Origin of the sequence: Rhizobium oryzicola (assembly GCF_030504645.1) — a bacterium.
Classification (GTDB): domain Bacteria; phylum Pseudomonadota; class Alphaproteobacteria; order Rhizobiales; family Rhizobiaceae; genus Neorhizobium; species Neorhizobium oryzicola.
Map to the genome: position 1 here is coordinate 346,029 of NZ_JAUKWQ010000003.1, position 57,671 is coordinate 403,699.

The following is a 57,671-nucleotide window of genomic DNA, read 5'->3' on the forward strand; positions in this document are numbered from 1 at the left end:
CGCCAGAGACTTTGCGGCGGCGGCGCGGTCGAAGGTCAGCTTGCCGTTCTGCACGAGCGTCTTGCCCTGGCTCCAATAGGGAAGCAGGAAAGTGCAGACGGCGCCCTCGATTGCCTTGCCCTGGAAGGAGAGACCCTGCAGGTCCGGGTTGTTTTCGCCGCCATTGATCTTCTTGACGGCGGCCTTCAGCTCATCCCAGGTCTTGGGCGGCTGGATGCCGTACTTTTCCAAGAGATCCTTGCGGTAGTAGAGGAACATGGAGTCGGCGAAGGCCGGCAGCGCCACGATCTTGCCGTCTACCGTATTGGCTTCGGCATAGGCTGGCAGATAGCCGGACATGTCCTTGCCGGTGAAGGGGCTGGTCCAGCCGGCGGCGGCGAATTGCGCAGGGCGAATGACATCGAGGATCAGCACGTCGAGCGAGGTATCCTTCGCCGACATCACGGTGTTCAGGTACTGCGCCTGCGCTTCCGAGGTATTGCCGCCGGTTTCGATGGTGACCTTGATGCCGGGGTTCTTGGCTTCATACTGGTCGAGCATCTTGCGCCACACCTGCGGCTGATGCTGGCTCGAAATATAGACCTTGAGCTCGGTGTCGGCAAACGCCGGAACAGCGGCACCCAAGCTGGCGGCGGACAGAAATGCGCCCGTCAAAGCCCTGAATTTCATGTATTTCTCCCGTTTTTATCGGTGATGATCGTTGCTGCGCGGACCTTCTACTCCCCCGCGCAGGGAGCATCAATCAAGGACGCGCTCGCTGACCGCGTCGAAGAGGTGGACCTTGGCCGGATCGACGCCGACGCGGATCTGCGCCCCCGCTTCGGGCCGCGTTTCCGGAGACATGCGGGCGGTCATGGTTTCGTTGCCGATGGCGAAATGCACAAGCGTATCGGAGCCCAGCGGCTCCACCACCTGAACCTTCACATTCAGCGCCAGCGATGCATCGGCTGCTGTGGAAAAATGTTCAGGGCGAACGCCGACGATGACCTGCCGGCCTTCCAGAGCGGTTTCACGACCGGTGCGGATCTGCGCGAGCGGCAGCGTATTGCCATCGGCAAATACCAGATTGCCGCCTTCGACCTTCGCCTTGGCGAAATTCATCGCCGGCGATCCAACGAAGCCGCCGACGAAGACGCTGCGCGGACGGTTGTAGACGTCATCCGGCGTACCAACCTGCTCGATATCGCCGGCCCGCAGGATCACGATCCGATCGGCAAGCGTCATGGCCTCGACCTGGTCATGGGTCACGTAGATGATCGTGGTGCCGATCTGCTGATGCAAGCGCTTGATTTCGGTGCGCACTTGGCCGCGCAGCTTGGCATCGAGGTTGGACAGGGGTTCATCGAACAGGAAAACCTGCGGACGGCGCACGATGGCGCGGCCCATGGCAACGCGCTGGCGCTGACCACCGGACAACTGGCCGGGACGGCGATCCAGAAGATGCCCGATGCCGAGCATTTCGGCGGCCTCGTTTATGCGGCCTTCGGCATCCTTCATGGAAACGCCGCGCACTTTCAGGCTGAAACCCATGTTTTCGCGCACCGTCTTGTGCGGATAAAGCGCATAGTCCTGGAAGACCATGGCTATGTCGCGTTCACGCGGCGCAAGCTTGTTGACCACGCGTTCGCCGATGCGGATTTCGCCGTCCGTGATGCTCTCGAGACCTGCGACCATGCGCAGCGTCGTCGACTTGCCGCAGCCCGAGGGGCCGACAAAGACGACGAATTCACCATCCCGGATGTCGAGATCGATTCCCTTGACGATGCGCAAAGCGCCATAGCTCTTTTCGAGCTTGCGAAGGCTTACTGAAGCCATGCGTTCCTCCCATACGAAGCGCGAGCTCCGCACCATGTCATTGGCGAAATCATAGCGCTACGATTTTTAAATGCAATGCCCTTTTTCCATGCCTCGTCCAGACGCCCACGGATTAGTGAAATACACCGATTTACGCTGCGTTATTGTTGCATTTGGCGATTAGGTGCTGCAAGCTTCGTCTGGCCGTGACGAACACATCGAGATTGCCGTTCGTAGCGCTGCAAAGGAGGGGTTATGGCTGGGGAGAGAGAGAACGAGGTGCCACGCCAGCCGCGCAGCCGTCGCAAGATGCAAAGCGTCACCATGATGGACGTTGCAGACTATGCGAAGGTTTCGCCATCGACGGTGTCGTTATATCTGCGCCGTCCAGAAGCGGTTTCTGCGAGCGCAGGTAGCGCCATCGCGCGAGCGATCGAAAAACTCAGCTACGTTCCGAACCTCGTTGCCGGAGGGCTCGCCGCGGCCTCTTCTCGCGCCGTCAGTATCATCGTGCCTTCGGTCCGCAATGCGTTCTTTGCAGAGACCGTCGCTGCCATGCAGACATCACTCAGGAAGGAGCGTCTGCAGGTTATCCTCGGCCATACGGAATATGATGAAAAGGAAGAGGAAGATCTCGTCCGCACCGCCTTGTCCTGGGCGCCTGCTGCGATCGTACTCACCGGGCTTTGCCATAGCGAAGCGACCCGGAGAATGTTGACCAAGGCACATGTGCCAGTCATCGAGATCTGGGAGCTTGGTGGGCCGCAAATTGATGCAGCAATCGGCTTTCATCACGATCAAGTCGGAATTGCAGCGGCCAAGCATCTGATTCAACAGGGAAAACGACGTCTTGCCTTTCTTGGCGCGCGCCTGCACGAAGATCGTCGCGGTAAGCAGCGCTGCGACGGGTTTGTAGAGGCGGCGCGGCAAGCCGGGGTTTCAGTCGAGATCGTTCAGCATCCCGCTTCGGCTTCCGCAGAAGTGGGCGGCATGTTGCTCCGCGACGCCTTACAGATTGTGCCTGACCTTGATGGTGTCGCCTGCTCCAATGACCATATTGCGCTTGGCGCGCTCTTTGAATGCGAGCGCTTGTCCATGAGCGTACCGGAAAAGCTTGCAATCGTCGGCTTTGGCGATCTCAGTTTCAGCGCGGCCTGCAATCCGCCGCTGACAACGATTCGCCCCTCGGGTGATCTCATTGGACGCGAGGCCGCACGTTTGATTGTTGGTCATATGACCGGCAAGGAACAGGAGCAGAAAGTATCTATCGATACCCGATTCACCTTGCTCCATCGCCGCAGCAGTTAGGGTATTTCTAGACAAATCCGGCGCCGGTGAAATTCAGCGATGTGGTACGTATTCGCTGCTCGCATTAGCGGGTACATCACACATTAATGACCTTCCAATTCACACCGTCACGACATAGGCGTGCGCTTCCCGCTCTTCACTACTTATTGTTCGTCAATCGTTTCCATATCGAACGAAAACCCACCCTAATCTAGGGGCTGTTTAACCGGATATTCATGTCCTCCGGGCGATGTATTAGCTTCCGCTGTAAGCCAGCTTGGGGAGAAGCAATGGCACGTCTGAAATTTCGCTTTCGCCGCCCCGCCATCCGGCATGGCCTTATAGGAACGATCGGCATCCTCGCCGCAATTTCCGTCGCGATTGCGTGGTCCTCCATCGCGTCGTTGAAAAGCATCAGCGAGCAAAGTGAGCAGATCGCCATGCGCGCGGAGTCCGGGATCGCAATGGCAAAAGACATTGAGATCGAAGCGGTAAAGCTGCGAGAGGCTTACGGGCAGCACCTGCTGGCAACCGACAAGGCTGAGGCCGAAACCCGCATCAACGCGATCAACAAGCGCCTGCAGGAAACGCTCGCGAAGTACACCGCGCTTGCCGGCAATGCCGGCGAGAACACGCCGCTTGGCCAGCTGGATAAGCAGCTGGCCGCCTACAACAAGATGGGCAAGCAGCTGCTGTTCTATTCCACTCAGGGCAACGACAAGAACGCCCGGATGTATCTGGGCTCCATGAGCGGTATCGGCAACACGCTGGCCAAGGTAACCGGCGATATCGTGGCAGCAAGCCAGAAGAGCGCCGCCGAGGGTTGGGCTATCAACAAGGCCGCCACCCAACGAATGATCGAGTTTGCCTACATACTGGCGGGCGTAGCGATCTTCATTGCTCTTGTGGCGGGTGTGTTTGTTGTTCGTGGCATTGCCTCCCCTATCGGCCGCCTCACGAAAGCCATGCGCATTCTGGCTGAAGGCGACACGCAGAGTCTGGTGCCGTTCGTTGGTCGAACCGATGAAGTTGGCGCCATGGCGGCAGCTGTCGAAGTCTTCCGCCTCGCCGCGATTGAAAAGAAGGAATTGGAAGAACACGCCGAGGACGCACGTAAACAGGCGGAAGCCGAGCGCGTGGAAGCGCAGCGTATGGCAGAGGCCAATGCGGACGAACGTCTTCGTAACGCAACATCGGGTCTGGCGCGGGCACTCGATCGTTTGGCCGGTGGGGATCTCGCCTTCCAGATCGAACAGCCCTTCTCGCCGGAATTCGAACCGCTACGGGTCGACTTCAATCGCTCCGTCCGTCAGCTTGCCGACACCCTCAGTAAGATCGCAGCATCTGTGACGGCGCTCGAAAGTGGCAGTCACGAGATCGCATCTGCGGCCGATGATCTTTCGCGCCGCACGGAAGTGCAGGCTGCAGCCCTTGAGGAAACGGCAGCGGCACTCGATGAGATCACCGCCAATGTTAGCAACTCCGCCAAGCGCACGGAAGAGGCACGCCACATCGCCGACCGGGCGAACCAGTCTGCAAAGCATTCCGGCGACGTTGTTCGCAACGCGGAAGAAGCGATGCGCCGGATCGAGCAGTCATCGCAGCAGATTTCCAACATCATTGGCGTGATCGACGAGATCGCTTTCCAGACCAATCTGCTTGCCTTGAACGCAGGTGTTGAAGCGGCGCGCGCCGGTGATGGCGGAAAGGGCTTTGCGGTTGTCGCCCAGGAAGTGCGCGAACTGGCTGGACGCTCGGCAAGTGCTGCCAAGGAAATCAAGGCGCTGATCCAAAACTCCTCACAGGAAGTCGAACGCGGCGTGGAACTGGTCCGTAACACCGGCGTGGCGCTTGGGGAGATCGGCGGCCTGATTGTCGAGATCAACAGCCAGATGGAAGCCATTACGGTCTCCGTCAAGGAACAGTCCACCGGTATTGCAGAGGTGAATGGCGCAGTGAACCAGATGGATCACACGACGCAGCAAAACGCGGCCATGGTGGAGGAATCCACCGCCGCTTCCATGGCTCTTGCGGCTGAAGCACAAGCACTCCGCGAGCTCGTGGGAGCATTCTCTTTCGAAGAAGCGCCGGCGCGGGTCGGTCGTGCTGCCTGAACTAGGTTTGGCTTTCATAAGCGGGCGGCGCATCCACTGTGCCGCCCTTTTATTTTTCGCAGTCGGAATTCGTATGATGACTTCTGCGAGGTCTGATGAAATAGTTGAACAGCAGCAAAATTCATCGTACTAATGTTTCGGTTCATCGCTTTGGTGATACTGAGAGAGGCGGCAGGCGAGCGTGAGCAGCCAATTAAAATCAAACGCGAAGGGTGCGGGATCGCTGGTGGCGCAGGTTCGCGAACGGCTGCGGAGTGAAATTCTGGGCGGCCAATATGCACCGGGCGATCGGCTTCCGAGCGAGATCGAATTGACGGAAACGCATGGCGTCAGCCGAACAGTCATTCGAGAGGCTGTTACTGGGCTCCGCTATGACGGGCTTGTCGAGGTGAGGCAAGGTGCGGGCATTTTCGTACTGAAGCCCAACACTCCTCAACCTTTGTCGTCACGATTGGATACGGCGCGCATTTCCTCGGATCTTGAAGTGTTGGAAGTGCGCACGCCTCTGGAAATCGAGGCCGCGGGACTTGCAGCACTGCGGCGCTCGCCCGCTCAGGAAGAGGCAATCTTCGAATGTCATGCGCGGGTGCTGAAATGTATTGACGCGAATGAGTCCATTCGCGAGGCGGATCTGGCGCTGCATATGGCCATCGCCGCCGCCACCAACAATCCGCTATTCATGCAGTTTCTTGAAAGCCACAGTGCCTCTGCCATCCCACAGTCCAAGGTGGTTGCGGACGATCACGGGGCAGATCAGACAGCCTATCGTCGCCTGATACACAAGGAGCATCAGGCAGTGATCGTCGCCATTTCCGATGGCGACGAGAAGGCAGCCAGAGCTGCGATGCAGCAACATCTGCGCGGCAGCCAAGTGCGCTACCGCGATCTTTTGCGGGAACTGCGGGGAGTTAGCGCGAGCTAAGGCCCCTTAGGCTTCGCGACCCCAGGCCTCGATCTGCGAAAGTGCCGGATAGGGCGACGGATCATCCGCCTTCTTCATCGAGTGGATACGAAGCCATTCGACCTTCTTCTCTGCCACGGCAAAGCGCTGCGCGGCGCCCGACTTGACGAGATCAAGGCGCATCGTGTCACTATCGGAAAAGGTAATGCTGGCTTCGTTCCACCATGCATCATGCGGAAAATCCGCGCGCAGATATATGACAAGCTCATCGACCAGCACTGGCCGGCCGAAATGGACTGTCAGTTCAGCATTGGGGTCCTTGTTGATTCCCCAACTCGTGAACGGCCAGGTGCCGTGGTCAAAGGTTGCCTTTTCGCCGTCGATGGCATTGCGCGCTGCGAATTGTGACTCGCCGCGCGTTTCCACATTTGCCACCGCATGCGGGAAAAGCTGTTCATTGCCATGCTGGTCGAAGGGGTTGAAGGCCAGATTTCGGCGGGCGGCCACTTCAGATGGATTGGCGACGCGGACATGCAGACGATGCAGCGTTCCGAGGAAGGCCTGCTGTGCATAGGGCATGCGCTTTTCGCCAAAGGGGATGGCAAGGCTGAAAGGCGATTCTTTCAGGTACACGATGCCGGGCATCAGGCCCGTGTCCAGCAGCAGATAAACATGTGCGGCTTCTGAAGCGCTGACCAGGAGACGGTCGCCTTCCTCGTACTCGCCCCGATAAACCAGGAACAGCTCGTCTTCGGCGGAGGATTCCGCCTTCACCTGTCCTGCTGCGTCTACGACCTTCAGGGTAAATTGCATGCTCTTCTCTTTCTAGCTGATCGTCAGTGTCAGTGTTGAACCTGTCAGTGGCACAAGCAGGCGATAAAGCCTCACCGGCCAACTCTGCCGCAAGCGGCTATCGGTGATATCCAATGGTTCCACCGTGATAGAACCTGCACCCTCCAAGCGGATCTCGGCTTTGTTGCCAAGCCAGATTCGCCCCTCATCCGTTCGGGGTTCGAGAACGGTCATCAAAGAAAGCGTCGCGGGGCCAACCCCATGGTACTCATCGCGCATTTGGACGGTTCGACCGCGGACCATGCGCACGGTTCGACGATAGCTTTGAAGCTCCGCTTCTGCCGGATAGGCGCCGGCAATATCCAGCGAGATCTCTGCCATCTCCTCTTCAAATCGGACATCCATACCCTGCGCCGCGAATTCAACGCCGTCGCATTGCATGACGCCGCCAAAGCTCGGCAGATTGTGATAGGCGGATTGCATGGTCCAGATTTCATAGCGGTGCGGCGAAAAGGTCTTGGCCGTATAGGTCTCGACGCCGACATCGATCAGCAGTGGCTGCCTATCCTTGTAAAGGGTAACGCTGCCGACATCGTTGTGGTTATGACTTTCGCCATTGTGTCCACCCTTGACCGCAAGGGCAAAACGATTGTCCCGCGCAATCGCAAGGCCGATACCTGGAAAATAGTGATCGGCCTTCGCGGGAGCAGCACGCTCGTGGCTCATGATTTCGGACGCCGCCAGAATGGCCTGCAGCCGGTACCAGAGGTTCCACTCCTTCGGCATCAGTCGGTTTTCGTCGCGGACAAAATCGGCAGCCGCAAATCCCATCAGCGCCTCGGAGCCGACGGCGCGGCCGAACAGATATTCCCGCGCACCGCAGGGCGGAACCACGGCGGAGGAATCGGCGAAATTGAAGTAGTAATCGCCACCGACATGCATGTGGCGGATATAGTCCGCCATATTGCGGACCTTCGGCTCCTGCCAGAGCGGCTTCATGGCACTGGGCGCCACCTGATCCAGAATCGTCATGGCACCATGCAGGCAAAGTCCGGCATGGCGATAGTAGATCACACCCTCCTCGCAGGCCCCGTCCTCAGCATAATCCTTCAGGAAGGCATCGAGGCTCATCAATGCCTTTGGCAGGAAAGCGCGGCGCAGGGTTTCGTCCGTCGGCAAGGTAAAGGCGGCGAGCAGAACATTCTGGGTAATCCAGGCCGTCCAGTTGTTCATGCGCTCATCGCCGCGCCCCATCCACCAAAAATGCCTGTTGATGTAGGGTTTGAAGATGCGGACGTTGATCTCGCGCTCGACACGCTTGGAAACCAGAGGATCAACTGCATCGAGGCGGTCGCGCAGCAGATAGAGAGTTGTGGAAAGGATGGCCGCAGTCTCGGCCGCGAAGAGATCCACAACCGGATCATCAGGATCGGCCATAGACAGGCGCTTGCCGCCCCGCTCATAGGAATTATGAGCCGGTAATTGCCAGCCGCTTTCTTCCGAGATCAGGAGCAGGCCGTCTATGACGGCGTCGAGGAAACGCCCCTGCCCTTCGACCCATTCGGCAAGAACCAGATCGTTCAACATCAGGCGGCGACGGAAATAGAGCTCTTCAAAGCGTGAACGATTCCCGTTGAGGCCGTATTCCCGATAGTCATATGCCCGGATCTGGGGCCAGGATGCTGCTGCAGCAGCCTCGCCCGCCGCAACGAGCAGGTTGACAATCCAACCTTCGAGAGCTTCGGGCACGCCTTTGCCCAGCACGCGATCCGGCTGAAAGCTGGCCAGTGCCCCCTGAAACTCGACTATGCGCTCGGCAAACACGTCATCTCCTCCCGGCGTGATCGAAGCGGTCCTATCATACCTATTTCACCTTATCCAGCCAATTTGTCTGACCGCAGGAGAAGTTGTTTGACCAATGCCCCGGATATGCTATGCAAGGCTCCGGAGGCAAGACGAGTAGCTGCAAAGGCGAGTCTTGTACAATATAACATGCAAGAGCTTCGGGACCCATCCGGAGCCGGGAGGAAAGCTGGTGACGCTTGCACATCCAGCTCTGTCAGACAACCAGACGGCAGGCATCAAGCCGAAGCGGAAGGTGCGCGTCGTCTCAAAGCGTCGCCGCAAGGTTGAGAACGCGCTGATCGCATATTCTTTCATCGCGCCGAATTTTCTCGGCTTTGCAGTCTTCACGCTTGGGCCAATCCTGTTCGCCTTCGCGCTCGCCTTCATGCATTGGGATGGCTCCAACCCGATCACCTTCGCAGGGCTGGATAATTTCTGGCGCCTCTTCCAGGACAAGTCTTTCATCGACGCCTTCTGGAATACGATTATCTATACGGTGGTCTCCGTGCCTGCGACGCTCATCTGTGCGCTGGGCCTTGCCATCCTGCTGAACCAGAAGATCTTCGGACGGGATTTCTTCCGTACCGCGCTGTTCTTCCCGTACGTCGCCTCGTTGGTGGCTGTGGCTGTCGTGTGGAACATGATCTTCAACCCGGAAATGGGTCTGGTGAACATGGTTCTCTACACCATCGGCATTGCGCCCGAAAACCTGCCTGGCTGGGCAGCGGACCGCCATTGGGCCATGGTGACGGTCATTCTCTTCGGCATCTGGAAGAGCATGGGTTACTACATGGTGATCTATCTCGCCGGGCTTCAGGGCATCAATTCGGAGCTTTACGAGGCAGCCGGTTTGGACGGCGCCAATGCCTGGCAGAAGTTCATCCATGTGACTGTGCCGCAGCTGGCGCCAACGACCTTCTTCGTCACCGTGATGTTGACCATCCAGTCCTTCAAGGTCTTCGACCAGGTCTACATGATCACGCAGGGCGGCCCCGGCACCTCAACCCTGGTGTTGGTCTACCACATCTATAACGAGGCCTTCATCTCCTGGGATCTCGGCTATTCCAGCATGATTGCCCTCGTTCTGTTTCTTCTGGTGCTGACACTCACGGTCATCCAGTTCCGTCGCCAGAGGGAGGACTGAAGGATGCGCATTGCCGGACGCAAGATCAGCGGCGGAACGATCGCCGTCTACCTTACGGTGATTGTTGTTACCATCATCATGCTGCTGCCGTTCGCCTGGATGCTGTCGGCCTCCCTGAAACTGGACCGCGATGTCTTCGCCTTCCCGATCGAATGGATACCGTCGCATCCACGCTGGCAGAACTATGTGGACATCTGGACGAAGATCCCGCTGGCGCTGTTCATCTACAACACGTCGAAGCTGACGATCATCGTCACCGTCCTGCAGCTGCTGACGTCGAGCTTCGCGGCCTATGCCTTCGCCAAGCTGCACTTCCCTTACAAGAACACGCTGTTCCTCGGCTATATCGCAACGATCGCCATGCCCTGGCAGGTCTATATGGTCCCGCAGTTCCTGCTGATGCGCGAGTTCGGGCTGAACAACACCCATCTGGCCCTCATCTGCCTGCAGGCCTTCACCGCCTTCGGCGTGTTTCTGATGCGGCAGTTCTACATGTCGATCCCGAACGAGCTTTGCGAAGCAGCTCGCATCGACGGCATGAACGAATACCAGATCTGGGCGAAGATCATGCTGCCATTGTCTAAGCCGGCGCTCTCCACGCTCACCATCTTCACCTTCGTCACCACCTGGAACGACTTTCTCGGGCCGATGATCTACCTCACCAAGACGGAGCTCAAGACGATCCAGATCGGGCTTCGCATGTTCATTTCGCAATATTCCGCTGAATACGGGCTGATCATGGCGGCCTCCGTGGTGGCGCTTATTCCTGTGCTCATCGTCTTCCTGTCGCTGCAGCGCTTCTTCGTCGAAGGCGTCGCTTCGTCGGGTCTCAAAGGTTGAATGTCATGAATGCTCTTTCCCCATTGCATCCGCAGCCCATCACGGATCAGGAGATAAAGGCCGCATTGGACATCGCGGTCGCGCAGGTGCGCCGCAACCTGCCGGACTTTACCTACAAGGCGCAGAACCATTCGAGCCTCGGCAACATCTATCCGGCCGTTGAAAACGACCAGTGGACGGCTGGCTTCTGGCCGGGCGAAATCTGGCTGGCCTATGAGCATACGGGTGACAAGGTTTTCCAGTATGCGGCTCAGATCCAGGTGCAGAGCTTCCTGCACCGGATCGAAAACCGCATCGAGACAGACCATCACGACATGGGCTTTCTCTATTCGCCCTCCTGCATCGCCGCCTGGAAACTGGTGGGCGACGAGGATGGCCGAAAGGCAGCCCTTCTAGCGGCTGACCAGCTGATCGAGCGCTATCAGCCGATCGGACAGTTCATCCAGGCCTGGGGCCGCAAGGACAACCCCAACGAATATCGCTACATCATCGACTGCCTGCTCAATCTCCCGCTGCTCTACTGGGCAACGCGCGAGACGGGCAATGAGCGCTACCGTGAGATCGCGCTGACGCATGCGCGCACGACGCTTGCCCATTCGGTCCGCGCCGACAACTCCACCTACCACACCTTCTATATGGACCCGGTGACGGGAGCGCCCGTGCGCGGGGCGACGAAACAGGGTTATAGCGATGACAGTTTCTGGGCACGCGGCCAGGCCTGGGGTATATCAGGCATGGCGATTTCCTACCGTTACGAGCGCCTGCCCGCCTATCGCGAAGCCTTCGAGAACCTGCTCGGCTTCCACCTGAACCGGCTGCCGGCCGATCTTGTGCCCTATTGGGATCTGATCTTTACGGAAGGGTCAGAGGAGCCGCGGGACAGCTCATCCGCGTCGATCGTCGCCTGCGGCCTGTTGGAAATGGCCGAACTGGTCGAAGCCGACGATGCGGCGCGCTACCGCGATCTCGCCCGCCGCATGATGAAAAGCCTCGCCGACTATTACGCGGTGAAGGATCCGTCGATCTCGAACGGGCTCGTATTGCACGGCACCTATTCCAAGAAGACGCCGCACAATACCTGCCGTGGCGAAGGCGTCGATGAATGTGTCTCCTGGGGGGACTATTATTATATGGAAGCTTTGACGCGCCTCTCGCGCAACTGGTCTTCCTACTGGTGATCCGAGGGGATAATGGCAAGCATTTCGCTGAAGAAACTGAACAAGACCTACGGCGCCCTCAAAGTGGTGCACGATATCGATCTTGAAATCGCCGACAAGGAATTCATCGTGCTGGTCGGCCCATCCGGCTGCGGCAAGTCCACGACGTTGCGCATGATCGCAGGCCTTGAGGAAATTTCAGGCGGCGAATTGATCATCGGCTCAGACCTGATGAACGACGTGCCGTCCAAGGATCGCGATATCGCGATGGTCTTCCAGAACTATGCGCTCTATCCGCATATGACGGTCTATCGCAACATGGCCTTCGGCCTGGAACTGCGAAAAGCCCCCCGCGATGTCATCGAACGTCAGGTGGAGGAAGCGGCAAAGATCCTCGACATCTCCCATCTTCTGAACCGCAAGCCGAAGGCGCTCTCGGGTGGCCAGCGGCAGCGCGTCGCTTTGGGCCGCGCCATGGTGCGCAACCCGGCCGTCTTCCTGCTGGACGAGCCGCTCTCCAACCTCGATGCCAAGCTGCGCGGCACCATGCGCGCCGAAATCACCAAGCTGCACAAGCGGCTGGATGCGACCTTCATCTATGTGACCCACGATCAGGTGGAAGCCATGACCATGGCCGACCGTATCGTGGTCATGAAGGACGGACACATCCAGCAGGTGGATACCCCGCAGAACCTCTATGACCGCCCGGTCAACATGTTCGTCGCAGGCTTCATTGGGGCGCCGCAAATGAACCTGTTGCCGGCAAAGCTTACGCAGGAGGATGGGCGCTTCTTCGCCCTTGTGGAGGAGCACAAGCTGCCCCTGCCGCAGAGCTTCGATCGCAGCCGCCTTCTAGCCTACGAAGGCAAGGATGTGGTGCTCGGCATTCGTCCGGAGAATTTCCACGAACTGGCACCTGCAGATATCGATCCTGCCAATAGCGCACCTTTCCATGCGGTGGTGGAGCTGGCCGAACCCATGGGTTCCGAGGTGCATCTCAACCTCATCGCCGGCGGCCGCAATATGATTGCCCGCGTCTCGCCGCGCTTCCGCTCGAAGATCGGCGACCGCGTTTCGCTGGTGGCCGATCTCACCAATGCGCAACTCTTCGATCCGCAGACCGAGCGGTCGATCCTGTACTGAGGCTGGCAAGTGCGATGCAGTGGCTGGAGGCATTCTGGACGAAGGAAGGAAAGGGCATCCCCAAGGATGCGCCGAAGAGAACCGGTCTGCCTCTGTTTGCCGAAATCATTGCCCGCGAATGGTGGGAGCTGGTGAAGCTGAACCTGCTTTTCCTCCTGTTTTCGCTGCCGCTCGTCACAGCGCCTGCCGCAACCTTTGCGACCGCCACGATCTGCCGGATGATGGTGGAGGATCGGCCCGTCTATCTGCTGCGTGATTTTCTGGAGGCGCTGCGGGCGCATGCGATGCGGGCAACAGTCTGGGCGCTCGTGGCGGGCACGGCTGTCATCATCGGGGTCGGCGCGATCTCGGCCTATGCCGCCGCCGCTAGGACATCGCTGTTCTATGCGGCACCCTTGGCGCTCAGCCTCGTCGTCACATTGTTCGTGACGCTCTGGGCCGCCTGCTTCGTGATGGTGAGCGTCACTGAAGCGCGGCCCTTCTGGGAAAGCCTGAAGCTTTCGGCACTCGCCGCCCTGCTTCGTCCGCTGCCCCTGCTTGCGGCGCTTGCCTTCGTCGCGGCGCTCTGGATTGCGCATATCCTTTTCTATCCCGTCTCGGTCTTCATGCCGGCGGTGATGAATTTCTCGCTCGGAATGTTCGCCGTTGCCTTCGGCGCGCAAGGGGTCGTGGCGCAGGTTCTCGCCCGCTCCGAGGAGGAGAACACCATACAGGAACCATAATGACGGCGCCGAGGAGGCGCCGGTAACCAGACACAATTGAGGGAAGGAGATCAGCAAATGTATCTGGAAAAATTCGGAGGAGCGATCCGGGCAACCGTCGCAGGATTTGGCCTTGTAACCGCGATGGGCAGTACAGCGCTTGCCCAGTCATCAGAGCCGGTGACGCTGAAATGGGCGCTCTGGGATTGGGACAAGGTTGCCTATTACAAGCCGCTGATCGAGGCCTATCAGGCCAAGCATCCGAACGTGAAGTTCGAGCCCGTCGATCTCGGCTCGCAGGACTACACGCAGATGATTTCGACCCAGCTGACTGGCGGTTCGAAGGATATCGACGTCGTCACCATCAAGGACGTGCCCGGCTATGCGACGCTGGCCAAGGCCGGCACCATCAGCGAACTCGGCAGCTTCCTCACCGCCCAGAAGATCGAAGCCGGCCCTTATGGCGGCCTGATCGAGGCCCTCACCATCGACGGCAAGATCTATGCCCTGCCCTTCCGCTCGGACTTCTGGATTCTCTATTACAACAAGGACATCTTCGACAAGGCGGGCGTACCCTACCCCACCAACGACATGACCTGGAAGCAGTTCGACCAGATCGCGGAAAAGCTGAAGGGTGGTTTCGGCTCCAACAAGACCTACGGCGCGCTGCTGCACACCTGGCGCTCCACCGTGCAGCTGCCCGGCATCCAGGACGGCAAGCATACGCTTGTCGAAGGCGACTATGCCTTCCTGAAGCCGTGGTATGAGCGTGCGCTCACGCTTCAGAAGAGCGGTGCAATCCCCTCTTATGCTTCTCTGAAGACCTCCAACACGCATTATTCTGCGCTGTTCTTCAACGGCACGGTTGGCATGCTGCCGATGGGCACATGGTTCATCGGCACGCAGATTGCCAAGGTACAGTCGGGTGAATCCAAGGCGAAGAACTGGGGCATCGTGAAGTTCCCGCATCCGGAAGGCGTCGAAGCCGGCACCACGGCAGCGCAGCTTGCCGGTCTTGCCGTCAACAACAACTCGACCCACAAGGATGTTGCGCTCGACTTCATCAAGTTCGCCAGCGGCCCGGAAGGCGCGAAGATTGTTGCCGATACCGGCACCCTTCCCGCCATCCGCACGGATGATGTGGCTGCGAAGATCACCGGCCTCTCCGGCTTCCCGCAGGATTCAGCCAGCAAGGAAGCCCTGAAATCTGGCAAGTCCTACCTGGAAATGGCGGTCAGCCCCAATGCCGCGAAGATCGAAGTGGTGCTGAACCGGGTTCATGATTCCATCATGACCGACAACACACCGATCGATGCAGGCCTGAAGGACATGACGGATGGTGTGAAGGCAATCAAGTAATCACGCAAACCGTTGTTGGCCGCGGGTTACTCCTTCTCCCGCGGCCACCCCCGCAGTGAAACAGACTGGAAGCTTCTCGTGCCCTTCGATCTCGCCAAGGCCAATCCGCTCCACGGCAACCCGCTCAAAACCCGTCAGGATCTGTCCAAGGCGCTGATGGATCTGTTCAATCCGCTGTTGCCGTATTTTTCAGAAGGTGGCGCAAGGGTGAGGTTGAGCGCATTTGGCGCGATCTTCGACCATCCGGCGGCAGATCTCGAAGGTTTTGCCCGCCCGCTCTGGGGTATTGTTCCGTTCGCGGCCGGCGGCGGTGAGTTTCCGCATTGGGAACTTTACCGGCGCGGTCTCGCAAATGGAACGAACCCTGATCATCCCGAATATTGGGGCGATGTCAGCGACCGTAACCAGCGGCTTGTGGAACTCGCCGCCATCGGTTTTGCGCTGGCCCTGGTGCCCGAACATCTCTGGGAACAGCTGGACGGGACGGCAAAACAGATCGTTTCCGCCTATCTCCTGACGGCGCGGAACCTGGAGTATATCGACAACAACTGGAAATTCTTCCGGGTGCTGGTCGATCTCGGATTGGAGCGTGTTGGCGTCTCCTTCGACACGGCCAAGACGGTGCAATATCTCGACGAGCTGGAGGACTTCGATATCGGCGAGGGCTGGTATCGCGACGGACCCGTGCGTCGGGTCGATCACTACATCCCTTTTGCCATGCATTATTACGGCCTGATCTATGCTGTGCTCGCCAAGGGGGATGAGGCTCGCGCAACGCGGATGCTAGAGCGCGCCAAGATCTTCACGAAAGACATTCGCCACTGGTTCGGCCCGGATGGCGCAGCCCTGCCTTTCGGGCGCAGCCAGATCTATCGCTTTGCCGCTGGCGGCTTCTGGGCAGCACTCGCCTTTGCGGATCTCGAGGCCCTGCCCTGGGGCGAGATCAAAGGCTATTACATGCGCCACATCCGCTGGTGGGCGAACCGACCAATCTGCGACCGCGATGGCGTGCTGTCGGTCGGCTATGGCTATCCGAACCTGTTGATGAGCGAAAGCTATAATTCCGCCTGCTCGCCCTATTGGGCCTTCAAGTTCTTTCTCGCGCTGGCTTTGCCCGAGGATCACCCCTTCTGGCAGGCGGAAGAGGCACCCGCACCCCATTTTGCCGAGCCTGTGCCGCTTGCCAAACCCGGCATGGTGGCGATGCACACGCCTCAGAACGTCGTCATTCTGGCGTCTGGCCAGGAGCACGACAAGATGCGCGGCTCGCACGAGAAGTATTCGAAATTCGCCTACTCAACCCGCTATGGCTTCAACATTGAAGCCAATGACCGGCATTTCGATGCGGCAAGCTTTGACAACATGCTGGGTCTCTCGGACGATGGCGTTCACTTACGCATGCGCGAGACGCTGGAAGAGGCGCTGATTGCCGGTGACAAACTCTATTCCCTCTGGAAGCCTTGGGGCGATGTGACAGTCGAGACCTGGCTGATCCCGGCCAATCCTTGGCATATCCGGGTTCACCGGATCGAGACGCCGCGACCGCTGCATTCCGCCGAGGGCGGCTTCGCCATCCCGCGTGCCGATTTCAACCGAGACCAGAACGAAACCTCCGCAGGTCGTGCTGTCTGGTTCGGCGCAAGCGATACGAGCGCGATTGTGGATCTGACAGAGAGAGCAACCCGAGCCGGGCATGCGCAGCTTGCCATCGCCAACACCAACCTGATCCATGCCCGAACCCTCGTGCCGCAGCTGCGCGGAGCGATCGCCCCCGGCAGGACCATCTTCATGACGGCGGTGTGCGCGCTTCCCGAAAACGAAGGCGAGGCGTTTCTGTCGAACGTTCCGGCTGCGCCTGACATTGCCGCGCTGGAAGACCTGTTCAAACGCACTGGCACACGCGTTACCGCCTTCGATATCGGGTGATCCATGCAGGACGCTGAGGACGACGCAGGATTGGCCGAGCTTTATCGCCGCCGGTTGAATATTCTCACCTGGGAACGTTCGGCTGCAGACATTGACGATCCGGCCCATCAGGCGCGTCTTCGTCGTCTCGAAATTTATGCAGGAGCCATGTTCGGGCCGGGTGTTTATGTGGCCGAGCAGGCGGAAGTTCACACCAGCCGCCTCACAATGGGTCGCGCCTCCTGGATCGCCGGGCATGCGATCGTGCGCGGCGAGATCGACCTGGGCGAAAACGTCTCGGTCAATCCTTATGCCTGTCTTTCCGGCAAAGTGCGCATCGGCAACGGCGTGCGGATCGCCTCGCATGTCAGCATTGTCGGCTTCAACCACGGTTTTGATGACCTGGACACACCCATCTTCCGGCAGCCGCTAACCTCAAAAGGCATCGAGATCGAAAATGATGTCTGGATCGGTGCCAATGCTGTCATCTTGGATGGCGTGAGAATCGGCAGGGGCTCCGTGATTGCAGCAGGGGCTGTCGTCACGCAGGATATTCCGGCCTTTTCCATTGCCGGAGGCGTCCCGGCGCGCGTCCTGAAATCACGAAAGCCGGCGAATCCTTCGCCCTATGCCGCCGCAGAACAGGCGCTCGCCGAATTGGATGCTGCGGCTAAGCGGGACTGGCTAGATGTCATTGCACATTACAAATCCGGCGAGATATTCACCTCGCCGGACGCCAGCGGAAAGCCGGTCACAACGCTTCGTCATCTTTGCGATGTTATCGAGATTGCCTCTGCCTTTGACGATCCCGACGCAGCGGGCGATCGGATAAAACTCATTGCCTATCTGCAGTCGCTCCAGGATGCGAAGACGGGCCTCTTTCCGGAACCCGGACGTCCGGTGGAAGAAGCGCTGCGCGCCGACGCGGCCGCCCTCTACAATCTGCTGGCTGTCACCTATGCGCTTGAATGCCTGGGATCGGCGCCGATCCATCAGCTTCATGCGGTCGAAGAACTGGGAAGCCACGAACTCGTGACATGGCTGGAAGAGCTACCATGGCAAAGCCGAGCCTGGCATTGCGGCGCGACCGTCGATGCCATCGCCACCGGGCTCTATGTCAACAGACGCTATTTCGGTGGCGGCGGAAACCGTCATGTTCTGTTCGGCTGGCTTGGAGAAAACTGCGATACCGCCACGGGCTTTTGGGGAAAGGCAACGGAAAGGCAAGGCCTGCTACAGCCAGTCAACGGCTTCTACCGGTTGACGAGAGGGGCTTACGCCCAGTTCGGCCTGCCCCTGCCCTATCCAGAGCAAGCGATCAATTCGGTTATTCGGAACTATCGGGATTACCAGGGATTTTCCGGCGAAAGTTTCACCGCCTGCAATCTGCTGGATACGGTGCATCCTCTGCTCTTATGCCTTGAACAAACCGGGCATCGACGGGAGGAAGCGAAGACGATCGCAACAGAGATCATCCTGAAGCTTTCGCCGCTCTGGCAGCGCGGTCGCGGTCTCCCCTTTGCCGAAGGCCATGAACCGGGCTTGCAGGGAACGGAGATGGGCTTGTCGCTGCTATGGCTTGCCGCGAAACTGCTCGGTCTGGAAGAAAGCCTTTCGTTCACACCGAAAGGGACTCACCGTTTCAGCGCTGCATTGGGGAACCGCACCTAAAGGCTGATGGCGAGGGATGCAGGCTGACTCCTTCTCAGCCTAGCCTGCAATAATCCCGCGACTGTCACGCGAAACTACCAATTGCCCTGAACACATTGGTCCTACCAATCTAAGTATTCACCAGTTCCGTGCTCAAAAGGCGGGATATCCAAATCATCTTGCCCTGTTCCTCAAAATTCGGTAGGACCAATTTTGAAGGAAACGCCGATGCCAAGCCTAACCGACCAGATCGAAACCTTTATTGCCCAGCACCAACTGGCGCCGGGCGAAAGGCTACCTCCAGAGCGGGCATTGGCTTCGACCCTGGGGGTCTCGCGCTCCAGATTGCGTGAGGCAATTCAGCAGCTCATCAGCCGCGGCATTATCGTCAGCCGTCGCGGAGGCGGCAATTTCGTGGCGGATGGCAGCGCAGATCTTGCGCTTGAGCAGGCGCTGAGGCCTCTACAGCCCCTTGCGCAGGCAGAGGGCGGCTACTGGCATGACATCATGGAAATCCGCAAATCGCTGGAAACCGACGCAGCCTACTACGCCGCTCTGCGTGCTAACGATGATGATCGGCAGAGACTGACGAAAGCGCTGGCGGCTGTCTGTGCAGGTGCAGCCGATCCGGCTGCGCAGTCTCGCGCAGACGCCGCCTTTCACATGGCCATTGCCGAAGCTTCACACAATCTGGTTCTCGCCCAGGTGATTTCCGGCCTCTTCGATCTCCTGAAAATCAGCATCACGGAAAGCCTCGGCAAGCTGCACAAACTGCCAGATACGGTCGACGCGTTGAACGATCAGCACCAGAAGATCGTCGACGCCATACTTGCCGGACGAGCCGAGGATGCACGCCGCGCGGCGGCTGATCACCTCACCTTCGTGGAGTCCAGTCTGCGCCGCATCGAAGACGACGCCGCACGTGCGCGTCGAGCAGGGGCATTGCGATCTACTCATTCTCAGGAGGGCATATTGCCATGATCATTTCATCCTCGACCGATTACCGCGAAGCGGCTCGTCGTCGCCTTCCGCCTTTTCTGTTTCACTACATCGATGGCGGCGCTTACGCGGAACATACGCTGCGGCGAAACTCCGATGACCTCTCCAGCCTTGCGCTGCGCCAGCGCGTGCTGAAGAGCGTGGGCGAGGTTGATATTTCCGCGACCTTTTTTGACGAAGCGGTCGCGATGCCCGTAGCCCTTGCACCTGTCGGGTTGACCGGCATGTATGCGCGGCGCGGCGAAGTGCAGGCTGCGCGTGCCGCTGCCAAGAAGGGCATACCACTTACCTTGTCGACCGTTTCCGTATGTCCGATCGAGGAGGTGCAGGGCGCAGTCGGCAGGCCCATCTGGTTCCAGCTTTATGTGCTGCGCGATCGCGGCTTCATGAAGGACGTTCTCGAGCGGGCCTGGGCGGCTGGCATTCGCAAGCTGGTCTTCACGGTCGATATGCCGGTACCCGGCGCCCGCTATCGCGATGCACATTCTGGCATGTCCGGACCCAACGCCCCCGTACGTCGCCTCCTACAGGCGGTCACGCATCCGGCCTGGGCCATCGATGTCGGGCTTCTCGGCAAGCCGCATGATCTTGGAAACGTCTCCGCCTACCGGAAACAGAAGACCAATCTGGCCGATTATGTCGGTTGGCTCGGCCAGAATTTCGACCCATCGATCGGCTGGCAGGATCTCGAATGGATACGCGATTTCTGGAAAGGGCCTATGATCATCAAGGGCATTCTCGACCCGGAGGACGCTCGCGATGCGGTACGCTTCGGCGCCGACGGCATTATCGTTTCCAATCACGGCGGCCGTCAACTGGACGGGGTGCTCTCGTCCGCCCGCGCCCTGCCAGCGATTGCAGATGCCGTGAAGGGTGACCTCACTGTCCTGGCTGATTCCGGTATTCGCTCGGGACTGGATGTCGTACGTATGCTGGCACAGGGAGCCGATGGGGTGATGATCGGGCGCGCCTTCGTTTATGCACTTGCGGCAGCCGGTGGCGCGGGTGTCGAAAATCTACTGGACCTGTTCGCAAAGGAAATGCGGGTCGCAATGACGCTGACCGGCGCCCGCTCCATCCGCGAAATTTCCGCCGATAGTCTGGTGAAAGCCGCAAATGATGGCTGATGGAGAGCGCCCAGGCATCCAAGCGCTCTCATCATGCCTTCAGACCCGCCAGACGGCAACTTGCTGCGCCTTCAGGCGCTTTTCGCCGAGGATCGGATCACCTTTAATCGGCGCCGTCCATTCCTCCGGCCCGTAATTGAAGGCAAACACCAGATTGCCGCGACGGCGGATGCGGATATGAGACGGCACGTCCAGCACCTCGATACCGGCACGTTCCGCCAGCAGCTTCAGCGTTGAGGAAAGAAGCGCCTCATCCGGCCAGCAGGCGAGATAATGGTGCTTGCCTTTCCCGGTCAGGGCCGGATCACCGTTCTCGAAACGGGCAAGAACCTCTGCATTGGTCTCCAGATATTCTCGCCAGCGGATGGCATGGCCGGAAGCTCCGCCTGCCACACCCTCTTCGATACCCGGGCGGAGCGAGGAAAGCTGCGTCAACCGATTACCCGTCAGGCCGGCCAATGGACCGGGCGGCAGGTTTTCCGGAATGCGGAAGAAGCGATCGCGCGAGCCGCTTCTGGCGCCATAAAGCACCACGGCATCCGTGTTTTCCAGAGCGGCAAGTGCGGCATCACTCACCTGCATCAGGCAAGGCACGGCAACCAGCCTGTAGCCATCCAGCGGCGCGCCGGGTGGTACGAAATCCACGTCCAGACCGAGACGGCGTAAAGCCTCGTACCAGCGGAAGGCCAGTTCCTCGTAACGGAAGTCTCTGCCCTGTGGCTGGATCTTCGTGGACCAGTAGCTGGCATAGTCAAAGACAATCGCCGCGGGAGCCTTGCCGATTGCGCCGAGATCACCCAGCTTTGCCATTTCCTCGGCAACCGCGCCCGCCTCCAGGCCGCCGACCGACCATTCGTCGAGACCGGGCAGGTTCAGCCCCGCATGCATCTGTTCCTGCGCAAATGGGGCCTGACGCCAGCGGAAATAACTGACCACTTCCGCCCCATGGGCCAACGCTTCCCAGGTCCAGAGGCGCACCATGCCCGGCTTGGGAACAGGATTCCATGGCGCCCAGTTGACTGGTCCCGGCTGCTGTTCCATCACCCAGAAACGACCACGCCCGACGCCGCGATAGAGATCGTGGTGGAAGGGCGCGATATCGGGATGCGAGGTTTCCGCCCAGCGATTGCGCTCTGCTTCCGTGAAGGGAAACTTTTCCACGAAACCGATCGGGTAGCTGTCCCAGCTGGCCAGATCAAGGTTCTCGCCCACCTTGAAGTGGTCGAAATCCAGCACGAAGCCCATGAAGTTATGGGTGATCCAGCGGCCCGGCGAATGCTTGCGGATGATCTCCACCTGCATCTTGTCGTAAGCCGCCACCTGATCCGACGAGAAGCGCCAGAAATCCAGCCGTGCGGCGGGGTTGGGTTCTGTCACGGTGCGGCAGGGCAGCTCGACCTCATCGAAGCTGTTGACTTCCATCGACCAGAACACCGAGCCCCAAGCTTCGTTCAGCTGATCAGTAGATTGATAGCGAAGGCGAAGCCACTGACGAAATGCCCTCAGATCCTCCGGCCCCCAGGAGACGGTCGTGTCGTGGCAACCGTATTCGTTGTCCGTCTGCCAGCCGGCAATGCCGGGATGTTCGCCATAACGCTTGGCGATGATCTCGACGATGCGCGCGCTTTCCCGCCACCAGGTCTGCGATGAGAAACTATAATGACGGCGCGAGCCGAAGCCGCGAACCTGACCGTTCTGGTCATAGGGCGCGATCTCGGGATGCTCGTCCATCAGCCACTTCGGTGGCGTTGCAGTCGGCGTGCCGAGTACGACCTTCAGGCCTGCCTTGTGCAACACATCAAGCGCACGATCCAGCCATTCAAAGGTGAAGTGGTTCCGCTTCGGCTCCAGGCGCGACCAGGCGAATTCACCGATGCGCACATAGGAGATGCCAAGTTCGCGCATGCGCTTGGCATCGAGTTCCCAGCGGCCTTCGTCCCAATGTTCGGGGTAATAGCAAACTCCAAGCATCAGCGTGTCAAATCTCCATTGATGACGGCCAATCCCGTCTCGTCAAACAGGTGGCAGGCGGCGGCGGGCAGTCCAACCGTCATCACCTCTCCCGGTCTGGCGCTCGCCAGCCCATCCGCCTTCACGGCCAGTTCCGTTCCATCGGATAGGGTCAGGAAAAACAGCGTTTCCGAACCCAGATATTCCGCCAGATGTACGGGCGCGCTCAGCACGGCGTCACCTTGGCCCTTCGCGCTGATATGCTCCGGCCGGATACCGAGCGTCATGCGACCCGCCTTAACGGACGCGCCATGGGTTGGCAGCGTGAGCGTTGCGCCGCCTGGCAGCGCGACGGACACGGAACCCGCTTCCGCCGGTGTGACATTGACGGTGAGAAAATTCATCTTCGGCGAGCCGATGAAGCCTGCAACGAAAAGGTTGCGCGGACGGTGGTAGAGCTCCAGCGGTGACCCAACCTGCTCGATCTGGCCGGCAGACAGCACAACGATCTTGTCGGCCATGGTCATGGCTTCCACCTGATCGTGGGTCACGTAGATCATCGTGGCCTTCAGGTCCTGATGCAGGCCGGAAAGCTCAGTGCGCATCTGCACGCGAAGGGCGGCATCAAGGTTCGAAAGCGGCTCGTCGAACAGGAAGACTTCCGGCTCGCGTACAATGGCGCGACCGATCGCGACACGCTGGCGTTGTCCGCCGGACAGCTGCCCGGGCTTGCGTTCCAGCAGGGCATTCAGCTGCAGCATCTTGGCGGCTTTCGCCGTGCGCTCCTCGATCAATGCCTTGGAGTGGCCGGTCATCTTCAGGCCGAAACCGATATTTTCCTTGACCGTCATATGTGGATAAAGCGCGTAGGACTGGAAGACCATGGCGACGCCACGCTCGGAAGGCCCGACCTTGGTCATGTCGGCGCCGCCGATCTTCAACTCGCCGCTGGAGATATCTTCAAGCCCAGCGATCATGCGCAGCAGCGTGGATTTTCCGCAGCCCGAGGGCCCGACGAAGACGCAGAACTCGCCATCCTTGACGTCCAGGTCGACACCCTTGATCACACTGAGCGAGCCGAATTGTTTTTTGACGCCCCGCAGGCTGACATCAGCCATGGTGACCTCCCTTGTTTGAAACTGGTTCGAATTCGAGCAGGATGGCGCTTTCAGGCCGCAGCATGAGAAGCGGTAGGCCGATCGTGGAAAGCTCTGACAGCTCGAAAGTGATCTCGCCCGCCAGCAGGCGCTTCTGCCCGTCGGAAATACGGATGAATTCCGGCTGAGTCGGATGGATCAGCCGTACACGCCAGCTGCCACCATGGCTCAAGATGGCCTCTGGCAGCGTCAGCGGCTCCGGCTGTTCGCCCACCATTTGCGGGCCTTGCGCCACGAAGGCCACGATCTTATCGGCACTTGCTGCTCCCCAGACGTAGCGCCCATCGCGCGGCTCGATGCGGAAGTTGGCGCCCTTGGCATGCAGAAGCGGGCGCAGACGCTTGTAGGTCTCGATATAGGTCTTCAGCTCCTTGCGCTCGTCATCGCCCAGTTCAAGCGGGTTGAGCTCGACACCCAGATGATAGGCCATCGCCACAAGTGCCCGAAATGCGAGCGTGTGGCGGCGGCCGGTCTGGTGATTGGGCGAGGCCGAGATGTGGCTGCCAAGAATTTCCGGCGGCACGAAGAGGGATGCACCGCGCTGGATCTCCAACCGCTCCAGCGCATCCGTGCAATCGGACGTCCAGACCCGGTGGGTGCGCTTAAGAACGCCGTAATCGATACGCCCACCACCCGAGGAGCAGCTTTCAATTTCCACCTGCGGATGGGCAGCGCGAATGCGGTCCATCAGCGCATAAACGGCCCTCGTCTGTTCGGAAATTTTGGCGCGACCGTCACGGCCTGCCGCATGGGTCAGGTCGCGGTTCATGTCCCATTTGATGTAGGAGACGGCGTGATCGCGAAGCACCGCATCGATCTTGCTGAATAGATAGTCGCTAACCTCAGGCCGCGTCAGATCCAGCACCAGCTGATTGCGGGACAAGAGCAGCGGCCGTCCCTCGATCTGCAGCGCCCAATCAGGATGCGCCTTGTAAAGCTCGGAGACCGGATTGATCATTTCCGGCTCGAACCAGATGCCGAACTGCATGCCGAGCCCGGTGACGTGATCGACCAGCGGCTTCAGACCATCGGGATATTTGCGCGGATCGATGTCCCAGTCGCCCAGGCTTGTGGTGTCATCGTCGCGGCGACCGAACCAGCCATCGTCAAGCACGAAACGCTCGATGCCGAGTTCGGCTGCGGCCGTGGCCTGCGCCTTCAGCGAATCCATCTTGTGGTCGAAGTAATTGCCTTCCCAGGTGTTTAATGTCACCGGGCGCGGGCTCATGCTGCCGCCGGGCCAATCAAGGATTTCGTCGCGCAGCAACGCATGGAAGGCGGCGCTGTCCGCACCGGCGTAGGCCACGGGCGAGTGATAGGTCGCGCCGGATTTCAGGATCACCTCACCCGATTCAAACAACTCGCCGACATGCAACAGGCGGCGACCATCATCCAGACGATCAACCACAGCCTGATGGTTGCCGCTCCAGCCCAGCGTCACGCCGAACGAACTCCCCTCGCCTTCCAGGCGGAACATCGGGAAGCGATCATGTGAGGTGCGCCCGCGGCGGCTCTCGCGCGACCAGATGCCATCGCCAAGAAGCTCGCGGCGGGTCTGGAATTCGCGTCCCCACATGCCGGTGAAGGTGACGAGATCAACCTCACCCGCCGGGCAGAGGAAGCTCGCCGCCATGCAGCGGTCGAGCACGTAGTCGCCTTCGCCGAGATTGGTCAGTTCCGTCGCCATTGACAGAACGCCGGAACTGAAGTGCTCGAACCGGATTGCAAGGCGCATGGCAGCAACCTTGTCTTCCGCTAGAAGGCTCACCTCAGAACCATTTTTCTCGATAGTCCAGCCAGTGAATTGCAGCAGGAAATCGCGGCCCTGGCGGTGGCCGGCAATGGCCGGCCAGCCGAAGAAACCCATGCCGCCCAGCGGAAGGAGCACCGCAGAGGGTACCGCTTCATCCATGCCGTTGACGCGGCTGGAACGCTCGACATGGCTGAGCGATTGGCTGCTCGAAGGTCCTGAGCCAAAGGCAACGATCTCCGGCTGACCAATCTCCGGCAGGCGAAGCGTGAGCGAAAACGGGGACTGCCCGATGGTAATAATCTGGCTCATCCTTTGGTGGCTCCCAGTGTGAGGCCTGCAATGAAGTGGCGCTGCATGAGGAAGAACATGGCGACCGGCGGAAGGGCCGCGACGATGGAACCTGCGGAGACCAGATGCCAGGCGGCCACCCACTGGCCGTTCAGCGAATAGAGGCCGGCAGTGACCGGCATCGCCGTCTGGCTCTGCACCAGCACGGTCGCCCAGAAATAATCGTTCCAGACGAAGGTGAAGATCAGCACCGAAAGAGCGGCAATCGCCGGACGCATCAGCGGCAGCACGATATGGCGGAAGATCTTCCACTCGGACACCCCCTCGACGCGAGCTGATTCAATCAGCGCAAAGGGCAGGCCCTTGATGAAATTGCGCATGAACAGCGTGCAGAAGCCGGTCTGGAAGGCCACATGGAACAGCACCAGACCCATGACCGTATCATAGAGGCCCATTTTCAGCGTCATGTCGCGGACTGGCACCATCAGGATCTGGAAGGGGATGAAGTTGCCGGCCACGAACAGGAAGAACAGGACGAGATTGCCCTTGAACTTGTAAGTCGCGAGCGCAAAGCCGGTGAGGCAGGAGATCGCAACCGCACCGATGACAGTCGGGATCGTCACCTTGAACGAGTTCAGGATGTACCAGCCGATCGGTGAGTTGCGGAACACCGCAGAGTAGTTCTCGAACCCGGCAAAGCTGGAGGGCACGCCGAAATAATTACCGGCAGCGAGGTCGCTGGCGGGACGCACGGAGGTGACGGCGACGCCGATCAATGGCAGCAGCCAAAGGATGAGAGCGATCGGCAGCACCAGCTTGTAACCCAACTGGGCGGCAGGCGATGCTTTCTGTATGGGCGCTGGAAACATCAGGCGTTCCTTTCCTGCGAAAGCATGCGCACGATGAAGAGCGTGATGAACACCATCATGATCAGGAAAAGCACCACCGCAATCGAAGCGCCGTAGCCCATGCGGAAACCGTATTCCGACAGCGCCTGTTCATACATGTAGAAGGAAAGGACACGGCTTGAGCCGTAAGGGCCACCGGCCGTCATGATGGATACGAGGTCGAAGGAGCGCAGGGCACCGATAATGGTGACGACCATGGCGATGAAGCTTGCTGGTGCCAGTTGCGGCAGGATGATGTGCCAGAGAAGCGACCAACCCTTGGCGCCGTCCATGCGTGCGGCTTCCACCTGCTCCGGGTTGATGTTGTTGAGCCCCGTCAAATACAGGATCATGCAATAGGCGGTCTGCGGCCAAAGGCCCGCCACGATGATGCCGAAGGTGACGAAGCGTTCATCCGCCAGCACCGCAAAATCAAGACCCGTCAACTCTTTCAGCAAAGCCGAGAAGAGACCGAAATTCGGAGCGTAGAACCAGGTGAAGATCAGGCCGACCACCACCTGGCTGATGACGAAGGGAAAGAAGAATAGCGACTTGTAGAGACGGATGCCCGTCACTGTTTGATTGAGAAAAAGCGCAACGGCCAATCCCATCGGGATCGCCAACAGATAAAGTACCAGCCACAGCAGGTTGTTCTTCAGCGAGACATAGAATGCCTCGTCTCCCAGCAATTCCTCGTAATTGCCAAGTCCGATCCAGGTCTTCGGGCCGAGACCATCCCAGTCATAGAAACTGATCCAGATCGACTGGAAGATCGGCAAGACCACATAGACAACGAACATGATGAGGCCGGGCAGCAGGAAGAGCCAGGGGGCAAGCCCCTGCTGATGTTTCTTCCAGAAGCCGGGTGTAGCGGGAGCGTTGTTGCTCATGGCGGCACCTGCAGCAATGACATGGAAAAAGAGCCGGATGCCGCATGAGCAGCACCCGGCTACCGGGAGGATTTCTTACTTGTAGACGCGCTTGCGCGTCTTCTCGAGGCGATCCAGAATCTGGTCGACCTTGTCCGGCTTCACCATGAATTCCTGGAAACCTTCCATGCCCGCCTTGGCCATGTCGGCAGGCGCATCACGATCATAGAACTGCGCCAGACCATAGGCGTTGGACAACAGTTCGAAACCAGCCTTAAGGAAGGGATCATCCGACTTCTTCGACTGGTTGTTGACCGGCAGCTGCCCGAGAATATCGTTCATCATGGTCTGCGTTTCCGGCTGAGCGAGATAAGCGAGGAAAACACGCGCGTCGGCCTTATTTTTCGCCTTGGCCGGGATGTGGAAGGATTCCGTTGGTGCTTCCTCGGCAAGCGGCAGGCCGGGGGTGATCTCGGGGAAGCGCAGGAAGCCGATCTGGTCTTCCTTCAGGCCGCCATCCTTCATCGGTGCAACTGCGAAATTACCCATCAGATACATGGCCGCCTTGCCCTGCACCATCTGCGGCACGGCATCCTGCCAGTCGAGACCTGCGTGGTTTTCGATGAAGTAACCAGGCTTAACCAGCTCCGCCCACTTCGCGAACACAGCCTTCACGCGCGGATCGGTATATTCGATCTTGCCTGCGGTCAGATCCATGTGGAACTCGAAGCCGTTGACGCGCAGATCGAGATAGTCGAACCAGCCGCCCGTAGGCCAAAGAGCCTTGGTTCCGATCGTGAAGGGCGTAATACCTGCCTTCTTCAGCTTTTCGCAAGCTGCCAGAAGCTCTGCCCAGGTCTTGGGCGGCTGGATGCCCTGCTTCTCGAATATGTCTTTCCGATAGTAGATTCCCCATTGATAGTAGGAATAGGGGATGCCCCACTTCTTGCCGTCGATTTCCATCGACTTGATCGCAGATTTCAGCTGGCCATCAAGATTGTTGGCTTTCCAGACATCGGTGACGTCATCGAACAGGCCCGCCTTAACGAAGGGGGCCATTCGGTTGCCCGAATACCAGGACACGACGTCCGGTGCATCGGCGGTCAGGAAGTTGCGGATGGCACCTTTGTAACCTTCATGGTCGAAGTTGTTCCACTTCACCTTGATATCGGGATGCTTTGCCTGGAAATCCTTCAGCAAAGCTTCCATTGCCTTTTTCGGCGTCGGGTCTGATTGGTCCGAATTGAGTACAAGTTCGCCGGCATGCGCGCCAGTCAGGCCAAGCGCGTAGCCACAAGCCAGCGCGGTCATCGATTTCCAAAAATTCATCCGATTCCTCCCGAGAATCATGGGTTTACTGCCAGTCGTTATTCAAATTCGGTGCTCGCGACAGCCTCCCTGTGGCGAGCACGACTTGACCCTGATCCAGAAACCCGCAATCTACCTCCGAAATTTCGACTGAAAATTCCGGTTTTCTAAGGTTTCGATTAAAATGGCGCGTCGCCCAAGCTTAGTCGATCATCTGGGGGCAACACCTGTTCACCCTGAACGGGACCCATCCCATCCTCTCGTGGTGTTTGGAGATCATCAATTCTGCGCCGGCAAATTGATGGATGTGCAGAAGATGTCCGGTCCGCACATGCACAGCCAGATCGAGCTCAACTTCGTCCTCAAGGGCGCAATGACCTACTGGTTCGATGGACGAGAGCTGAGTGTCGATGAAGGCCGGCTATGCCTGTTTTGGGGCATGGTGCCGCATCAGGTCATCGATCGCCTGCCGGGAACGCAATTCATCTGCCTCTATGTGCCGATGTCGGCCTTCCTGGGAACGGCCAGTCTCAGCCGATTTCGCGAGGCAGTCTTTCGAGGTTCGGTCATCGAAGCTCTTCACTTGCGGCCCTGGGACAGGGAAGTCTTTCTACGATGGCGTGATGAATTACTGGGTGGAGATGAGAGCGACATTGAAATCGTGCGCTCCGAACTGACCGCGCGGGTGATGCGGATAGAGCGCGAAGGTTGGCGGGACCTGCGCGAGCAAGCCTCTCTTATCCAAAATTCCAATCACCGCGATGCCGATTGGGTCCAGCATGTGGAACTGATGCTGAGGTTCATTGGCGAGCATGCATTGGAGGATATTTCGACCGATGATGTGGGACGCGCGGCAGGCTTGCATCCGAACTACGCCATGAACGTGTTCAAACGGGGCGTGGGCATGACGATCAACCAGGCCATCATCCGCCATCGGCTGGATACGGCGCAGTCGCTGCTGATCTCCACCGATATGCAGGTAACTGAAGTCGCCTACGATTCCGGCTTCAGCTCGCTCTCCGCGTTTTACGAGGCCTTTCACAAGCGGTTTGGCGAAAAGCCGGTCCAGTACCGCAAGCGCATGCGTCAGGGTCATGGTGACCGAATCACATAAAGCAAGCGCCGCACATGCATTTGGTGCGGCGCGTTTTGCTCGTTGCGCGAGTGCCTAGGGTGAGGACCCAATCATATTATTGAAATGGCGCGATGAACGGCCATGATATGCGAGGAGAAGTGCGCTTGAATGGGTCCAGCACCCATTCAAGCGCTTCGACAAAGCAGATCGCAGCCGTTCGCGCGTCCTTTGGATGTGGTCGATCCGGCGAGCTACATCGTTGAAAAGCCTCGCCGATGCAAAAGCATCGCCTCCGTTTTTCGCCTTGTATCTCATCCGGATCGCCTCACACCATTTCAACAAGATGATTGAGTCCTCACCCTAGAGGCCGATCCCGGCCAGAGCCGCTTCAATTCGTTCCTTTGCCTTTTTGGGAAGATCACTGCTGCCCTTGACGGCGGCTAGATTGGCGGGGCTGTCACCCACGGCGATAACGGCTGCCATGCCCATGCCAAGATGCGGCGCGCATTTGACCACATAGGCGCCCGGGACATCGAAGGTCACCTTGATCTCTTCGCTCATCTTGCCCTTGAAAGGCTGTGCAGCTGCCGGCAGGAGATTGGTAACTGCTTCGGCATTGTGGGTCTTATCCGTGGGCACGAATGTCACCGTATCGCCCTTGGCGATCTTGATCGCGGCCGGTTCGAAGACCATGGCCGCACCATCCTTGCCCTTGTTGAGCATCTGTACCTGGTAATCCGCGGCCTGGGCGGCGGTGCCAAGCGCAAGCACCATGGCCACCATGGCTGCGCGGGGAAGAATCTTTGCCAACATGTTTCTGCTCCTTGATGCGGAAGGCGCTGCGCCTTCGTTGAACAGGAGCTTAGCCAAACGGTCGGCTGCTTCTTTGTGCATCCGCAAACAACTTGGCAGGAGGCAAATCCCTGGAATGAAAAGGCATCAGTGCTTCTCGCTGTCCGCCAGGCTCTGCAGGCGCTTCATGTCGCAGACGAACAGCTTCTGGCGGCCGCCTTCCACCAGCCCCTGCCCCTCCCAGGCGCTGAGGATGCGCGAGACGGTGTGAAGCGTCGTGCCAGTCATCTCCGCGATATCCTGGCGGGTGATCGGAAAATCGATGCGGATCTTGCTTGCCTCCGGATTGCCGGCCTGCCGCGCGAGCCGCAGCACCGTGTGAGCCACGCGGCGTTCGACTTCCTGGGTCGACATTTCGCGGATGCGCGTATGCGCTTCCTCAAGCCGCTCGCCAATCGTGTTGAGCGCGCTGACCGCCACATGCGGGCTGCGGTCAATGAATTGCGGCCAGAGTTCCGTTGGCCAGCTGAGCGCAAGGCTTTCACTGACACTGACGGCAGTACCGGGATAATCCGGTCGCCGCAGCGCACGGGCAAAACCGAAAAGATCGCCCGGATGAACGACGCGCACAATAATCTGCTGACCGTCCGCTGTAACCTGCGTCACCTTCAGGCGACCGTGGATGAGCATGAAGAAATGGGTCGCCGCTCCTCCCTGTTCAAAGAAGGCTTCGCCCGCGGACGCCCGACGGCTGACGGCCAGCGAGAGCAGATGCTCGACGTCGGCATCCGCCATTTTCTCGAACATGGAAAAGGAGCGCACAACGCTTTTATCGATCTTCAAGGTCACCAGTCCCGCCAGCCAAAGTGAAGCAGGAACGGCAGGACGAGCGCCACTCAGGCCTTTCCGGTCGCATCTGCCAGCTCCCCATTTCAGCAATGCCGCATGAAGCTTCGGCTTGAATTGATCCACAGCAAGACTGGGCGAAATTTTGGCGCCACCTTACCGCATCGGCAGGCGGTCGTTCAGCCGCAGCAGCAGAACTGCATACCAGCGGTCGTCCCTCACGAGACGAAAGCCGAGATTGGCAGGCGGCGTACCCACCGCGCAACCACCGGACTTGGGGTCTCGCACGAAGGAGCTCATCGGTGCGCGGTGTTGGCCAACAGTCACATAAATTCCGCAGCGCTTGTCGGAAGCGGCGATTTTTCCACCCGCCGCCATATCGACGCGGCGGTGACAGGTGGATGTCCATTCCCAGACATTGCCTGCAAAATCCGCAAGCCCAAATTCATTTTCCCCAAACGTGCCGGCTTGCTTTGGAAGTGGATCCGACAGGCTTTTCCGGCGCGTTTCGCGATCGTAGTCGGCAAGCCAGCGCAGTGCGGGATTGCGGTTATCGGGATCTATGCCAAGCGCGTCATCGGGAAATTTCGAGCCCGCAGCAAAAACCGCCTGCTCATGCGTCGGCAGTGACCAGACCGCTCCTGTCTGCTGCGTCAGCCAGCGGGCGTAGCGCGTCGCATCGTCGAAACTGACACCGGTCACGGGCCGGTCAAGGCCGTGGCGATGCTGCTGATCCGGCGCCTCGCAGACGCCCGCCTCCACGCAGCGGCCATAATCTTTCTCGCTGACCTGGTATTTCATGATCGAGAATTGCGGCGACCGGATCGTCACCTTCGGCGCATCCACCGCAAATCCATCTTTATAGAATTCGCCATCCTGCCGATAAGTCACGTCATGCGCGGGTATAGTAACTGTGTGCGGACTTGGGATAACGCCCGCCGGCAAGGGCTGCAAGATGAGCCCTGCGACTTTCACCGCGGAAACGGCAAGCCCCGCCAAAATTATCAGCGGGAGAAGGAGGGTGCCCAGCGGCACATCCTGCGAAAATGCGGTGGCGGTCTTCATGATGGAAACCTCTAGCAATTGCCGGAGATGTGCCCGCCGTTATCGCATTAAGACGATCACGGCGGGCACCCGAGATGCAATCCGGCGAATTGGCGAGGCTGGAGCCTTCATCGCCGGAACGGCATCTTGTCGCGTCAATGGGTATTGGGCGAAACGAGCGCCGTCATCAGGTCGTTGTTCCACTCGCCTTCGACTTTAAAGTGGGCTGCCGCACCCTTCTCAAAGGCTTCGATCAGGTTGTGGTTGACGTAGGCGTAGATGCCCGGCTGATGGAACGTATAGAAGGCGGCACCTGCTGCACCTCCCGGAATGAACCAGGTTTCCTGATCGAGTTCCGGCGGGTTGGCGAACTTGCCGGTCGCCCAGACATAATCACCATGGCCGCCAATCAGGTGGGGCCGGGTATCGCGGTTGGCCTGCGAATGCAGAATGAGCACACGTTCTCCCACCTTTGCCTTCAGGGCATTTTCGCCTGTCAATGCGCCCACCGCGCCGTTGAAGACGATATGGCTCGGCGTCAGTGTCTTCATGACCTCCAGCACATCGGCATAGGCATCGCCATGGCTGTCATACTTGCGGTAATTGCCCTTCTCGTCGAGGGGCACATAGAAGTCCTGCTCACCGACATAGTAGACGCGGTCATAGTTAAGTTCGTTGCCCTTGTGATCCTTCAGCCCGTCACGCGGCAGTACCATGATCGCGCCATTCATGCCCGATGTGACATGCCAGGGAACCATGCCGGGAGGTGCGCAGTGATAGACGAAGACGCCAGCCTTGGTGGCCTTGAAGCGCATGACGGCCTTTTCGCCGGGGTTGACGACGGTGAGCGCACCGCCACCCAGCGCGCCCGTGGCGGCGTGGAAGTCGATATTGTGCTGCAGCGTATTGGTTTCCGGATTGACCAGGGTCAGTTCAACATAGTCATCCTGATGCACCACGATCATCGGTCCGGGCACAGAACCGTTGAAAGTCATGGCATGGACTTCCGTGCCGGCCTGATCCACAACGATCTTCTTTTCCTCGATTGTCAGCGTGACTTCATAGATCTTGGGGCCGCCTTGAGCCTTCTGCGTATGGGCATGCACGAAGGGCGGCTTGACCAGTTCGATCTTTACACGCTCCAGCTTTGAAAGTTCTGCAGCGATCTCCTTGACCGACTTCGGCTGCGGGGCAGCGGTCGCAACCGTTGCGGCCACCATAGGAGCCATTGCTCCTGCGAATGCGGCTCCGGCAAGCATTGTGCGCCGAGTAACTTCAAACTTGTTGCTCATCGATCTTCTCCTGCTCTGAGCGAACGTGAAACCGTTTTGTTGAGAGAATTTCTACGCCCGGCCGTAAAGACGATCTTTGCGTTGGAACAATATTCGACCTGGTTTCCGCCTCTCTTTTTGCGCTTCCGCAAAGAACAAGCGCATCGGGAATTTCATCTTCTTCAAAAATACGGAGATGACCCATGACCAAAACTTCGCAACGCTCAATTTCAAAATCAGGAGGGCAGCCAAGAGGCATGGCGAGCCGCGGCATGATTCTGTTTTCCTACGGATTTCGCCCGTTCTTTCTTGGTGCTGCCGCCTTTGCTTTCGCAGCGATGATACTTTGGCTGGCGGCACTCTTTCACGGGTTGCCAACTGGCGGCGATTACGGTTCAAGAGCTTGGCACGGCCATGAAATGCTATTTGGCTTTGCATCGGCCGTTCTTGCGGGCTTCCTGCTGACGGCGGTGCCGAACTGGACCGGACGACTGCCGGTCAGCGGCCCTCCCCTTCTCTATCTCTTTCTGCTGTGGTGCGTCGGCCGCGTCGTCATGGTCGCCATTCCGCTTGTCGGAGCCGTGCCGGCAGCTGTGCTGGACAGCCTCTTCCTGCCGGCCTTGCTCACCATCTGCCTCAGGGAAATCATCGCGGGGCGCAAGTGGAAGGATTTGAAGGTGGCGGCGGGGCTCGGTGCGTTGACGCTCGCCAATCTCTGCTTTCATGTCGAAACGCTGCGCACCGGCGGAGCAGACACCTCAACTCGCTTGGCACTCGCGGCCTACACGACACTGATCATCATCGTTGGCGGGCGCATTCTACCGAGCTTCACGCGCAACTGGCTGGCAAAAACTGGCAGAACCGATTTCCCGACCGCCTATAACCGCTTCGACGTCATCGTGATCCTTGCCTCGGTTCCGGCATTAGCAAGCTGGGTTCTGGCTCCCGCCTCCATGGCAACCGCCGGGCTCGGGCTGCTCGCTGCATTCCTGCAGGCTGGCCGCCTCTATCGCTGGCGGGGATGGACGACGATGGGCGAACCCATTCTCGCGGTTTTGCATCTCGCTTACGCGTTCGTCATCCTCGGGTTCTTTGCCATCGCAGCCACGGCAGTCAATCTCATGGAGGCCATTTCGGCATTGCATCTGATGGCTATCGGTACGGTTTCGACCATGATGTTGGCGGTGATGACGCGTGCAACGCGGGGTCATACGGGACGAGAACTCAACGCATCGCGTCTGACCTGCCTTGGCTATCTGGCGCTCTTCGCCTGCGCGATCGTCCGACCGCTGGCGGGATGGCTGCCGGATCATGCGCCGATGATCTACGAGCTTGCCGGATTGCTGTGGCTGCTGACAAACATCGCCTACCTGATCGAATATGGCCCGATGCTGGCGACCCGGCGGCGCTCTCCGCTCTGAAGCTCGGTCAAATTCATCAGCAAAAACCCGCAGCGTTTGCCCGCTGCGGGTTCTTTTGTTGCCAAAAGAGTTGTCAGCCGCTTTGGCGCATGCGCTCCGGTGTCCAGAGCGGATCATAGGTCAGCGCGACGGAAACCTGCGGGGCGATCCCGGCTGCCTCCAATGCGGCACGCACCGCGTCCAGCAGGAAGCCGGCCATCGGGCAGCCGCGTGTCGTCGTTGTAATGATAACGGCCAGTGTCTGGTCGCTACTCAAGCTGATGTCGTAGACGAGGCCGAGGTGGACAATGTTCATGCCGACTTCCGGGTCTTCCACCTGGCTCAGCACCGCTTCCGTTCTTGCAAGCCAGTCGTCAGCCACGGTCATCATTGCTCTCTCCCCGGCGCACCAGCATGCGGAACGTTTCACCGCTCTTGTCGCGATTGCCGACCCATTGGTGACCACGGCGAACGAGTTCCGGAAACAGGAAAACAGGCTCGCGGGCGAGAACGACAAAGAGCACGTCGCCCACCGCCATCCCTTCCAATTCGGCCAGGATGCGGATCATCGGCTGCGGCGGGTCGAGATCCGACAAGTCCAGCGAAAGCACCGGCTCCGCCCAATCGTCCACGGATGCTACTTCGTCGGAGGATAGCAGCGCAGGCTTGACCGGGCTGAACAGCACTTCAAAGCTGCCGTCGCCGAGATCATTGACCATATGCTCGAACCCCTTGCGGCTCATCACCGTGAAGAGCGGATCAGGGCGGAAGGGCGCCAAAAGCCGCAAGCCCTGACCGGGTGCCAGGGCCTCCGTTGCCGCCATAATGTGCTGGAAGGGTCCGACGCTGCTCGCGATCAGCGGGCGAACATCCAGCTCCCGAAATGCCTGTGTCATCGATGCCTCCTAAGTGGACTGAAGTTGCTGATGGGAATGACCGGCGCGCACGCGCAGATGTTCCGGCACGTAGAAAAGTCGGCGTGCGCGGATAAATTCGAGAACGAGGCCGATGACCATCAGGAGCTGGACGCCCGCCGCGACGCGGAACAACAGCGTCAGGCCGAGACCAAGAGCGAGCGCGCCGCCGAAGACGGCAAGGTAATAGCCGATCATCAGTGACAGGCTATGGCGCTCGCGCACCAGATCCTGCACCGTGGGCACGTCGCGGCGTCCCATTAGGCTGCCATAGGTCTTGAGCCACGTCAGGAAGGAAATGATCTTGTAGAGCTGTGCCAGCCCGAGACCCGTCAGCCAGCCCATCAGAAGAAGATAGAAGCCGGCCACCGCCAGCCCGGCGGAAACCGGTAGCCAGAGGGCAGCGCAGACAAGCGCCAGCGCAATAAGGAGCCACGGCACGGAGATCAGCGCGCCGAGCGAATTGGCTTCCAGAACCTTCCGCCGCCGCGACTTCACCATGCGCCACAGATCCACCTCGTAAGAAAGGGCAGTGAAAAGCGCGCAGAGCGCGGCCAGCTGCATGCTTGCCAAGCTGAGCGCGACGCTCGTCATGGCAAGATAGCGCGTGAGCTGCCCCCAAGGGGCGCTGCTCCGGTGCCAGCATGAACATCGCAAGAAGACGATAGCTGACGCCGATCGCGGCAAGCGTCATCCAGCCGAAGGCGCCGAAGCCGGCATGCAGACCAAGGCCGCCAAGGGTCAGCGGTGGCAGCCAGCCGGTCAAGGTGGATGCGCGCTTTTGCAAACATGTCGCGGTAGATCAGCGACATCACCAGAAAAGCGATCAGCAGCACCTTAAAGACCGCGAGCTCGCTCCAGATCAAAATCCAGAGCAGGAGACCCGGCTCCGCTCGTTCTAGATCCCGTCCATCGGTGACCGCCATGGCGTGGTTCTCCCGTTACGTCGTGGTAAGACCAGATACGGCAAAGGCAAACGCAGCTCTTTGCGCGGGCACAAAGAAGATTCACCCCCAGGAGCGTAGAACGCGCACTGCTGGCGGAATCAAAGAATGGAGAATGCCATGACGGACGCGCAGATAGGGCTTGCGATCACCACGCCGCTGCTGATCGGTTTTTCCGTCATGCTATACCGAATGGGCGTTTTGCAGCGCTACAGCCTGGTCACTGCGCTTGCTGCGTCCTGCGCGATCTGCGGCATTCTCTATCTGCAGCAGTAAAGCGGAGGCCGCCTTTGGCCAGCCTCCGCCTATGACCGTCAGGGCAGCGTGTAACCCGCCGCCGTGAAGAGGCGATACCATTCCTCGCGTGTCAGCTCGATATCGGCTGCCTTGGCGCAATCCTTGACGCGGGTGAGATTGGTTGTGCCCAGCACCACCTGGATGCGGGCGGGATGGCGCAGGATCCACGCGATGGCAATGGCGCTGGGGGTCACGTCATATTTCTTCGCGAGTTCATCCAGCACATCGTTGAGAACAGGATAATTCTCGCGGTCGCCAACGAACACGCCTTCGAAAAAGCCCTTCTGGAAGGGCGACCACGCCTGCAGGGTGATCTTCTCGCGCCGGCAGTAGTTTACCAGCTCGCCGTCGCGATCCACTGATTGCTCCAGCCCGGCCATGTTGGCGGCGATGCCCGACGCGATGGAGGGTGCGTGAACGAGACTGAGCTGGATCTGGTTGACGATCAGCGGCTGGTTCAGCGCGGTTCGCAGCAATTCGATCTGACCGGGCGTATGGTTGGAAACGCCGAAGTGGCGTACCTTGCCCGTTCGGTGGAGCGTGTCGAAAGCGTCTGCGACCTCTTCCGGTTCCACCAGCGCATCCGGGCGGTGCAAAAGGAGAATATCGAGGTAATCCGTTTTCAGCGCTGCGAGAGACTTGTCGACGGTGTCGAGGATGTGCGCCTTGGAGAAATCAAAGAAGCCTTTGCGAATGCCGACCTTGCTCTGAATGATCAGCTCCTGCCGTTCCGAAGGCGTCAACGCAACAGCCTGACCAAAACGCTGCTCGGAGCGGTGGCGTTCGCCTCCATAGATATCGGCATGATCGATGATGTTGATGCTGGCTTCTCTCGCTGCATCGAACAGGGCACGGATGTCTCGGTCTTCCAGACCAGCAATACGCATCATGCCAAGAATGATGCTGGACGCCTGGATACCGGAACTCGATAGCTCGATCTTCTTCATGTCTTCCTCCCGCCCCCAAAAATGGATGCGCGGCCTGTATAAGGCCGCGCACAAGAGAATGCCAGTCCTATAGCTTGTCAGCCAAAGCGTCTTTGACGCTGCCAATCGGTATGGGCGTGGCTCTGGCTAGAGCCGGCGCCGGTCTGGAACTTGCCAACGAGAGCGAACAGCGCGTCAGCTTCCTGCGCCAGAGAATGACTCTCGGCGGTCGACTCTTCCACCATGGCCGCATTTTGCTGCGTGCCCTGATCCATCTGCGAGACTGCCTGATTGATCTCCTTGATGCCGACTGATTGTTCGCGCGATGCTTCGACGATGGACAGCACGTTGACGCTGATTTCCTTAACTTGCTCGACAATCTGACCAAGAGCCTGTCCGGTTTCGCCCACAAGGCTCACGCCATTCGTCACGTGTTCGCCAGACTTGGCAATTAAGGTCTTGATATCTTTTGCAGCACTGGCTGACCGTTGCGCCAGTTCGCGAACTTCCTGGGCAACGACCGCGAACCCCTTGCCGGCATCACCGGCACGAGCTGCTTCAACACCGGCATTGAGCGCCAAAAGGTTTGTCTGGAAGGCAATTTCATCGATCACGCCGATAATGTTGGAAATCTCGTTCGAGGACGCTTCGATCGCATTCATCGCTTCGATGGCTCTTGAAACAACAGTGCCCGAATGCTCCGCATTTTTACGGGTAGACGTGACCAGTCGGCCTGCTTCCTCTGCACGGCGTGTGGTGTCGGCCACCGTTGTCGTGATTTGTTCCAGCGCGGCTGCCGTCTCTTCCACAGAGGCGGCCTGCTGCTCGGTACGCTTGGCCAGATCTTCTGCAGAGGCGCGGATCTGGCTGGAGCCTGCAGCGATCGTCTGCGCGTTACCGCTGACATGGAGGATGGCGTCGTCAAGGCGTGCGATGGCGACGTTGAAATCGACGCGGATCTTGTCCAGGCGCGCTGCGAACGTGTCCTGGATGCGATAGTTGAGGCGGCCATCGGCCAAGGCACCAAGTCCTGCACCGAGGCTATCGACTGCGAACTGCACCTCGGCGGCATCCTGCGCCTGCTGGCGCTCCCGCTCTACGCGCTCCCGCTCCAGCTCAGTACGACCGGCCTCCGTTTGCGCTTCAAGCTTCAGCTTTTCCTGCGCGTTTTCACGGAACACAGCCACCGATTTCACCATGTCTCCGATCTCGCTGCGATCGGCTGCGATATCGAGATCTGCATCTGCACGACCAGCCGCGAGCTGGCGCATGGTTTCGACGATGCGGCCCACCGGCCGGGTGATCGAGCGGGTGACGATGGTTGCCAGCAGCCCAACGAGAGCCAGCACGCCAAGCGATGTCAGGATCGAAATGATCAGCGCATTTCTTTCCGAGGCTGCCTTGTCTGAGGCGAAGAGGGTGAGCTCCGAACCGACCTTGTCTTCAACGCCCTTGAGCGCGTTGATGCGATCCGTAGCAGCCTTGTACCAGTCTTCTCCTTTGACGTCCTTCAGTGAACCACCAAAGGCGCTTTTCAGCGCGATGGCGCGCTGGGCCTCCACGAGACGCGCGGCATCACCCGTCAGGGCATCCTGCAGGGCGGCGCGCCCGGCAGCAGTGGCGTAGCTGTTGAAGTCGGAAAAGTACGTGTTCTGGATCGCGGCAAACTTGACGAATAGCTGATAGCTCTCGGCGCTGAAGCTGCCGCTGGCAAAAGCTGCCGTACCAATCGTACGCTCCTGCCCAGCTCGCTCTTTACCCTGGAGCAAGGCGGAATACGCCACGATCCGGTTCGAAATCACACTGTCGGTGGTGAGGGTACTCATCGACTCGATCAGCTTGATCAGGCTACCGATCGTATCGGCAAAATAGGCAGCAACGTCCGGAACATTGGCTTTGAGCGCGGAGATATCCGTTCTCATGGCCTGAAGCCGGTCAACCCTCGCCTGTGCCTGCACCGCAAGGCTTCTCAATGCTTCGCCACCAACGCCACCGTCCGCCGTCAATTTCATCGCTGCAAAGCGTGCCAGTGCAGCGTCGGTCACTGTCCGCTGCTTTTCCAGCAACAGCGCAAATTCCCCTTGGCCATTTGCACCGAGGAAGCCGGCAGACGCGCCGCGCTCTTTCTGCACCTCATGAACAAGGCCGCCGATCACAGGTGCCATGGCCGAGATTTCCGCCACGGCTTGCGCCTGTGAAACAGCGGCCAGCCTTTTAACATTGTCCTGAACAACGGCCCCGAGCAGAGCAAGCGTCGGGATCGCCGCAACAATGATGATGCGGCTGCTGATTTTCATATTACCGATGATGCTCACCTGATACCTCAGTCTATGGTGTGGGGTCAGGCACACCAAGCCAGGCGCATGCATGACAATTATCAAATTCCACAGCCCGAACTAAGGCTTATTCATTGAAAATGTATTAGTTTGTCAGAAAATTCGGCATCTCGCGCCTAATTTTTCAGCAATCACCGCGTGCAGATCCGCTCGACACAGCGTCGTTAAGCCCGCTTTTGTGGGTTGCGACAATCTGCAATGATCAATCCCATGAATCCAAACGGCACTATCGATTCATATTTGTCGTTAGACGCGTGGCTGGCCTGTGGCGATGATTCCGGCATGGCCCAGCACCTCTATCAAATCCGGATCGAGCGTATTGACCGAAGCTGTAATATGGCGCGGTTCTATTACCTGTCGCTACAGAGGGATCTGTTCGGCGCGGTCTGCGTGGTCAGAAACTGGGGCCGGCTTGGAACCGGCGGACAAAGCTGCACGGATATCTATGACAGCGAACAGAAGGCCATTGCGGCACTTCTTGCCCTGTTGCGACAGAAACTGAGAAAGGGCTACCGGTTTCGCGCCACGGCGGCAGCCTTGCATTGACGGCAGCGGACGGCGGCGCCCTGTCGGACGCCGCCGGTATTGTTAGAGGATCTTGTCGAGGGTAAGCGGCAGATCGCGGATACGTTTGCCGGTCGCGTGGAAGACGGCATTGGCAATAGCAGGCGCCACGCCGACAATGCCCACTTCACCCACGCCCTTGCCGCCCAGAACCGAGGCTTCCAGATCCGGTTCACCGACGGAGATCACCTCGATATGCGGCACATCCGCATTGGTCGGGACCAGATAGTCGCCGAGATTGTTGTTGATGACACGACCATTGCGCGGATCGATCAAGCCTTCTTCCAACAGAGCCTGGCCGATGCCCATGATGATGCCACCGCGCCACTGGCTTTCGGCGAGCTTCGGATTGTAGATGAGGCCGCAATCGAAGGCGGAGACGATGCGGGAAACCCTTACAGTCCCGAAATCCTCGTCCACCTTCACCTCGACGAAGTGAGCACCCCAGCTGTGGACGGAAAAGTCCGTCGCCGTTGGCCCCTGCACATTCGCCATGGTGGTCCAGAACTTGTTGGCGTCTGCCGGCTTGGTTCCCTCCGGCAGCGTGTCGCGCCGCACTTCCAGGCTTTCCCGCCGCACTTGGCGGAGGAATGTCGCGAAATCGAGCGCGGGTCCATCACCGATCGAGGTGGTAATGCGACCGTTCTCGATGGAGAGCGTATTCGCCCCCGTCTCGCGGAAGGGTGAACCCTCCTCTGTCAGTGCCAGCGCGATCAGTTCTTCGCGCGCAGCGACGGCTGCCTTGTGGACCGCGCCCGTTATCGAAGATGCGAGCATGGAACCGCCTGCCACGGGGGCGCCGGCCCAGAGTGAATCCCCAAGCTTCACATCCACGAGGTCGACGGGCACGCCAAGCGCATCGGCTGCAGTCTGGGCGACGATCGTGTAAGTGCCCTGCCCCATGTCGATCGAGCCGCTTTCCACTTCGACCCGACCATTCGGCAGGATGCGGATCAGCGCTTCCGCGCTGTTGCGCAAATTGGGGAAGGTGCCGCAGCCAATACCCCAACCAATCAGCGTGCGCCCTTCCTTCATGGATCGCGGCGCATGGCTGCGGCGCGACCAGCCAAAGCGTTCCGCTCCCGTTTCAAGGGCTTCACGCAGCCGTCGCGAAGACCAGGGCTTGCCTGACTGGTAGTCATGGTCTGCGTAGTTCTTCAGACGCAGTTCCAGCGGGTCCATGCCGAGCTTGTAGGCAAGCTCGTCCATGGCGCTTTCGATGCCGAAGGCGCTCGGGTTCTTGCCTGGAGCGCGCAAGGCGCCTGGGGTCACAGTGTTGGTTTTGACAAGCGTATGGCTTGAGCGGAAGTTCTCCACCGCGTACATCAGCGGGGTTGCCGCTTCGGTCTGTTCGGTGAAATCGGCATAGGTCGATGTTTCGTTGGCACCGTCCACGATGATCGCCTGAAGCTTGCCGTCCTCGCTCGCACCGAGCTTGAGCGTCTGCTGCGTCGAGGCACGCCCGCCATAGGCGGTAAAGCCCTGCGAGCGGGTGACCGCCAGTTTCACAGGGCGCTGCAAGACCTTCGCCGCAAAGATTGCCACCGCACCGTAGAAGTAAGGTGCGCCTTTGGAGCCGAAGCCGCCGCCGATGAAGGGCGAGATGACGCGGACATTCTCCAGCGGCAAGTCGAACCATTCCGAATACATGCGCGCCATGCCATGCGTCCACTGGCTGGGCTCCCAGACGGTCAACTGGTCGCCGGACCACTCGGCAATCAGGCCATGCGGCTCGATCGGCACGTGGTATTCGCGCGGTGTGCGATATTCCGCCTCCACCTGCACGGCGGCACCAGCAAAGGCCGCCTCCGCATCGCCCCACTTCACGGCCATCTGGTCGAGAGATTTGCGGTTGTTTGCCTTGGGATCGAAGAGATCGACCACCACGGCACCCTCTTCATACTCCACCTTGACCAGTCGTGCCGCTTCGGCCGCCTGTTCGATGGTTTCTGCGATGACAGCCGCGATCGCCTGGCCGTTATAGGTCACGTCCAGAGACAGCGGATGATAGGGCACGATCTCCGGGCGGTTGCCGCCCCAGTCACCGGATACCAACAGGCCCATCTCGGTCTGCGGCGTGATCACCAACCGCACGCCGGGTGAGGCTTCCGCCGCGCTCGTGTCGATCGATACGACACGGCCCGCGCCAATGGTGGCCGGTACCAGAACTGCATGGGCCACATTCTCGACCGGCTGTTCCAGCGCATAGGTCGCGCCGCCGGTAATTTTCAAACGACCGTCCAGTCGCGACAATCTGCTGCCGACGGCGCTGTCGGAGGCGCTGCCATGCTTGCGAGGTTCCATCAGGGTCATGCCAGACCTCCCACTGTCAGGATGGCACGCGCGACGACCCGCGGCACCAGATCGATCTTATAGGCGTTGTCGCCATGGGCGACCGCACCTTCCACGGCCAGACGCGAGGCCTCGCGAACCGTATCTTCCGTCAGTGTCTTGCCAATCAGTGCCTGTTCAACGGCGCGTGCGCGCCATGGCTTAGTCGCGACGCCGCCCAGTGCGACCCGGATGTCCCGGATCGTTCCGCCATCAGCCTCAAGTTCCAGTCCGACAGCGGCACTTGCCGCCGCAAACTCGTAGGACTGGCGATCGCGCACCTTGAGATAGAGCGACTTGCGCGCCGCAGGCGTGGCAGCGATGCGGATGCCTGTGATGATCTCACCCGGCTGCAGAACCGTTTCCCGATCCGGCGTATCGCCCGGCAGGAGGAAGAAGTCCTCGATGCCAATTTCGCGGCCGGTCAATTCGATCACGGCATCAAATGCCGTCAGAGCGACGGCCAGATCACCGTGATAGGTGGCAATGCAATGCTCGCTCACGCCAAGAACGGCATGATTGCGGGTGACGCCACCGAGCGCCGAACAGCCGGAACCGGGGTTGCGCTTGTTGCAGGCGGGGAAGGCAGCCGGATCACGGAAATAATTGCAGCGGGTTCGCTGCAGCAGATTGCCGCCGATGGTCGCCATGTTGCGCAGCTGCGCGGACGCAGCCAGCGACAGGGATTGCGTGACCGCCGGGAAATACTGTTGTAATTCAGCGTGTTCGGCCACGTCGCTCATGCGAGCAAGCGCGCCGATCTTGACGCCTCCATCCGTGACTTCGATCTCGCCGAAGCCCGTCAGCTTGCTGATATCGACAACCGCTTCCGGCTCCGTCACGCCGCATTTGGCGAGATCCAGCAGTGTCGTTCCACCCGCGATCAGCAGTGCGCCGGCCGCTTTAGCGCGGTGAGCTGCGTCCTCAAGAGAGGCGGCTAGACTGTAGGAAAATTCCCGCATCACACCGCCTCCGCTGCCTGTCGCACCGCGGCGACGATGGAATTATAGGCCCCGCACCGACAGAGATTTCCGGACATGTATTCGCGGATTTCCGCCTCTGAACCCGCATGCCCTTCCTTGATGCAGGCAACGGCGGACATGATCTGGCCCGGCGTGCAATAGCCGCACTGGAAGGCATCGTGCTCCAGGAATGCCTCTTGTACCGGATGCAGCGCTCCATCCGCGCCGGCCAGTCCTTCAATGGTTGTGATCTCAGCACCTTCCGCCTGGGCGGCGAGCGTGAGACAGGAGAGAACGCGGCGACCATCGACAAACACCGTGCAGGCGCCGCATTGCCCCTGGTCGCACCCCTTCTTCGTCCCCGTCAGATGCAGGTGTTCGCGCAGAGCGTCGAGCAGCGTAACACGCGGCTCAACGTCAAGGGCATGCGATTGCCCGTTGATTTTTAGATTCAACGAAATTGGATCTGTCATCACAGCTCCTCATGTGTGAGACTACAGTGGTTCGCAGCGGATGCGCCTCGCATCAGGCACTGCTTTCGAATGGCGTGTCGAGCCTCGCGGAATATTTCTCCATGACATCCGACCGGCTTCTGGACTAAAACGGCAATAGGCAACCTCAATCGGAGGCGCCTCCGTTTAACTTAGGCTGAGTTTGGCAAGGGTCAAGCTCACAGAGACGCCGGAAAGCGAATTTTGTCAGAGATCGCCCCCAAGGCTTGCGCCCCAAAGCAGCGCGCAGACGCCCTCCGCAATCGTGAAAAGCTTGTGGAATCAGCCGGGCGTGCCTTTTCGACGCATGGTGTTTCGACGTCTCTTGAAGATATCGCCCGACAGGCCGGTGTGGGGATCGGAACGCTCTACCGCCACTTTCCCACACGTGAGCATCTTGTTGAGGCTGTCTATCGCCGAGAGCTGGAAAGCCTTGCCGCCGCCGCCGACAGGCTGTCGGCCACACACGCCCCTGATGTCGCGCTGGAAGAGTGGATGCGGCGGTTCGTGGGTTACATCGCGGCCAAGCGCGGCATGGCCGCCAGCCTGAAGATCCTCTTCAATTCCAACTCGACATTGTTTGCTGATGGTGCAGGCAAGATCCGCGAAGCCTTCGACCAGCTTCGTTCCCGTGCTGTGGCAGAAAAACTCATCCGCGACGACGTGGATGCCAGCGACATCATGCATGTGCTCTACGGCATTTATTCCATGCCTGACGGGCCCGATTGGCAAGAGCGGTCGCAAAAGCTCATCGGGGTTCTGATGGACGGCTTGCGAACGCATTCCTCATGAGTTCGCAAGCCCACCCTAAGCAACCAGATTAATGGCGTCTGACACTCACGCCAGGGATTGGCGATAGGCTCGCCATCCGCCGAAGTGCGTTACGTCTTGCGCGCCCTGCAGCGCATAAGGCTCGCAAAGGAACCCAGAGACCTGGCTGCCGTCATCGAGCGTGACCTTGCCGATGCCAAGCGGAGCCGGGATGTTCTGCACAAAGCGCCCGAAGGCCGCGGGCGTGACCTTCCAGACTTCCACTTCCAGCCCCGGCCCCGCAAAACCCGGCTCGCGGATCAGGCCCGGCTTCGGCGGCGTGGTGTTGGGCAGAACGAAAAGGCGATAGTCGCCTGCCGTGCGGCAGACCTTCAGGAATTTTCCGCCGGGACCGGTCAGTTCGTGGTTGAGCGGCATGCCCGTCAGATGCGCGCCGACGACCATGATGGTGACGAGCCCGTCATCGGCTTCTGCAACCTTCGAAGCTTCCGGCAGGGCCGCCGTTCTGTCCTTGCCCATGCCAGAGGCGACCGCACGATGCATGGCGTCTGCGAACGGCGCCAGCGCATCGTCTGAGAAGGACGGGCCGAAGAAGGTCACACCATTGGGTAGACCGTCCGGCCCGAAGCCGCCGGGCACGGCAATCGCCGCGTAACCGAACAAGTTGGCGAAATTGGTGTAGCGCCCGAAGTGACTGTTCTTGGTGATCGGGTCCGCCAGCATCGCCTCGACCGTATAGGTGGTCGGCGAGGTCGGCAGCATCAGCAGATCAAGCTTTTCCCATTCGGCCAGCGCCTTCTGGCGCAGATGACCAAGCTTGTACTGGCCCTCGAAGGCGGCAACCGCATCATAGGCCTTCGCGCCCTCGATGATCTTGCGAACGGTCGGGTCGAAATCATCGGCATTCGTCGCGATGAAATCCTTCACCGCAGCCAGCCGTTCCGCCACCCAGGGGCCGTTGTAGAGCAGTTCGGCGGCCTGCCGGAAAGGCGCATAATCGAAGGGCACGATGGTCGCACCGAGCGACTTTGCCCGTTCGATGGCCGCATCGTAGAGCGCTTCGACTGCCTTGTTGCCGAAGAATTCGCGTTCAGCACCTTCAAGAACGCCGATGCGCAAACCGGATCCAGGCAGCTTGGCTGGTTCAGCCTTGCGCGAATAGGGATCGCCCGCATCATAGCCGTCCATGACCTTGCGGATCGCCACCCCATCGCCCACCGTCGCGGCAAACACCGTCACCACATCGACGCTGCGGCAGGCAGGTACGACGCCGACATTCGGCACTAGCCCCGGCGTCGGCTTGATGCCGACGAGATTATTGAAGGCCGCCGGAACGCGTCCAGAACCCGCCGTATCCGTTCCCATTGCGAACGTGGCCAAGCCTGCACCAACCGCGACCGCCGACCCGGAGGAAGAACCACCAGAAACGTAATCCTTGTTGAAGACCGAACGCGGTGCGCCATAGGGCGAACGGGTGCCGTTCAGGCCTGTCGCGAACTGGTCGAGATTGGTCTTGCCGATCACGATTGCGCCCGCTGCCTTCAGACGAGCAACGACGGTCGCATCTTTTTCCGGGTGATAGGCAAAGGCAGGGCACGCAGCTGTCGTCGGAAGTCCGGTCACGTCGATATTGTCCTTCACCGCAAAGGGAATGCCCCAGAGCGGAAGGCTGTTCGGCTCCGGCGCCTTTTCCATCAGGGCTTCGGCGGCGGCGCGAAGATCATCGTCCGGGGTCTGGGTGATGAAAATTGCGGGATCATCGGACGCCTTGCGCCGCGCGATGACCTCCTCCACCAAATCAAGTGGGGTCAGACCAGAGGCATAGGCCGCTTTCAACGAGGCAAGATCCAGTATGGTAGGCAGCATTCAAACATCCTCCAGTACGACCAGAACATCGCCGGCCTTGACGTTTCGACCCGGCCCTGCCCGCAAGTCCCGGATGCGTCCGGCAGCATGGGCAGTCACGGTGATTTCCATTTTCATCGATTCAATGATGGCAAGCGTTTCGCCAGCTTCCACACGCTGGCCAGGCTCGACAAGCACTTTCCAGACATTGCCGGGGACGGCGCTTTCCACGCCGAAGCAGCCGTCAGGAATATCGCCGCCAAGGCCTGGGCCGGCCCCCTCGTCCACCTGGAAACTGTCGAGCCCCTGTTCCTTCCAGCGCTGACGCTCCGCCTCGAATGCCGCCTGCTGGCCCTGCTTGAAGGCAGAGATGCCGGCAGCGTTACGCGCCATTTCGGCTTCGTAATCAGCGTAGGAGAAGGTACCCTCCTCGATACGAACCGGGTATCCCCCATGGGGGAAGGCTGCGCGCGCCTCCGTCAACTCGTCATGGCTGACGGGGAAGAAGCGGATCTGGTCGAAGAAATCCAGAAGCCACGGCTTGTCCTTGCCAAACACCTGCGTCTGCCGCCATGTGTTCCACACTTGGATCGTGCGGCCGAAGAGTTGGTAACCGCCCGGCCCTTCCATGCCATAGATGCACATGTAAGCGCCGCCGATGCCGACGGCGTTTTCCGGGGTCCAGGTGCGGGCCGGGTTATATTTGGTGGTAACAAGACGGTGGCGCGGGTCGATGGGCGTTGCGACCGGCGCACCGAGGTAGACGTCCCCTAGACCCATCACCAGATAGGAGGCATCGAAGATGGTGTTCTTGACCGCCTGCTCATCCGCCAACCCGTTGATGCGGCGGATGAATTCGATATTGGATGGGCACCAAGGCGCATTGGGCCGCACCAGCTCCTGATATTTCCGCATGGCGAGTTCAGCCTGCGGATCGTTCCACGATAGCGGCAGCCAGACCGTGCGGCTCGGCACCTTCACCTCCGAGACCGCAGGCAGGCTTTTCTCGATCTCCGCCAGCAGTCCCAGAAGCTTCGTCCGAGAAAGCACGGTGCTGTCGTAATGGATCTGTAATGAGCGAATGCCGGGCGTCAGGTCGATCAGCCCCGGCAGTTTCGCGGCCTTCACCGCCTGCATCAAAAGATGGACGCGCATGCGAATGCCGATATCGAGCTGCATCGGACCGTATTCGACCAGCAGGTTATCATCCCCCTGACGGCGATAGACGACCGGGATCAGGCCCGCTTCGTTAGCAGTAAGGATGGGCGAACCGATGGCTGGCGCACGCAGTCTAGGCGCCGCCAAGACATCATCCTCTTGCCGCTCAACAGCATGAAACCGGATCTTATCCCCCGGCTTGAACTGGCCCATCTTCCACTGCTCATCGCGGGCGATGACCGCCGGGCAGACGAAGCCGCCGAGGCTTGGGCCATCAGGTCCGAGGATGATCGGCATATCGCCGGTAAAATCGATCGCGCCAATCGCATAGGCATTGTCATGCAGGTTGGAGGGGTGCAACCCCGCCTCGCCGCCATCGGCGCGCGCCCATTTTGGCGCAGGGCCGATCAGCCGCACGCCGGTGCGGGCCGAGTTGAAATGCACCTCGTATTCAGTGGAAAACAGCGTTTCGATGTCTTCTTGAAGGAAGAAATCCGGCGCGCCGTGCGGCCCATAGAGGACGCCGACGGACCATTCCCGTGTCAGTTCTGCCGGCTCATTGGCGGGCTTTACGTCCACCTGAGCCCCTCGGGGAAGCCGCAACACATGGCCTGCCCGAAGCGTGCCGGTGGCATTGCCGCCGAACTGGCCGAGGCCGAAGGTCGCGCGAGAGCCCATGACAACAGGCGCATCGAAGCCACCGGAAACGGCCAGATAAGCCCGTTGTCCCGCGCCGCTGATCGAGCCGATCGATAGCGTCTGCCCTGCCTTGACGGCAACAGCTTCACCATGGGGAACCGGGACACCGTCAAGCTTCATCGGCATGTCCGCGCCGGCCAAAGCAATCGTGACGTCCGAGAAGAACTTCAGCACTGGACCGGAGACGGTGAGCTCCAAGGCTGCCGTGTGGTCATGATTGCCGACAAGGCGGTTTGCGTGACGGAAGGAGCGCTCATCCATAGGCCCTGACGGTGGCACCCCCACATGCCAGAGGCCGAGACGGCCCGGCAGTTCCTGCAGGCTGGATTGCGCGCCGGGCGAAATGACTTCCACCACGTCAGGCACGAAATCGAAATCCTTCAGAGCCGTGGTGGCGACATCACCGCTGTTGAACAGGTCGGAGGCAGCGATGGCTTTCAGGTATTCGAGGTTCGTCTCGATGCCGCAGAGCGAGGTTTTTGCCAAGGCAGAGGACAGGGCCGCAATGGCAGCCTCTCGGCTCTCGCCTGATACGATCACCTTGGCGAGCATGGGATCGTAGAATGGCGTGACCTCCGTTCCCGTTTCCACCCAGCCATCGACGCGAGCTTCCTCGGGAAACACCACTTCGGTCAGCAGACCGGCGCTGGGGCGAAAACCGGCATGAGGCATTTCCGCATAGACACGGGCCTCGATGGCCGCACCCTTCGGCACAAGGTGCTCCTTGCCCGTCAGCACATCCTCGCCAGCGGCCTGCCGGATCATCCATTCGACGAGATCGACACCGAAGACCGCTTCCGTCACCGGATGCTCCACCTGAAGGCGGGTGTTGACCTCCAGAAAGTAGAACTCCTTCCGCGCCGGATCATAGATGAACTCGACGGTTCCAGCAGATGCGTAAGCCACCTGTTGGCCTAGCGATACGGCTGCCGCATGCAGGCGTTGACGAACAGCATCAGACAATCCCGGCGCTGGCGTTTCCTCGATCACCTTCTGGTTCCGGCGTTGGAGCGAGCAGTCGCGTTCCCCCAGCGCAATCACGCGGCCCTTGCCGTCGCCAAAGATCTGCACTTCCACATGACGCGCCTTGGCAACGAAGCGTTCCAGATAGACGCGTGCATCGCCGAAGCTGGATTTCGCGATGCGTTGCACGCTGTCGAAGGCGGCCGCTAGTGCATCCGCACTATCGCAAAGCTGCATGCCGATGCCACCGCCGCCTGCCGTCGATTTCAGCATCACCGGATAGCCGATCTCTTGCGCAGCTGTCAGCGCCTCGTCGCGGCTTGCGAGCAGGCCGGAACCGGGCAGCAGCGGCACGCCGCTGGCCTTCGCCAGGTCGCGGGCGGTATGCTTCAGACCGAAGGCAGAGATATTCGCCGGCGAAGGTCCGATGAAGGTGATGCCTTCCGCCTTCAGCCGTTCGGCAAAGCCGATATTCTCCGACAGAAAACCATAGCCCGGATGCACCGCTTCCGCACCCGTCTGGCGGCAGGCAGCAATCACGGCATCCACATTCAGGTAGCTTTCGGACGCCGGGGCGGGACCGAGACGAACCGCCTCGTCCGCCATCAGCACGGCCTTGGAGAAACGATCGGCATCGGAATAGACCGCGACGCTCGCAATCCGCATCTTGCGAAGCGTCTTGATGACGCGGACGGCGATTTCGCCGCGATTGGCAATCAATACCTTCTTGAACATCAGGCGGCCTCGCCATCCCAGACCAGCACCCGGATCGGCGTGGGGTCGAAGCCGTTGCAGGGATTGTTGATCTGCGGGCAATTGGAAATGACCAACAGCACATCCATTTCCGCCACCAGTTCCACATAGTCGCCGGGAGCGGAAATGCCGTCGACAATGGTCATCTCGCCTGATGGTTCGATCGGCACATTCATGAAGAAATTGATGTTCGGCACCACGTCGCGCTTGCTCATGCCGTGCTTGGACACCTCGATGACAAAGTTATCGCGGCAGGCATGCAGGTACTTCGTGTAGTGGCCGAAGCGCACGGTGTTGCTCTCGCAGGAGCAGGCCCCGGCTGAGGTATCGTGACGGCCGCAGCTGTCCGCCGTCATCGTCAGCATCACCCTGCCTTCGTTGGAGAAGACCTTGGTGCCGGTCGAGATATAGGCAGCCCCCTGCTCCCGCATCGTATCCTGGCTGGAATAACGCTCGGAAAAGTCATGCGCGTTATAGAACAGCGTATCGACGGCCTGCTGGCCATAGGTATCCTCGATGCGCACCACCTGGCCCTTTTTGATGAAGGTGGAGAAGGGCGCTTCGGCGGCGATGTAGTGATCCTGCACCGTATTCGAGAGCTTACGAGCCTGGGAGGTCTGGATGAAATTGGTCATGGTCGCCTCCCCTCTCACAGTGCCGCAAATGCGTTGTTTTCGAAGCCACGGATCGCTTCGACGGTGGCTGTGCGGCTGAGGTCATCCGCCGCCGGCTCGACAGCTTTGATGCGCGTGATAGTCACCGGATTGGGCGCGTAGACCGGGTTCGGATCGAGCGGATGGGGGCAGTTGGAGAAACCGACGATCATGTCCATCTCGGCGCGAAGGTCGACGTAATCTCCCTCGGAAACCAGTTCCGGCTTCCATTCGAATTTGCCATCCGCATCGACCCGTACCGGTGCAAACAGCGCGAGTGCTGCCGGAATGTCGCGCTTGTCGAGCCCGGCCTTGGTGGCGACCAACACAAAATTCTCCCGTGTATTGCGCAAGGTCGCGCCGTTCGCTCCCACATACTTTCGGGCATTCGATGATGCCGTCGAACCGCCCATCAGCACATCATGCGCGCCGCAGCTATCCTCCACGATGGAGAACATCACCTTGCCCATGTCGGAAAAGATGACGCGGCCTTTGCCGAGACCGGTCGTCCACTGCACCTTGACCGTATCCGGCAGGTTCATCCGCTCGCTCGGGTCCGCGGCATTCCAGGCAATAACCGAGACGGTCGAGAAACCTTCGTCGAGCGTGATGCGCAGTACCTCGTTGGCCTTCACGCGCGTCCACCAGTACCAGCCGCCCGGCAGCTTTTCCTGATGCACGATGTCAGCAGCGGCAATAACCGGCGCAGGTTTGGCGCTCTTGCCCGGCAATGCCTTCGGCGCAAATTCCAGCCCCTTTTTCTGATGTTCCTCGTAGCGCGCGCGGTTGGCGGCAATCTCTTCCGGTGAACGTCTGATGTGCATGTTGATCTCCAGTGGTTCCGTTGGCCGGGTCGTCCCGGCTATTGACCCTTTGAAGAGACCGGGCCGTCCCGGTCGGGGCGAAAAATGGAGGGCACGCCGGCCTGTCGCGGCGGCCAGATGGTGATGTCCTTGGTGATGGTTGCGCCGTATCGCAGCTTCTCTTCCGGGCGGTCGCGGGGGCGTTCGAAGGCGACGACGCGGGTACCAAGCGTGAAGGCTTCGCGCATGTCATGCGTCACCATCACCACCGTCATCGGCGCTTCGTGCCAAAGCTTCTTCATCAGCGTGTGGATCTCCGCCCGGATGCCGGGATCGAGCGCGCCGAAGGGTTCATCCAGCAGCAGCACCTTGGGCCGCATGATCAGCGCCTGCGCCAGCGCCAGCCGCTGCTGCATGCCGCCGGAAAGCTGGGCCGGATATTTGTTTTCCGATCCCATCAGGCCCACCGCCGCAATCATGGCACGCGCTTCTTCCTCCACCGCCCGGCGAGCCGCACCGAACAGGCGACCGGCGAAACGGGAAGCCTGCAATTCCTTGCCGAACATGACATTACCGAGCACGGTCAGATGCGGGAAAACCGAGTATCGCTGAAAGACGACGCCTCGATCCGGCCCCGGCTCCTTCGGCAGGGGCTCGCCATCCAGCAGGATCTTGCCCTTGGTCTGGGTTTCCTGCCCCAGAAGCATGCGCAGGAAGGTGGATTTGCCACAGCCGGACGGACCGACGAGGGCCACGAAGGCGCGAGAGGCGATCTCAATGGAGACGTCCTCCAACACGATCTGGTCGCCATATTCCTTCCAGACGTTTTTGATCGACAGCGCGCTCATTTGCCCTTCTCCAGTTCCGACCAGGGGAAGACGGCAATGCGCAGGCGATCGAGCAGGATATCGGTCGCGACTGCCAGCAGCGTGATCCAGATCACGTAAGGAAAGATCACATCCATCGAGAGGTAGCGGCGGACGAGGAAGATGCGGTAGCCCAGCCCGCTATCCGCCGAGATAGCCTCAGCGGCAATCAGGAACAGCCAGGCAGGGCCGAGTTGAAGCCGAAGACAGGTGATGAGCCGCGGCAGGATCTGTGGCAGCACCACGCGCAGCGCGATCTGCCAGGAGGAGGCCGATAGCGTTTCCGCCTTCACGATCATCTCGCGCGGCAGTTCGATGGCCTTCAAGGCCAGATCGCGGATCATGATCGGCGTCACCCCAATGGCAATCAGAGCAATCTTGGAGGTCTCGCCGAGGCCCATTACGATAAAAAGGATCGGCAAGAGCGCCAGCGGCGGCACCATGGAAATGGCGCCGACAAAGGGAGACAGCAGCGCCCTTGCATAAGGCAGAATGCCGATCACGAGGCCAAGCAGCAGGGCAATGGCAGTCGCGATAGCAAGGCCAGCCCCCAGCCGCTGAAGACTGGCGAGCGTATCGACCCACAGAAGATAGCTGCCGGTTCTGGCCTCTGGCACAAAAGCCATGCGGTTGATCGCATCCGCAAAGCCGGTAAGGCCGGGGAGCAGCTTGTCATTCGGGTTTTCCGCCAGCCGCTCGGCGGAACCGATCGCATAGGCAATCAGCACCAGCACGAAGGGCAGCAGCGCCAGCGCGAGGCGCGTGCCATTGGCAGGGCGGGAATTGATCCAGCGCATGGCTCTCTCTCAGCTAGTGGAAAGGTCGGCGAGAAACTCGCCCGCCGACGTTGACAGGGTTGAGTTCAGAGAGCGCCCTTGGCGGCCGCATCCATATAGCTGGATGTGTAGCGGAACTTGATGTTCGCCTTGTCGCCCAGCACCTTACCGTCCGGCAGTTCGATGCCGATCACATCCGCCGACGGCGCGCCATTGCCGAGCAGCCCCTTGGAGAAGAGGAAGTTGCGAACCAGATCCATGGTCTTCGGCAGGCCGGGCGACGTGGTGAAGGTGACCGCATCTGCCGGCTTGTCGAACAGCTTGGTCGCTGCCATCTGGGCTTCGAAACCCTTCAAGTCGGTGCCGGATGCCGTTCCCATGGCTTCGCGCGCAGCTTTTCCTTCCGCGCTGTCGGCGGTCATCAGCTTCATCGTGTCATACCAGATGCCGGCCAGCGCCTTGCCGAAATCAGGATTATCCTTCAGCACGCCGGTATTGGCCACCATCAGGTCGATGATTTCACCGGGGATCTGCGAGCTGTCGAACACCTTCTTTGCGGATGGGTCTTCGAGGATAGTGGAAACCAGCGGGTTCCAGGTGACGACCGAGGTGACGTCCTTGGTCTTGTATGCGGCGACCATATCGGCGTCTGACGTGTTGACGACCTTGACGTCCTTTTCCGCGAGCTTGATGCTCTCCAGCGCGCGCGCCAGCAGGTAATGCGACACGGAGAACTCAACCAGATTGACGTTCTGGCCCTTGATGTCGGCCAGCTTGTCCTTGTTTTTCAGGATGACGGCGTCGTTGCCGTTGGAGAAGTCGCCGACAATCACGGCTGTCGTATCGACGCCGCCGGCTGCGGGGATGGAAAGCCCGTCCATATTGGTCAGCGTCACGGCATCGAAGGCGCCAGCCGTGTACTGGTTCATCGACTCCACATAGTCGTTGAACTGGGTCACCTCGATCTTGATGCCGTATTTGTCGGCCCACTTCTTCACGATGCCATGATCGGCGGCATAGCCCCACGGCATCCAGCCGACATAGATCGACCAGGCGACCTTGAAGTCCTTCTTTGGCGCGGCATGAGCGGCAAGCGGCGCACCGAGTGCAAAGGCTGCCACGGAAATTGTGGCGAGAAATTTTGAAATGGTCTGCATTGGATATTCCCCTTCTTGAGCATCTTTAGAAAGGGATCGGCATGGACCATCGCGCCGCCAATCCCTTGGCTTACGAGGTCTCCCGGGCTTTTGTCCCGCCGTGCACCCGGCGGGATGTCTCCCCGCCGGTAGCCGCTCTCGGACCAGTCGCACATAATCGTGCCGGAACCCTAGCTGCTAACTCTGATCATGAAGAAGCAAAGGCCGTGCCAATCTGAAGCGGACCGAATAACTCAGGTCATAAGCATACTGAAACGACGTTACGTAGTTAATTGCACACAACACAGGCAAATATGCTTATATTTTAATCGAAAATAAAAATTGCGCAGTCTTTAGATTAGGTCTCAAAATGTGATAGGCGGACCGAGGCCCGCCTATCACACCGTTCTCTATTAAAGCTGTTCAACCCGCGCGTTTCGCCAGTCGAGCCCGGATGGACTCCACATCCGCCCGCGGCGTCGCGGCAAACAGGGTCTTCGTATAGTCATGGCTAGGCGCCGAAAACACCTGCTCACGCGTGCCGTATTCAACCGCCTCGCCGTAATACATCACCATCACCTCGTCGGCGATGTATTTGACCACTGACAAATCGTGGCTGATGAACACATAGGTCAGGCCGAACTCCTCCTGCAGATCCGCCAGAAGGTTCAGCACCTGCGCCTGCACCGAAAGATCGAGCGCCGAGACCGGTTCATCGAGCACCAGCAGCTTCGGGTTCAGCATCAGCGCGCGAGCAATCGCAATACGCTGGCGTTGCCCGCCGGAGAACATATGTGGGTAGCGATTGTAGTGGTCCGCTGTCAGGCCCACCTTCACCAGCATGTCGGTTGCCCGCTCACGCCGCTCGGCAGCGCTCATGTCTGTGTTGATCGCCAGCGGTTCGCCCAGAACGTCGCCAATCTTCTGGCGCGGATTGAGCGAGCCATACGGGTTCTGGAACACGATCTGCACCTTGCGGCGCATCTCTGCGGTCAAGTGACCGGGGCGGGTATCAACCGTCTTGCCGTCGATCAGCAATTCGCCTGAGGTCGGCGGGTCGATGAAGGTGAGAATGCGGGCAAGCGTCGATTTTCCGCAGCCGCTTTCGCCAACAATGGCGAGCGTCTTGCCGGCATCCAGCTTGAAGGAAACGCCCTTCACGGCATGGACGATCTTTTCCTTCTTCATGAAGCCGCCGGGAACATGATAGTCCCGCTTGATATTGCGGATTTCCAACATCGGCGTCGCGTTCGATAGGTTTGCTGTCATCGGCTCTCTCCCGCAAATTCGCCGCTTGCCATGAAATCGGAAACGGTGCTCAGGCGCTTGCCCGTCGCATTTTCCGGCAGCGCCGAAAGCAGTGCGCGCGTGTAGGGGTTCTTCGGCGCCTCAAAGAGAGACAGCACGTCTGCCTCCTCCATCTTGCGCCCCTTGTACTGCACGATCACCCGGTCGGCTGTCTCGGCCACGACGCCCATGTCATGGGTAATCATGATGAGGCCCATGCCATGCTCGGCCTGAAGCTTCATCAAGAGATCGAGGATCTGCTTCTGGATCGTCACATCGAGCGCCGTCGTCGGCTCGTCGGCGATCAGGAGTTTCGGATTGCAGGCGATTGCCATGGCAATCATCACGCGCTGGCACTGGCCACCCGACATCTGGTGCGGAAAATGGTTCAGCCGCTCCGCAGGATCCGGCAGGCCAACCAGGGTGAAGAGTTCGATGGCGCGCGCGCGGCGCTCCTTCTTCCCCATCCCCATGTGGATGCGCAGCACTTCCTCGATCTGGAAGCCAACGGTGAAGCAGGGATTGAGGCTGGCGATCGGCTCCTGGAAGATCATCGCCATGTCCTTGCCGATCAACTTGCGCCGTTCGCCATCCGGAAGGTTCCTGATGTCGCGCCCCTGAAACAGCATCTTGTCAGCGGTGATCTTTGCCGTCCAAGGCAGAAGACCCATCACAGCCAACATGGAGACGGATTTGCCGGAACCGCTTTCGCCGACGATCGCCAGCACTTCACGCTCATTGACGGAGAGCGAGACGCCATCGACTGCCTTGAACCAGCCACTGGCGGTTTCGAACTGA

General features: G+C 59.7%; 49 protein-coding genes, 1 pseudogene and 1 riboswitch (2 of these 51 cut by a window edge). Of the genes and pseudogenes, 18 read left to right on the plus strand and 32 right to left on the minus strand.

Features of this window, described 5'->3' with window-relative positions; translation table 11 throughout:
• Both Q2T52_RS12265 and Q2T52_RS12270 read right to left on the minus strand, forming a co-directional pair.
• Positions 1-669 carry the 5' portion of an ABC transporter substrate-binding protein gene (locus Q2T52_RS12265; protein ID WP_302077024.1) on the minus strand. The gene continues 567 nt to the left of window position 1, outside the view, so 669 of the gene's 1,236 nt are visible here — the first part of the coding sequence; it begins with the start codon at positions 667-669; its stop codon lies off the left edge, out of view.
• Positions 670-738: 69 nt separating this feature from the next.
• The gene (locus Q2T52_RS12270; protein ID WP_302077025.1) at positions 739-1,815 is read right to left on the minus strand and encodes an ABC transporter ATP-binding protein; all 1,077 of its coding nucleotides are present in this window, start codon (positions 1,813-1,815) and stop codon (positions 739-741) included.
• A 258-nt stretch (positions 1,816-2,073) separates the two neighbouring features.
• Here Q2T52_RS12270 and Q2T52_RS12275 point away from each other — a divergent pair, with 258 nt between their 5' ends.
• The 3 genes from Q2T52_RS12275 (at position 2,074) to Q2T52_RS12285 (ending at position 6,117) form a co-directional block, all read left to right on the plus strand.
• Positions 2,074-3,102, plus strand: coding sequence for a LacI family DNA-binding transcriptional regulator (locus tag Q2T52_RS12275; RefSeq protein ID WP_302077026.1), 1,029 nt, complete (start codon positions 2,074-2,076; stop codon positions 3,100-3,102).
• Positions 3,103-3,371: 269 nt separating this feature from the next.
• Complete coding sequence (locus Q2T52_RS12280; protein ID WP_302077027.1) at positions 3,372-5,195, plus strand: HAMP domain-containing methyl-accepting chemotaxis protein; 1,824 nt, start codon at positions 3,372-3,374, stop codon at positions 5,193-5,195.
• 181 nt (positions 5,196-5,376) lie between these two features.
• Complete coding sequence (locus Q2T52_RS12285; protein ID WP_302077028.1) at positions 5,377-6,117, plus strand: FadR/GntR family transcriptional regulator; 741 nt, start codon at positions 5,377-5,379, stop codon at positions 6,115-6,117.
• A 6-nt stretch (positions 6,118-6,123) separates the two neighbouring features.
• On the opposite strand, the gene Q2T52_RS12290 is transcribed toward Q2T52_RS12285, so the two are convergent.
• Positions 6,124-6,909: a discoidin/SUN/FTP domain-containing protein gene (locus tag Q2T52_RS12290; protein ID WP_302077029.1), complete on the minus strand. Its 786-nt coding sequence runs from the start codon at positions 6,907-6,909 to the stop codon at positions 6,124-6,126.
• Positions 6,910-6,921: 12 nt separating this feature from the next.
• Positions 6,922-8,712 (minus strand): heparinase II/III domain-containing protein, encoded by a 1,791-nt coding sequence (locus Q2T52_RS12295; protein WP_436799527.1) that lies wholly within the window; start codon positions 8,710-8,712, stop codon positions 6,922-6,924.
• 211 nt (positions 8,713-8,923) lie between these two features.
• On the opposite strand from Q2T52_RS12295, the gene Q2T52_RS12300 reads away from it, so the two are divergent.
• The 10 genes from Q2T52_RS12300 (at position 8,924) to lldD (ending at position 20,758) form a co-directional block, all read left to right on the plus strand.
• Positions 8,924-9,877, plus strand: coding sequence for a carbohydrate ABC transporter permease (locus Q2T52_RS12300; RefSeq protein WP_302077030.1), 954 nt, complete (start codon positions 8,924-8,926; stop codon positions 9,875-9,877).
• Between the two features lie 3 nt (positions 9,878-9,880).
• Positions 9,881-10,717, plus strand: coding sequence for a carbohydrate ABC transporter permease (locus Q2T52_RS12305; RefSeq protein WP_302077031.1), 837 nt, complete (start codon positions 9,881-9,883; stop codon positions 10,715-10,717).
• 5 nt (positions 10,718-10,722) lie between these two features.
• Entirely contained in the window at positions 10,723-11,895 is a 1,173-nt protein-coding gene (locus tag Q2T52_RS12310) for a glycoside hydrolase family 88 protein (protein ID WP_302077032.1), read from the plus strand.
• A gap of 12 nt (positions 11,896-11,907) precedes the next feature.
• A complete protein-coding gene (locus Q2T52_RS12315; RefSeq protein WP_302077033.1) occupies positions 11,908-13,017 on the plus strand; it encodes an ABC transporter ATP-binding protein in 1,110 nt (369 codons plus the stop codon).
• 14 nt (positions 13,018-13,031) lie between these two features.
• Positions 13,032-13,739, plus strand: a complete 708-nt coding sequence (locus Q2T52_RS12320; RefSeq protein WP_302077034.1) for a DUF624 domain-containing protein — start codon at positions 13,032-13,034, stop codon at positions 13,737-13,739.
• 57 nt (positions 13,740-13,796) lie between these two features.
• The gene (locus Q2T52_RS12325; protein WP_302077035.1) at positions 13,797-15,077 is read left to right on the plus strand and encodes an ABC transporter substrate-binding protein; all 1,281 of its coding nucleotides are present in this window, start codon (positions 13,797-13,799) and stop codon (positions 15,075-15,077) included.
• 78 nt (positions 15,078-15,155) lie between these two features.
• Entirely contained in the window at positions 15,156-17,003 is a 1,848-nt protein-coding gene (locus Q2T52_RS12330) for a DUF2264 domain-containing protein (RefSeq protein WP_302077280.1), read from the plus strand.
• 3 nt (positions 17,004-17,006) lie between these two features.
• Complete coding sequence (locus Q2T52_RS12335; RefSeq protein WP_302077036.1) at positions 17,007-18,653, plus strand: acyltransferase; 1,647 nt, start codon at positions 17,007-17,009, stop codon at positions 18,651-18,653.
• A gap of 207 nt (positions 18,654-18,860) precedes the next feature.
• Positions 18,861-19,613: an FCD domain-containing protein gene (locus Q2T52_RS12340; RefSeq protein ID WP_302077037.1), complete on the plus strand. Its 753-nt coding sequence runs from the start codon at positions 18,861-18,863 to the stop codon at positions 19,611-19,613.
• A complete protein-coding gene (gene lldD / locus Q2T52_RS12345) occupies positions 19,610-20,758 on the plus strand; it encodes an FMN-dependent L-lactate dehydrogenase LldD (protein ID WP_302077038.1) in 1,149 nt (382 codons plus the stop codon). The genes Q2T52_RS12340 and lldD overlap by 4 nt, the downstream gene beginning before the upstream one ends.
• 39 nt (positions 20,759-20,797) lie before the next feature.
• On the opposite strand, the gene Q2T52_RS12350 is transcribed toward lldD, so the two are convergent.
• The 6 genes from Q2T52_RS12350 to Q2T52_RS12375 form a co-directional block, all read right to left on the minus strand.
• Positions 20,798-22,729, minus strand: coding sequence for a beta-galactosidase (locus tag Q2T52_RS12350; RefSeq protein WP_302077039.1), 1,932 nt, complete (start codon positions 22,727-22,729; stop codon positions 20,798-20,800).
• Positions 22,729-23,826: an ABC transporter ATP-binding protein gene (locus Q2T52_RS12355; protein ID WP_302077040.1), complete on the minus strand. Its 1,098-nt coding sequence runs from the start codon at positions 23,824-23,826 to the stop codon at positions 22,729-22,731. Before Q2T52_RS12355 ends, Q2T52_RS12350 begins: the two co-directional genes overlap by 1 nt.
• Entirely contained in the window at positions 23,819-25,927 is a 2,109-nt protein-coding gene (locus Q2T52_RS12360) for an alpha-galactosidase (protein ID WP_302077041.1), read from the minus strand. The genes Q2T52_RS12355 and Q2T52_RS12360 overlap by 8 nt, the downstream gene beginning before the upstream one ends.
• Positions 25,924-26,775, minus strand: a complete 852-nt coding sequence (locus Q2T52_RS12365; RefSeq protein ID WP_302077042.1) for a carbohydrate ABC transporter permease — start codon at positions 26,773-26,775, stop codon at positions 25,924-25,926. Before Q2T52_RS12365 ends, Q2T52_RS12360 begins: the two co-directional genes overlap by 4 nt.
• Positions 26,775-27,683: a carbohydrate ABC transporter permease gene (locus Q2T52_RS12370; RefSeq protein WP_302077043.1), complete on the minus strand. Its 909-nt coding sequence runs from the start codon at positions 27,681-27,683 to the stop codon at positions 26,775-26,777. The genes Q2T52_RS12365 and Q2T52_RS12370 overlap by 1 nt, the downstream gene beginning before the upstream one ends.
• Positions 27,684-27,758: 75 nt before the next feature.
• Complete coding sequence (locus tag Q2T52_RS12375) at positions 27,759-28,991, minus strand: ABC transporter substrate-binding protein (RefSeq protein ID WP_302077044.1); 1,233 nt, start codon at positions 28,989-28,991, stop codon at positions 27,759-27,761.
• Between the two features lie 163 nt (positions 28,992-29,154).
• Between Q2T52_RS12375 and Q2T52_RS12380 the strand changes: the two genes are divergently transcribed.
• On the plus strand, positions 29,155-30,084 hold the full coding sequence (locus tag Q2T52_RS12380; RefSeq protein ID WP_436799528.1) for a helix-turn-helix domain-containing protein: 930 nt from the start codon (positions 29,155-29,157) through the stop codon (positions 30,082-30,084).
• A 321-nt stretch (positions 30,085-30,405) separates the two neighbouring features.
• Here the strand turns inward: Q2T52_RS12380 and Q2T52_RS12385 are convergent, their stop codons facing one another.
• The 5 genes from Q2T52_RS12385 to Q2T52_RS12405 all read right to left on the minus strand — a co-directional run bounded on the left by Q2T52_RS12385 (position 30,406) and on the right by Q2T52_RS12405 (position 34,272).
• Entirely contained in the window at positions 30,406-30,858 is a 453-nt protein-coding gene (locus Q2T52_RS12385) for a pseudoazurin (RefSeq protein WP_302077046.1), read from the minus strand.
• Between the two features lie 126 nt (positions 30,859-30,984).
• Positions 30,985-31,680, minus strand: coding sequence for a Crp/Fnr family transcriptional regulator (locus Q2T52_RS12390; protein WP_302077281.1), 696 nt, complete (start codon positions 31,678-31,680; stop codon positions 30,985-30,987).
• A gap of 159 nt (positions 31,681-31,839) precedes the next feature.
• Entirely contained in the window at positions 31,840-32,748 is a 909-nt protein-coding gene (locus tag Q2T52_RS12395) for an SUMF1/EgtB/PvdO family nonheme iron enzyme (RefSeq protein ID WP_302077047.1), read from the minus strand.
• Positions 32,749-32,882: 134 nt separating this feature from the next.
• Positions 32,883-34,019 (minus strand): copper-containing nitrite reductase, encoded by a 1,137-nt coding sequence (gene nirK / locus Q2T52_RS12400; protein ID WP_302077048.1) that lies wholly within the window; start codon positions 34,017-34,019, stop codon positions 32,883-32,885.
• The gene (locus Q2T52_RS12405; protein WP_302077049.1) at positions 34,003-34,272 is read right to left on the minus strand and encodes a hypothetical protein; all 270 of its coding nucleotides are present in this window, start codon (positions 34,270-34,272) and stop codon (positions 34,003-34,005) included. The genes nirK and Q2T52_RS12405 overlap by 17 nt, the downstream gene beginning before the upstream one ends.
• Between Q2T52_RS12405 and Q2T52_RS12410 the strand changes: the two genes are divergently transcribed.
• Positions 34,271-35,419, plus strand: a complete 1,149-nt coding sequence (locus Q2T52_RS12410) for an NnrS family protein (RefSeq protein ID WP_302077050.1) — start codon at positions 34,271-34,273, stop codon at positions 35,417-35,419. The genes Q2T52_RS12405 and Q2T52_RS12410 overlap by 2 nt on opposite strands.
• A 73-nt stretch (positions 35,420-35,492) precedes the next feature.
• Here the strand turns inward: Q2T52_RS12410 and Q2T52_RS12415 are convergent, their stop codons facing one another.
• From Q2T52_RS12415 to Q2T52_RS12425, 3 genes are read right to left on the minus strand one after another with little or no spacing between them, the layout of a single operon-like run.
• The gene (locus tag Q2T52_RS12415) at positions 35,493-35,789 is read right to left on the minus strand and encodes a metal-sulfur cluster assembly factor (RefSeq protein ID WP_302077051.1); all 297 of its coding nucleotides are present in this window, start codon (positions 35,787-35,789) and stop codon (positions 35,493-35,495) included.
• Complete coding sequence (locus tag Q2T52_RS12420) at positions 35,773-36,294, minus strand: DUF2249 domain-containing protein (protein WP_302077052.1); 522 nt, start codon at positions 36,292-36,294, stop codon at positions 35,773-35,775. The genes Q2T52_RS12415 and Q2T52_RS12420 overlap by 17 nt, the downstream gene beginning before the upstream one ends.
• A 9-nt stretch (positions 36,295-36,303) precedes the next feature.
• The gene (locus Q2T52_RS12425; protein WP_302077053.1) at positions 36,304-36,906 is read right to left on the minus strand and encodes a hypothetical protein; all 603 of its coding nucleotides are present in this window, start codon (positions 36,904-36,906) and stop codon (positions 36,304-36,306) included.
• A 470-nt stretch (positions 36,907-37,376) separates the two neighbouring features.
• On the opposite strand from Q2T52_RS12425, the gene Q2T52_RS12430 reads away from it, so the two are divergent.
• Positions 37,377-37,532 (plus strand): hypothetical protein, encoded by a 156-nt coding sequence (locus Q2T52_RS12430; protein ID WP_302077054.1) that lies wholly within the window; start codon positions 37,377-37,379, stop codon positions 37,530-37,532.
• 38 nt (positions 37,533-37,570) lie between these two features.
• Here Q2T52_RS12430 and Q2T52_RS12435 read toward each other — a convergent pair whose 3' ends face one another.
• Together Q2T52_RS12435 and Q2T52_RS12440 are read right to left on the minus strand one after the other, a co-directional pair.
• Positions 37,571-38,500, minus strand: coding sequence for an aldo/keto reductase (locus tag Q2T52_RS12435; protein WP_302077055.1), 930 nt, complete (start codon positions 38,498-38,500; stop codon positions 37,571-37,573).
• A gap of 77 nt (positions 38,501-38,577) precedes the next feature.
• Complete coding sequence (locus Q2T52_RS12440; protein WP_302077056.1) at positions 38,578-40,794, minus strand: methyl-accepting chemotaxis protein; 2,217 nt, start codon at positions 40,792-40,794, stop codon at positions 38,578-38,580.
• Positions 40,795-41,013: 219 nt separating this feature from the next.
• Here Q2T52_RS12440 and Q2T52_RS12445 point away from each other — a divergent pair, with 219 nt between their 5' ends.
• Positions 41,014-41,361: a WGR domain-containing protein gene (locus Q2T52_RS12445; RefSeq protein WP_302077057.1), complete on the plus strand. Its 348-nt coding sequence runs from the start codon at positions 41,014-41,016 to the stop codon at positions 41,359-41,361.
• Between the two features lie 42 nt (positions 41,362-41,403).
• On the opposite strand, the gene Q2T52_RS12450 is transcribed toward Q2T52_RS12445, so the two are convergent.
• From Q2T52_RS12450 to Q2T52_RS12460, 3 genes are read right to left on the minus strand one after another with little or no spacing between them, the layout of a single operon-like run.
• Positions 41,404-43,692 (minus strand): xanthine dehydrogenase family protein molybdopterin-binding subunit, encoded by a 2,289-nt coding sequence (locus Q2T52_RS12450; protein ID WP_302077058.1) that lies wholly within the window; start codon positions 43,690-43,692, stop codon positions 41,404-41,406.
• Positions 43,689-44,672, minus strand: a complete 984-nt coding sequence (locus Q2T52_RS12455) for an FAD binding domain-containing protein (RefSeq protein WP_302077059.1) — start codon at positions 44,670-44,672, stop codon at positions 43,689-43,691. The genes Q2T52_RS12450 and Q2T52_RS12455 overlap by 4 nt, the downstream gene beginning before the upstream one ends.
• Complete coding sequence (locus Q2T52_RS12460) at positions 44,672-45,145, minus strand: (2Fe-2S)-binding protein (RefSeq protein ID WP_302077060.1); 474 nt, start codon at positions 45,143-45,145, stop codon at positions 44,672-44,674. Before Q2T52_RS12460 ends, Q2T52_RS12455 begins: the two co-directional genes overlap by 1 nt.
• A 222-nt stretch (positions 45,146-45,367) precedes the next feature.
• Here Q2T52_RS12460 and Q2T52_RS12465 point away from each other — a divergent pair, with 222 nt between their 5' ends.
• Entirely contained in the window at positions 45,368-45,955 is a 588-nt protein-coding gene (locus tag Q2T52_RS12465) for a TetR/AcrR family transcriptional regulator (protein WP_302077061.1), read from the plus strand.
• A gap of 45 nt (positions 45,956-46,000) precedes the next feature.
• Here Q2T52_RS12465 and atzF read toward each other — a convergent pair whose 3' ends face one another.
• The 9 genes and pseudogenes from atzF to Q2T52_RS12510 form a co-directional block, all read right to left on the minus strand.
• Positions 46,001-47,800 (minus strand): allophanate hydrolase, encoded by a 1,800-nt coding sequence (atzF, locus tag Q2T52_RS12470; protein WP_302077062.1) that lies wholly within the window; start codon positions 47,798-47,800, stop codon positions 46,001-46,003.
• Positions 47,801-51,334, minus strand: a complete 3,534-nt coding sequence (gene uca, locus Q2T52_RS12475; RefSeq protein WP_302077063.1) for an urea carboxylase — start codon at positions 51,332-51,334, stop codon at positions 47,801-47,803.
• Complete coding sequence (locus tag Q2T52_RS12480; RefSeq protein ID WP_302077064.1) at positions 51,334-51,987, minus strand: urea amidolyase associated protein UAAP2; 654 nt, start codon at positions 51,985-51,987, stop codon at positions 51,334-51,336. Before Q2T52_RS12480 ends, uca begins: the two co-directional genes overlap by 1 nt.
• Before the next feature lie 14 nt (positions 51,988-52,001).
• A complete protein-coding gene (locus Q2T52_RS12485) occupies positions 52,002-52,829 on the minus strand; it encodes an urea amidolyase associated protein UAAP1 (RefSeq protein ID WP_302077065.1) in 828 nt (275 codons plus the stop codon).
• Between the two features lies 1 nt (position 52,830).
• Positions 52,831-53,656, minus strand: a pseudogene (locus Q2T52_RS12490) (ABC transporter ATP-binding protein); the annotation flags it as partial.
• Positions 53,653-54,471 (minus strand): ABC transporter permease, encoded by an 819-nt coding sequence (locus Q2T52_RS12495; protein WP_302077066.1) that lies wholly within the window; start codon positions 54,469-54,471, stop codon positions 53,653-53,655. The gene Q2T52_RS12495 and the pseudogene Q2T52_RS12490, both read right to left, overlap by 4 nt.
• Before the next feature lie 65 nt (positions 54,472-54,536).
• Positions 54,537-55,607: a putative urea ABC transporter substrate-binding protein gene (locus tag Q2T52_RS12500; protein WP_302077067.1), complete on the minus strand. Its 1,071-nt coding sequence runs from the start codon at positions 55,605-55,607 to the stop codon at positions 54,537-54,539.
• A gap of 77 nt (positions 55,608-55,684) precedes the next feature.
• A riboswitch (guanidine-I (ykkC/yxkD leader) is annotated at positions 55,685-55,792 on the minus strand.
• Positions 55,793-56,009: 217 nt separating this feature from the next.
• Positions 56,010-56,855, minus strand: a complete 846-nt coding sequence (locus tag Q2T52_RS12505; RefSeq protein WP_302077068.1) for a dipeptide ABC transporter ATP-binding protein — start codon at positions 56,853-56,855, stop codon at positions 56,010-56,012.
• On the minus strand, positions 56,852-57,671 hold the 3' portion of the coding sequence (locus tag Q2T52_RS12510; RefSeq protein WP_302077069.1) for an ABC transporter ATP-binding protein. It continues 32 nt past the right edge of the window; 820 of the gene's 852 nt are visible here — the last part of the coding sequence; its start codon lies off the right edge, out of view; it ends in the stop codon at positions 56,852-56,854. The genes Q2T52_RS12505 and Q2T52_RS12510 overlap by 4 nt, the downstream gene beginning before the upstream one ends.

What these genes read in the sequence shown, in the direction of transcription:
- Q2T52_RS12270 (WP_302077025.1), bottom strand. Translation starts at nt 1,815, where the DNA reads ATGGCTTCAGTAAGCCTTCGCAAGCTCGAAAAGAGCTATGGCGCTTTG.
- Q2T52_RS12280 (WP_302077027.1), top strand. Translation starts at nt 3,372, where the DNA reads ATGGCACGTCTGAAATTTCGCTTTCGCCGCCCCGCCATCCGGCATGGC.
- Q2T52_RS12290 (WP_302077029.1), bottom strand. Translation starts at nt 6,909, where the DNA reads ATGCAATTTACCCTGAAGGTCGTAGACGCAGCAGGACAGGTGAAGGCG.
- Q2T52_RS12305 (WP_302077031.1), top strand. Translation starts at nt 9,881, where the DNA reads ATGCGCATTGCCGGACGCAAGATCAGCGGCGGAACGATCGCCGTCTAC.
- Q2T52_RS12310 (WP_302077032.1), top strand. Translation starts at nt 10,723, where the DNA reads ATGAATGCTCTTTCCCCATTGCATCCGCAGCCCATCACGGATCAGGAG.
- Q2T52_RS12315 (WP_302077033.1), top strand. Translation starts at nt 11,908, where the DNA reads ATGGCAAGCATTTCGCTGAAGAAACTGAACAAGACCTACGGCGCCCTC.
- Q2T52_RS12320 (WP_302077034.1), top strand. Translation starts at nt 13,032, where the DNA reads ATGCAGTGGCTGGAGGCATTCTGGACGAAGGAAGGAAAGGGCATCCCC.
- Q2T52_RS12325 (WP_302077035.1), top strand. Translation starts at nt 13,797, where the DNA reads ATGTATCTGGAAAAATTCGGAGGAGCGATCCGGGCAACCGTCGCAGGA.
- Q2T52_RS12335 (WP_302077036.1), top strand. Translation starts at nt 17,007, where the DNA reads ATGCAGGACGCTGAGGACGACGCAGGATTGGCCGAGCTTTATCGCCGC.
- Q2T52_RS12340 (WP_302077037.1), top strand. Translation starts at nt 18,861, where the DNA reads ATGCCAAGCCTAACCGACCAGATCGAAACCTTTATTGCCCAGCACCAA.
- lldD (WP_302077038.1), top strand. Translation starts at nt 19,610, where the DNA reads ATGATCATTTCATCCTCGACCGATTACCGCGAAGCGGCTCGTCGTCGC.
- Q2T52_RS12350 (WP_302077039.1), bottom strand. Translation starts at nt 22,729, where the DNA reads ATGCTTGGAGTTTGCTATTACCCCGAACATTGGGACGAAGGCCGCTGG.
- Q2T52_RS12355 (WP_302077040.1), bottom strand. Translation starts at nt 23,826, where the DNA reads ATGGCTGATGTCAGCCTGCGGGGCGTCAAAAAACAATTCGGCTCGCTC.
- Q2T52_RS12360 (WP_302077041.1), bottom strand. Translation starts at nt 25,927, where the DNA reads ATGAGCCAGATTATTACCATCGGGCAGTCCCCGTTTTCGCTCACGCTT.
- Q2T52_RS12365 (WP_302077042.1), bottom strand. Translation starts at nt 26,775, where the DNA reads ATGTTTCCAGCGCCCATACAGAAAGCATCGCCTGCCGCCCAGTTGGGT.
- Q2T52_RS12370 (WP_302077043.1), bottom strand. Translation starts at nt 27,683, where the DNA reads ATGAGCAACAACGCTCCCGCTACACCCGGCTTCTGGAAGAAACATCAG.
- Q2T52_RS12375 (WP_302077044.1), bottom strand. Translation starts at nt 28,991, where the DNA reads ATGAATTTTTGGAAATCGATGACCGCGCTGGCTTGTGGCTACGCGCTT.
- Q2T52_RS12380 (WP_436799528.1), top strand. Translation starts at nt 29,155, where the DNA reads ATGGCGCGTCGCCCAAGCTTAGTCGATCATCTGGGGGCAACACCTGTT.
- Q2T52_RS12385 (WP_302077046.1), bottom strand. Translation starts at nt 30,858, where the DNA reads ATGTTGGCAAAGATTCTTCCCCGCGCAGCCATGGTGGCCATGGTGCTT.
- Q2T52_RS12395 (WP_302077047.1), bottom strand. Translation starts at nt 32,748, where the DNA reads ATGAAGACCGCCACCGCATTTTCGCAGGATGTGCCGCTGGGCACCCTC.
- nirK (WP_302077048.1), bottom strand. Translation starts at nt 34,019, where the DNA reads ATGAGCAACAAGTTTGAAGTTACTCGGCGCACAATGCTTGCCGGAGCC.
- Q2T52_RS12410 (WP_302077050.1), top strand. Translation starts at nt 34,271, where the DNA reads ATGATTCTGTTTTCCTACGGATTTCGCCCGTTCTTTCTTGGTGCTGCC.
- Q2T52_RS12405 (WP_302077049.1), bottom strand. Translation starts at nt 34,272, where the DNA reads ATGCCGCGGCTCGCCATGCCTCTTGGCTGCCCTCCTGATTTTGAAATT.
- Q2T52_RS12415 (WP_302077051.1), bottom strand. Translation starts at nt 35,789, where the DNA reads ATGATGACCGTGGCTGACGACTGGCTTGCAAGAACGGAAGCGGTGCTG.
- Q2T52_RS12420 (WP_302077052.1), bottom strand. Translation starts at nt 36,294, where the DNA reads ATGACACAGGCATTTCGGGAGCTGGATGTTCGCCCGCTGATCGCGAGC.
- Q2T52_RS12425 (WP_302077053.1), bottom strand. Translation starts at nt 36,906, where the DNA reads ATGACGAGCGTCGCGCTCAGCTTGGCAAGCATGCAGCTGGCCGCGCTC.
- Q2T52_RS12430 (WP_302077054.1), top strand. Translation starts at nt 37,377, where the DNA reads ATGACGGACGCGCAGATAGGGCTTGCGATCACCACGCCGCTGCTGATC.
- Q2T52_RS12435 (WP_302077055.1), bottom strand. Translation starts at nt 38,500, where the DNA reads ATGAAGAAGATCGAGCTATCGAGTTCCGGTATCCAGGCGTCCAGCATC.
- Q2T52_RS12445 (WP_302077057.1), top strand. Translation starts at nt 41,014, where the DNA reads ATGATCAATCCCATGAATCCAAACGGCACTATCGATTCATATTTGTCG.
- Q2T52_RS12450 (WP_302077058.1), bottom strand. Translation starts at nt 43,692, where the DNA reads ATGACCCTGATGGAACCTCGCAAGCATGGCAGCGCCTCCGACAGCGCC.
- Q2T52_RS12455 (WP_302077059.1), bottom strand. Translation starts at nt 44,672, where the DNA reads ATGCGGGAATTTTCCTACAGTCTAGCCGCCTCTCTTGAGGACGCAGCT.
- Q2T52_RS12460 (WP_302077060.1), bottom strand. Translation starts at nt 45,145, where the DNA reads ATGACAGATCCAATTTCGTTGAATCTAAAAATCAACGGGCAATCGCAT.
- atzF (WP_302077062.1), bottom strand. Translation starts at nt 47,800, where the DNA reads ATGCTGCCTACCATACTGGATCTTGCCTCGTTGAAAGCGGCCTATGCC.
- uca (WP_302077063.1), bottom strand. Translation starts at nt 51,334, where the DNA reads ATGTTCAAGAAGGTATTGATTGCCAATCGCGGCGAAATCGCCGTCCGC.
- Q2T52_RS12480 (WP_302077064.1), bottom strand. Translation starts at nt 51,987, where the DNA reads ATGACCAATTTCATCCAGACCTCCCAGGCTCGTAAGCTCTCGAATACG.
- Q2T52_RS12485 (WP_302077065.1), bottom strand. Translation starts at nt 52,829, where the DNA reads ATGCACATCAGACGTTCACCGGAAGAGATTGCCGCCAACCGCGCGCGC.
- Q2T52_RS12495 (WP_302077066.1), bottom strand. Translation starts at nt 54,471, where the DNA reads ATGCGCTGGATCAATTCCCGCCCTGCCAATGGCACGCGCCTCGCGCTG.
- Q2T52_RS12500 (WP_302077067.1), bottom strand. Translation starts at nt 55,607, where the DNA reads ATGCAGACCATTTCAAAATTTCTCGCCACAATTTCCGTGGCAGCCTTT.
- Q2T52_RS12505 (WP_302077068.1), bottom strand. Translation starts at nt 56,855, where the DNA reads ATGACAGCAAACCTATCGAACGCGACGCCGATGTTGGAAATCCGCAAT.